Origin of the sequence: Acinetobacter sp. TGL-Y2, assembly GCF_001612555.1 — a bacterium.
In the GTDB taxonomy this organism is placed as follows: Bacteria; Pseudomonadota; Gammaproteobacteria; order Pseudomonadales; family Moraxellaceae; genus Acinetobacter.
Genome location: NZ_CP015110.1, coordinates 980,416 through 1,038,086, shown reverse-complemented (window position 1 = coordinate 1,038,086; position 57,671 = coordinate 980,416). Strand labels below are relative to the sequence as shown.

The following is a 57,671-nucleotide window of genomic DNA, read 5'->3' as shown; positions in this document are numbered from 1 at the left end:
CATTAATCCATCATGAGCAAATAAAAAATATGATTTCTAAAAGATAAAAATAAATAAAATTCGCCTTACATACAACTTAATTTAGTTTTTAATTTTGAGGCTAAAGTTAATCAAACAAGTTCCACCTCACTCACGTAATGGTAAGCACGATTGAAATACACCAATCCTTCTTTAGGATGATTTTGTTGGATTGCAATCACACGACACATAAAAACGCTATGTGTTCCCACCTGTTGAATATGCTCGATCTCGCAATCAAAACTCACTAAAGCATCTTTTAAAACAGGTGATCCAGTTTCCAGCTCTGTCCAAGCCGCCTGTTTAAAGCGCTGTTCTGAATTCAGTTTGCTCGATGCAAATGCATTGGAAATCTGCTCATGCTGAGCGCTCAACACATTCACACATAAGATTTTATTTTCAATAAAATGTGCATGTGATCGAGATGATTGATTCATACAGACCAATAATGTCGGCGGTGTATCTGTCACACTACACACCGCAGAAGCAGTCAACCCGTGACGACCAGATGTACCTGCTGTCGTCACCACATTCACGGCACTTGCGAGTAAAGACATCGCATTTTTAAAGTCTGCTGATTCAATCATCTCTCAAATCCTAAACTGAGCTGTCGCATTTCTTGAAATGTGTGCAAGGCTAGGGTTTAACTTTAAAGTACCATCTGTTAAAGCCACCCTATCTACCCTCTAAAATTATTACGATTAAGCTGTTAACTCTTTTCGAATGATCTCTGCCCCTGCACTTAATGCATTTAACTTGCCACGCGCCACCTGACGAGATAATGGCGCCATGCCACAGTTAGTAGAAGGATAAAGTTTATCTGCATCAACAAATTGTAGTGCTTTACGCAAGGTATCTGCCACTTGCTCAGGTGTTTCAATGGTATTGGTTGCGACATCAATTGCACCCACCATCACTTTCTTACCGCGAATCAACTCAATTAGATCCATGGGTACATGCGAGTTTTGACACTCCAAAGACACGATATCAATCTGAGACTTTTGCAGTTTCGGAAAAGCTTCTTCGTATTGACGCCATTCTAAACCTAACGTTTTTTTCCAATCGGTATTGGCTTTAATCCCGTAACCATAGCAAATATGGACCGCAGTTTCGCATTTCAAACCTTCGAGTGCCCGCTCTAACGTCGCAACACCCCAATCATTTACTTCATCAAAAAATACATTAAATGCAGGTTCATCAAACTGAATAATATCCACCCCAGCAGCTTCTAATTCTCGCGCTTCTTGATTCAGGATTTTGGCAAATTCCCACGCCAGTTTTTCACGGCTTTTATAGTGCCCGTCATAAAGTGTATCAATCATAGTCATTGGGCCAGGCAGTGCCCATTTAATCGGTTGATCTGTTTGGCTACGTAGGAATTTCGCATCTTCAACAAATACAGCTTGTTTGCGAGATACTTCACCCACAACACTAGGCACACTCGCATCATAACGATTACGAATACGCATAGTTTGACGCTTTTCGAAATCAACACCTTCAAGATGCTCAATAAACGTCGTCACAAAATGTTGACGGGTTTGTTCACCATCGCTGACAATATCAATGCCTGCATGCACTTGCTCTTGTAATGACAAACGCAAAGCATCTTGTTTTGCCTCAAGTAAAGCATCACCTTGCAATTTCCACGGCGACCAAAGTTTTTCAGGTTCTGCAAGCCATGATGGTTTCGGTAAGCTGCCAGCAGTTGATGTGGGTAATAAAATAGTCATATTTAATCTTCTAGCTCTATATTTTAAGTTTATTTTTTCAGTCAATCAGGCAGCGTGCTCTTGATCAGAATAATTTTCTAGAGTGAAATGAGCAGCCCATTCATCAAGAATGTACTTATAAGGTCTGATAAAATTCTCTTCCGTCCATTTGCCTTGTTTTACTGCGAGCTGACTCCGCTCAACACGGTCATATACAATGCGTGTCAATGAATAATCCGCATAGTCCAAGCTTGGCTGATACACAACACCAGCCGGTGCATTGGTGTTATAAATTTCAGGACGATAAATTTTTTGGAAACTTTCCATGATGCTGATCGCACTGATTAATTCAAAATCGGTGTAATCACGTAATAAGTCACCTGCAAAATAAAATGCAAGTGGTGCATTGCCATGTTCAGGTTTGAAATAACGAACGCTTAAACCCATTTTTGCAAAATATTCATCGGTACGTGAATATTCGTCATTGGTGTATTCCACACCTAAAACAGTATGAACATTCGCTGTACGATAATAAGTTTTAGAGGTTGAAACGCTCAGACAAATCACAGGCTGCTTCTTAAACTCAGCTTTAAAGACTCCTGAATTGACCAAATGTTGATACAACTTGCCATGCAAATCACCAAACGCCTCAGACTTTTCATTGGTTTTATAGCCTAATGCTGGTAATACCACACTGAAGTCATAATCCCGTACATACGACGAGAAGCTATTGCCAATCATACCTTCAATACGTTCATTGCTTTGATGATCGATGATGGTGCTTTTTAAGGTTTCAATGAATGGAAAAGTTTGACCATTGCCTTTGATATCAATTTCCGCAGAGATGATGTCAATTTCAAGTGAATAACGATCCCCTTTAGGGTTATCAACAGTCGCTAAGCTATTAAAGCGGTTGTTGATCATGGCTAAAGTACGACAAAGATTTTCTTGACGGTTCTCACCACGCGCCAAATTGGCAAAGTTTGTGGTTAAACGTGTATTGTTTGCTGGCTCGTAGTTCTCATCAAAACGAATGCGTTTAATCGAACATTGAAATGCTGTATTCATAGCGATGTACCACCCTAAATTTTTATAAAAGCTAAATTTGTGTATGACTGTATTTAAGCGTGAATCCAAACATGAGTAAAACGATATAAATTCAATTAAAGATGAGTTAAATTCACTTTTCAGGTCAACATGATCAATAAATCGCCTGTAATTATAAAAAATCCATATCAAAAAATTTTGCATGCCGCGGATCATTCATTTCATCGCTTGTCTTTTCTTTGTATTTTTATAGATTACAAAGTTATGTTAAACTTCACGCAATTCTGAACACCTACGCTATGTCGTGGGTGTATTTATTTGAAATCTCCCTTTTTTGAAATTGAATTGTCTAATGCTCAGCATGATCTCCCCATCAGTGCTGTGCATTACTATTACTGTTCTCTTTGCAAAATCACTTTAACTCTCCTGCTGGTCAGGGGCTGGAGTCACTTTTATTTTTAAAAAGTACCCCAGCTTCGATCGCTTGTAATACTTATGTTGAAAAAAATGTCTTCCCCACAAATTTCTAAACTCACCCTTGCCGCGTTGTTATTTCCTTTGGCATTGGTTTTATTTGAGTTCGCTGTCTACTTGGGCAACGATTTAATTCAACCCGCCATGCTTGGCGTCACCCGTGATTTTGGCGTAAGTAGCGCATGGTCTCCTGCTGCAATGTCGTTTTATTTGCTCGGCGGTGGCTGTATTGCTTGGCTTATGGGACCGCTGTCTGACCGTATCGGTCGTAAAAAAGTGTTACTTGCAGGCGCGCTGTTTTTTGCGCTAACTTGTTTACTGATCTTATTCACTCAAAATATTCAAAGCTTCTTAGCTTTACGTTTCCTTCAAGGTATGGGCTTAACCGTCATCAGTGCCGTTGGCTATGCCGCGATTCAAGAAAACTTTGAAGAGCGTAATGCCATTAAAGTTATGGCAATCATGGGCAATATGACCTTGTTTGCACCGTTATTAGGGCCAATCATTGGTGCGTTCATGATTGACCACGTGTCTTGGCACTGGGGTTTTATCGGTATTGCTATATTAGCAATCTTAGGCTGGTTGGGTTTAAAAATAGCGATGCCTGCAGATCAAGCCGCCAATTTGGTTAAACAACCGATGCGTCATATTTGGACTGACTTCAAGACTGTTTATAAAAACAAGCAATTCTTAATTATGACCAGTGCGCTGCCTTTGGCGTGTTTACCCATCATGCTTTGGATTGCATTGTCACCCATCATGTTGGTGGAAAAGTTCGGTTTTAGCAGTATGCAATACGGTATGGCGCAAGTGCCCGTCTTGGGTGCGCTGATTTTAGGCAGTGTGATGTTGGTCAAAATTATTGATAAATATCCATTGGGTCAAACGGTGCTGTTTGGTTTGCCCACCATGTTGATCGGTGCTTTGATTATTCTGATTGGATTGTTTATGCCAGAGTATTTTGTTTGGACACTCATCATTGGCATGACCATCATGAGCTTCGGCGAAGGCATCTGTTTTTCAGTGCTGTATCGCATGGCAATGATGTCATCGAATGTCTCCAAAGGTACTGTGGCTTCTGCCATGTCCATGATGATGATGTTTAGCTATTTCATCGTACTTGAAGTGTCACGTGCTTTATATGAAGCCTATGATATTGCAGCATTTAGTCTTTGTTGTTTGTTATTGATTTTAGCGTGGTTTACATTACCTCGTAAAATGCTTAAAAAAGTCATGAAAGAACGCGCAAAACAAGGTCAGTTCTAAAATTCAAACTGATTTATAAGAAAATAAAAAGGCGAAGTCATTTATTGTACTTCGCCTTTTTATGCTTTTTTTTAAATTAAATGCAATCCAATACAGCACCCTGTTGGGTTATTTTCTTTGCAGAATATGTAGCCACAAAATTATAAATTCCCATAAAATAGAGCTCTTTCATAAATCTTTTTCGAACAATAATAAATTCACAATCGAATCTCCCTCTCCTTATAGGACAGGGCTAGGGAGAGGTTTTTTATAGCAAATCATAAAACTGTATCAACTCATAAACATGCACAAAGACTAGAAATCAAAAACGCTGCTACTATTAATTTACTGATTACACTGAATTCCATATTGATATATAGATTTGGATCAATGTGAAACTGAATCTTTTACTCCAAATATGTAAAATAAATCCGCCCAAGCTGTGCAATAAATACACTCAAAAGTTACTAAACTGGAAAACTGATCTATTCACTTAAAACAATTCAAATATTGGATCAGTCATAAATAACTTGAATACGCTCAGTCTATTCATCTTTCAATGCACATTCATAATGACTTGGTTGATCTGAGCAGCGCACCCTCTTTAGAATCCGCATCATTTCAACATCATAAAAACCTTCTTTGGTCATTTGAATGCGGGCTTCACGCATAATTTTTAAATAACCTGGTTTTTCAGCGTCTCGAAGCTCCATCCAATATTTTGCAGGAATATCACGTTCCACTTTGTCGACAAAGTCAAATGCAGGCTTCAGCTGTTTGGAGATCATTTCACGCGCAATTGAGCCCAGACCTGCTGGAAATTTATGGCGATGCATAATCAAGGTGCCTGTAACCTGTACCAACGGAAACCGAATCACTGCACCCACCACTTTTCCAGAGGAATCTTGCATACCTTTGTTTAATTCTAAAGGTTCAAATAAAATGGCAGGAGCTGCCATAATGTCGACTTCTCTATTGTTGAACTTGCCACCGACTGAGCTTAAGTCAACTGTTACAGGTTGTGCTCCAATATTTTGGACTAATTTTTTTTGCGTGGCATCGAAGCTCATTACAGCAACTTTCTTGCCAGCGGCTTTGGGTAAGGTATCAATCCGGCGATCATTCACCATGATATATGCCGCACCCAAGGGTACAATACCCACCACTTCATAGTCTCGATTGACCATTTTGCGGTCAAACTCAGGTCGCGCCAAAAACTGAATGACTTGGGTCAACTGCTTATAATTTTGCACTGCTCCAATCGCGTCTATACTCCCTACAAACGGATTGAACTGCTTCGCTCTCAAATTACTAATGCCTGCACCATCACATTTTTTACTTCTAAAATCCTCTGTCAATACACGTTCATCTGTGTACACTTTAAGATGTAAGGCAGTACTGGCTTTTTGCTTGAGCTTCGGATAATCCAAATCAATCTGCATCTGTAATTTTGACGGTCGGCTGACATTCATATTCACGCCAAAACTTTTAGCCACTTGTGAAATTCTAGGCAACTCACTGATATAACTTGTGGCTTGTTCAAAAGCTTCACCACTTGCCCCGCTGGGAGAATAAATACAAAGCACCACTTTGGGGGGAATCTGTTGCCAAGTCTTGGGGTTATTCAACAGCGTTTTAATCTTTGCCGTTGAATGTGCTGAAAGACTCAAATCAAGCTTTGCTGCCGGTGCAGCGTGGGACGTAGCAATGCTCAAATTCAATCCCGTGCTCAATATTAAAATGGTCAAAATCGGCTTAGTGCCAAAGCATGTATCGAATGAGTCTTTTGTCTTTTCGATATATTTATCTTGTTTCATGATCATTTTTCTACGCTGCGCCATGTCCATATGTATCGTCCTTTTTTCGGGTTCTTTTATTGTCATTATAGAGTCAACCATAAGTGATGGCACCTTGAGTGCCATTGACTCGCGCTCTTATGAACGTAGCACTAAATGCGAAATTAGACTTTCTATTTTATAAATCCTTTCTAATACACTGATACATTTATATTTAAATCCAAAAACCATTCATCGAATAACATACTGACAAGAAACAAGCAGCTTAATGCTGCTTGTTTCTTGGACCATACTGAGAACAATGTTTGCTGATCTTATTTAGATAGCTACGCAAACCTAATTCTAATCCTCAGTCATAAACGGGCTTAGGATTTACTTAAACGTAATGCGTTAAGCACCACAGAGAGTGAGCTGAGGGACATCGCGATTGCCGCAATCATTGGGGTAAGCAGCAGCCCCGTTAATGGGTAGAAAATACCTGCGGCAACAGGCACACCTAAGCCATTATATAAAAATGAAAAGCCTAGATTTTGTTTCATGTTTTGCACACCTAGTCTTGCCATAGAGATAGCATCGGCAACACCGCGTACATCACCTTTGACCAGAGTCACTTGCGCGGTTTGCTTAGCGATATCCGTACCATTCCCCATTGCAATTCCAATATTGGCTTGTGCCAAGGCGGGTGCATCGTTAATACCGTCTCCAGCCATCACTACCACTTTACCCATGGCTTGATATTTTTTCACAATGTTTAATTTTTCTTGCGGTGTGCAATTGGCATAGACTTGTTTGATTCCTATTTCATCTGCCACGAGTTGCGCATTATCAGCATGGTCGCCTGTTGCCATGACCACCTCTATGCCTTGTGCAATAAGCCTGTCCACCACTTGATGCGCATTGTATTTAATTGCATCATGAATCGAAATATAAGCCAGTAACTCCTGTTCATTACTTAAAAAACTAATTACATTACCCGTTTTCCGCTCTGCATCAAGTTGTTGCATCAGCGCTACATCAATCGAAATACCCAGTTGTTCCATCAGCTTTTGACTGCCAATATATAACCATTGCTCACCCGATTGTGCTTTTACCCCAAAACCCGACACATCCTCAAAATTTTGCATCGGTTCATATTGATCCGAACTCACCAATTTCGCCAATTTTTTTGCAATAGGATGGCTTGAATACTGTTCAATCGATGCAATCCAAGTTTCTGCTTGTTGCTGACTCAACTGATTTGACAATACTTTAATTTCTTTAACACTCGGTTGACCTTCAGTTAAAGTCCCTGTTTTATCAACAATCAAAGTATCGACTTTACTCAGTGCTTCAATCGCTTCTGCATCTTTAAACAAGATGCCTTTTTGCGCAGCGCGTCCTGTGGTTGCCATGACCGACATTGGCGTCGCAAGACCCAACGCACAAGGACATGCAATAATCAACACTGCCACGGCGCACATGAGCGCCAAATCAACATTCGCATTGCCAATCGTCATCCAAGCAATAAAAGTCAAGAGACTAATTGCCAAGACCATGACCACAAAGTATTTTGCGACTACATCTGCCATGCGCTGCAAGGGGGCTTTGGAACGCTGCGCATCGGCAACGGTTTGAATCATTTTTGCCAAAGTTGTGTTTTGCGCGGTTGCTGTGGTTTGAATGCGAATACTACCTTGCTGATTGACCGTGCCCCCAATGACTGAATCATCGACTTGCTTTTTAACAGGCAATGGCTCTCCCGTCATCATAGCTTCATCAATATAAGTGTTGCCTTCCACCACGACACCATCTAAGGGAATTTGTTCACCTGATGAAATCTGCAAAATATCTCCTTGCTGGATATCACTAATCTCAACCTCAGCAATTTGACCCTGCTCTATACGTTTTGCTGTCGTCGGTTGTAGTCGAAGTAACGCCTTTAAAGAGTCAGCGGTTTTTGCGCGCGCTTTAAGCTCCATCATTTGACCGAGCAGACTTAACGACACAATCATACATGCCGCTTCATAATACACCGCAGCACCATGCCCTGTTTTGGCTTGCATGGGAATGAGCGATGGAAACAAGGTAGCAAATACACTGTAAATAAAGGCCGCCAATATACCGACGCCAATCAAACTCCACATATTTAAATTGCGCGTTCGATAGGAGCTAAAACAGCGCTCAATCAAGGGTTTTCCTGCCCATAACACCACAGGAAGGGTCAACACTAACTCAATCCACGGCTGAATATGCTGCGGAATAAAGGCATGAATATGTGAACCCATGGCCAAGACAAAGACCAACAAAGTCAGGGGTAAGGTCATCCAAAAACGATGACTAAAATCGATAAGTTCTGGATTTGGTGCGTCATCTAGGCTCGGTTGCATCGGCTCTAAAGCCATACCGCAAATCGGACAAGTACCCGGTCCTTTTTGCACAATCTCAGGATCCATGGGACAGGTATAGTCCAAATCTGCCGCACCTTCAGGCACTGGGCGCTGATCTGCTGGAATTAAGTAAAACTCAGCATCCGCTTCAAATTTGGTTAAACAAGAGGGATTGCAGAAATAATAGCTTTTGTCTTTATACTCTGTTTTTAAAGGTGTTGAGGTTTCAACCGACATTCCACACACTGGATCAATCTCTGTATGCTCACTTTTGCTTGGTGCTGAACTTCCACAACATGATTTCGCTGATTGAACGCTCACTGGTGGCGCACAGCAGCTCGATTTTTTTGTGGGTTGCGTATGTTCAGATTCTTCTAATTTGAGATACTGCTCTGGTGCCGCAGTGAATTTAGTTAGACAGCCCTGACAGCAAAAATAATAAGTTTGATCTGCATACAAGGTATGCGGCTTGCTCGCGTCTGTCACGGTCATGCCACACACAGGATCAATATAGGATTGAGCTAATTTTTTTTCTGGGTTCGAACAGCATGAAGACTGTTTTAGATCTGACATGAGCGCACCGTGATGAATTGAATGTTTATGCTAGAATAAAGTCTGTACCAAGGTACAGAGTCAAGCATTAATTTTGAGTAAACAGACCATGCTAACCATTGGAAAATTGGCAAAAGTGACCCATTCAAGTGTGGAAACCATTCGTTATTATCAGCGGATTGGACTGATGCGTATCCCTGCGCCACAAGGTCATTATCGTTATTACAATGAGCACGATATTGAAACGCTCAACTTTATCCATAAAGGCAAAGAAGCCGGTTTACAACTCAGTGAAATTCAAGAGTTACTCAGTTTAGAATTGAATGATCGTGAGCAAGTCCGCCAAGTGATTGAACAGCGCTTAGAGAAAATTGATCTTCGCATTCAGGAGCTGGAGCAATTAAAGCGACGTCTTTCAAGCTGGATTGACAGCTGTAAAACCACCACTGAAAGCGATTGTCCTATTTTGCAAGATTTAAAAAACTAAACGGCTTAGACTTTGTCTGAAAGCATGCGGTTATGAATGGGCAATCGCATGCGTATTTACAGACATTTTATGAATATTCAATACCAATTTAAGGCTTCACTTTTTGGAAAATTTTGACATGAATATGGACCTTAAAGCACTCAGAAAATCACTTCGACAACAGCGTAGAGCGGTGTCTAAATTTCAACAGCGAAAGTCAGAACATGACGTTTTAAAGCAGTTAAGCCAAGAGCCTCGTTTCAAAACTGCACAAAAGGTCGGTGTATATCTGCATGCATTTGGTGAGATTCAAACTCGACTGATTATTCAAAAATGCTTTGCATCGGGTAAACAGGTCTTTTTACCCATGATTTGCAATATGAACCAGCATCTCGTCTGGGTACAGATCAGTCAACGCCAGTATCATAATGCTCGATTTTCACATCATCCTTTAGGGATGCAGGAACCAATGGCAAGTCGTGGTCTACATGTGTCCACACTCGATGTTTTGCTTATGCCCTTATTGGCATGTGATCAACGTGGAACGCGTATAGGCATGGGCGGTGGCTTTTACGATCGAACACTAGCTTCTGCTCCACACACACCTTATCGGATTGGCTTAGCGCATAATTTCCAATATTTATCTAATGAACTGATTCGACAGCCTTGGGACCAACCCATTCACTTACTGATCACACCCAGCGCGCGTTATCGGTTTTAAGCACAAAAATCCATAAAGGCTTCATCATTCATGCATTTTTGTGGTTTTCGGGTGCTTTTGTTGAATTTTATCGTGTAAAGCCCTTGTTTTTTTTAAAATACACATCACTATTAAAAAATATGGCAACACCGTTGTCACTCATTAGGAGTGCTCATGACTGATATTATTATGAATGAAGAAAATGTTGATCTTCAGATCCCAAGCGTATTACCGCTTTTAGCATTACGTGATGTGGTGGTTTATCCGCACATGCAAATTGCGCTATTTGTTGGTCGCGAAAAATCGATCAAAGCAGTTGATGTAGCTCGTAACAGTGACAATTTAGTATTTGTGGTAGCACAACAAGATTCGCTCACAGAAGAAATCGATCACGACAACTTATATCAATACGGTACTGTTGCGAAGATTGTGCAAGTGGTGAACCACGAAAATGATGAAAACTGTATCAAGGTGCTAATTGAAGGTATTCACCGTTCAAAATTGGTCAATATCATCGATAACGATGACTATTTATCTGCTGAACATGCCTTAAGCCCAATGACGATCGAAATTGACGAAAATACGCAATCGACTCGTTTAGAAGAACTTCGTGCGTTGTTTGCTCAATATGCTGAAGCGAAATTGCGTAATGCACGTGAACTGATCACGGCTGCCAATAAAATTGAAGATTTATTACAGCTCTTGTTCTTCGTTGCAACGCGCGTGCCTTTGAATATTGATGTAAAACAAAAATTCTTAGAACACGATGAGTTTGAAGCACACTTAGCAGAACTCATGACCTATCTTTTGCAACAGTCTGAAGAACAACAGATTGAGCAAGGTTTGCATGACAATGTAAAACGCCAAATGGAAAAGAATCAACGCGAATACTTCTTGAATGAAAAGATGAAAGTGATTCAGCGTGAACTTTCTGATATGAACGGCGGTGCTGAAGATGACGTAGCAGAAATTGAACGTCGCTTAGGCGAAGCTGATTTACCTGAACATGTGCGTAAAAAGGCTGAATCTGAGTTTCGTAAGTTAAAAGCAATGCAACCTGCTTCAAGTGAAGCGGCGGTCGTGCGTAACTATATCGAAGCGATTTTAGACACGCCGTGGAATAAAGCCAGCAAAGTCAGCATTAATTTGAACAAAGCGCAAGATATTCTTGATACCGATCACTACGGTTTAGATGATGTCAAAGATCGCATTATTGAATATCTCGCTGTTCAATCGCGCGTTAAAAAACTTAAAGGTCCAATTCTTTGCTTGGTCGGCCCTCCAGGTGTCGGTAAAACTTCTCTAGGTGAGTCTGTTGCCAAAGCCACAGGTCGTGAGTTCGTTCGCATGGCACTGGGCGGGGTACGTGATGAGGCCGAGATTCGTGGTCACCGCCGTACTTATATTGGTGCAATGCCGGGTAAAATTGTGCAATCGTTGACGAAAGTCGGTGTGAAGAACCCACTGTTCTTACTCGATGAAATTGACAAAATGGCACAAGACTACCGCGGCGACCCAGCTTCAGCACTTCTTGAAGTCCTAGATCCTTCGCAAAATAGTAAGTTTAACGACCACTATTTAGATCTCGATTTAGACCTTTCTGAAGTGATGTTTATCTGTACTGCAAACAGTATGAATATTCCAGAAGCATTGCTTGATCGTATGGAAGTGATTCGTCTACCGGGTTATACCGAAGATGAAAAAGTCAATATTGCAGATCGCTACCTTGTGCCCAAGGCCATCAAGAACAATGGTTTACGTGCCAATGAATTAACCGTTCATGAAGAAGCGATTCGTGACATCGTACAGCGTTATACACGTGAAGCAGGTGTCCGTAGTCTTGAACGTGAAGTGTCTAAAATTGCGCGTAAAGTGGTCAAAGAAGCGGTCAGTAAGAAAGCGAAAAACCTTCAAGTGACTGTAGATTCAAGCAATCTTCCAGAATACTTAGGTCCACACAAATTTGACTTCGGTATTGCAGAAGAAGAAGCAGAAGTGGGTCGTGTGAATGGTTTGGCTTGGACCTCGGTGGGCGGTGAACTGCTCACCATTGAAGTTGCAGCGATGAAAGGTAAAGGTAAGTTTGTGACTACGGGTTCACTCGGTGATGTCATGAAAGAGTCCATTACCGCTGCAATGACGGTTGTACGTACCCGTGCTGAAGAACTCGGGATTGAGTCCTCTCGTTTCGAAGAAACTGATGTACACGTGCATTTACCCGAAGGTGCAACACCTAAAGATGGTCCATCTGCGGGTCTTGCTTTAACTACGGCATTGGTGTCTGCATTTACAGGGATCTCGATCCGTCCTGATATTGCCATGACGGGTGAAACCAGTCTAGGCGGACGTGCAATGCGTATTGGTGGCTTAAAAGAGAAGCTTTTGGCTGCGCATCGTGGTGGCATTAAGCTGGTATTCATTCCACAGGACAATGTCCGTGATTTGGCTGAAATTCCAGAAAATGTCAAAGAAGGTTTAGAAATCAAAGCGGTGAAATCGATTGATGAGATTTTACCGTTGGCTTTAACCTCTATGCCAAAGCCACTGCCTAAATCGCCGATGGTAAAACCAGTCGAAGAAGGTAAAGCCGCGCGTCATTAATAACGTATAAATAAAAAAGAGAGCTTCGGCTCTCTTTTTTTGTATCATAAAGTACATTCAAACTTCATGTCATCTGTTGGACGTAGAATTAAGTCGAAGGCATATAAAGCACCGTATGGTCGAAATATAAAGGAATGTCAAAATGAAAAATCCTATCGGTTGGTTCGAAATCTATGTGGATAATTTATCCAGAGCCAAAATATTTTACGAAACAGTTTTTCAAGTCGAACTGACTGAATTCAGCAACCCTAATATAAATGAAACGATCCAGATGAAACACTTCCCTTTCGAGATGCAAGCGTATGGTGCAACGGGGGCATTGGTTAAAATGGACGGTGTTTCCGCAGGTGCGGGTGGTACGATTATTTATTTTTCAAGTGACGATTGTGCAATTGAAGCTGCACGTATTGAAAATGCAGGGGGTACAATCCAACAAGCCAAGACATCTATTGGTGAACATGGTTTTATTGTTTTGGCTAGAGATACAGAAAGTAATATTTTTGGCATACACTCTATGCAGTGACGGCTCAGAAACCATAAAGTTGTGTTCATAGCCTAGTCCTATTTTCCAACAGTCTATTGAGTAATAGGGATTGCATCAGTATTGCTTAAGCTATTTTCATCGGTTTTTGAACCAGAACAAAGAAGCTTATTTTTCGTTAACAAATAATGTGGAATTGACTTGAAAGACACTCAACTATCCTCCTATTATTTGTGAGAGAGAAATGAAATGATCAATTTAAAGTTACTTAGCACTAATCTATATCTCCAGACGGATTGATGCTAAAACGCAGTCCTATTAATACCTTTTATAGGATTGCGTTTTTTTATATTCATCATTTCAGTTGGGCTCAGAATGCTAATCCAAACTTAAAATTGTTAACACCACGCCATCTACTACATCTTTCATTTTATTCAGATTCAGATTCAGTGTGTCTACAGTGTCTTTCTTGGTGTGATAGTTTTGATTTCGAAAAAATGCAGTATCGATAATCATGACCGCAGGAATATCATGCGTCCAATAATTCAAATGATCTGAAAAATCCACGCCGGTGACAAAAGACGGCGCAATTAAGTTTTGACACTCTAGATGCTTGATTGATTACATCAATTGGCAATAGGTACCACCCAATTATCGTGATTTTAAATTACTCACCGCCCCAATAAAATTGCCATGTGCTGGATAAAACCATATTAAACCTACGGGATATTCCTGAATATGATTTGGACTAAAATAGCCAATCATCTCTAAAACAAACACCCCAGATATTTTATCTTTTTGACTTAAAACTGATTTGGCATGCACTGCACTGCCCATCTGTTGCATTTTAAAATACGGTGGCTCCTCCAAAATTTGTGCAGTTTCAAGCACGCCTTCAAGGCCTGAAGCATTGTCATCTGCGCCATCCGTGTCTGTATGTAGATCATAATGTGCGCCTATGATTGCAACATTCGATGCACCTACATTGAGCTTACACACCACATTACGATCATTTTGTGCTTTAACGGTGTAGTTTTGATAGTTACATGGAATGCCAAATTTTTGCATTTGATTCTTCAACCACGCAGAGACTCGATTTAGTTCATCAATATTTTGATGATGACGATATTGCATGGGCCGAATAATTTGACTCTAATACACCGCTAAACTATTACGATCTGCTTGTTGCTAGGCGGTTAACTGACTTTGTATATAACTTTGTGCACAACTGGATCCCACTAAAAATAAAAAACACCCTAAAGCAATGATGACTATTTTTTATACATTCGATATTGACCAATAATCCATACTGTTTAATTTAAAGACGAATAATTATGAATTGATGTCTAGCCCAGATTCTTAACATCAAAGCAGTCACGAAGCTAGCAAATCAACGCTATAATACTGTTAAGTAACCAGATGATACGATCATGAAAATTCGAATTTTGACCATTGGACAAAAAATGCCAGCATGGGTGCTGACAGGGTTTGAAGACTATTTCAAACGTATTCAGCCTTTTGTTCAAACTCAAATCATTGAGTTAGCTATGGCTAAACGCGGAAAAAATGATTCTGAAGCTGATATTTTAAAGTATCGCCAAATTGAAGGCGACAGCATATTAAATGCTATGAAAAACAATGAAGTTCTCATTGCACTTGAAGTCGGTGGCAAAGAATTCAGCACTGAAAAACTCGCTGAGACGATGAAAAGCTGGATGCTTGAGGGCAATGATGTGGTGTTAGCCATTGGTGGCCCAGATGGACACTCTGACGCAGTCCGCAAAGCGGCGGCTTGGCATTGGTCGCTGTCTAAACTGACCTTGCCGCATCCCATGGTCCGTGTGATGCTCATTGAACAGTTATACCGCGCCATGAGTATTAACCATAATCACCCCTATCACCGTGCAGGTTAAACCTCATCTGTTTATCGACACAAGATTGGGCGGAGTTCATTCACTTTTTACTGACTTTTATTTAAGCAGTCGCACTTTAAGTGCATCAAATTTTCATCGTGCTACTTATAGAACAATATGTTGACGGATAGCCTCTTTATCTTTGGGTCAAATTTTAACATCATAGACGTGTTCACTCTTTTAGGCATTCTTCCATGAACTTACATACACTCCCCGGTCTATTTATTTCACATGGCTCTCCCATGCTTGCGGTCAACCCTGAACAAGTGGGTCCTGCCTTACATCGTTTGGGCATGAACTTACCGAAGCCTCAAGCGATCATAGTCATGTCTGCGCATTGGGAAAGTGATGCATTGGAAGTGAGTACTGGCGTGCGTCCCATGACATGGCACGACTTTCGGGGCTTTCCTGATGAGCTGTATGAGATACGTTACCCTGCACCAGGTCATCCTGAGCTAGCGGAAGAGATCTTAAATCTGTTTGCACTTGCGGAGATCAGTGCACATGCCAACAGTGCCCGTCCACGTGATCATGGCGTGTGGATGCCACTACTACATATGTATCCTGAAGCTGATATTCCAGTGATTGAAATTTCACTCCCGATGCGCATGTCTGCAGAGGAAATTTATCGCATTGGTCAGGTGCTTTCAGTTCTGCGCGAGCGTCAAATTTTACTGATCGGTTCAGGTAGTATTACCCACAATTTACGTGAGTTGTCTTGGCAAGGCGAGTCATCTCATGTACCTGAATGGGCATCGACTTTTCGAAACCATGTGGTTCATAAATTAAACCACAATGATTATTCAGCTGTTCTAGACTGGCAGTCGATTCCACATGTAGCGCGTAACCATCCAACTATTGAGCATTTTGCACCGCTGTTTTTCTCTATGGGCACGGGGAATCGTTTCAATATTGTGCATAGTAGTTTTACAATGGGTGCATTAGGAATGGATATTTATCGTTTTGACTAAATGATTAGATTAATCATCATTCATTAGAATTGATAACAATTTGTTAATTATTGTTTAACTTTTAGTTATATGGATACATATTGAAACCGAATTAATAAATTGTATCCATATCTTCTAGTATTTCATGCTTTATTCTATATACGTTTTTTTAAATATGAATAGAATATGAAATTCAAATATTTAGCTTTAGCTGTACTTCCTTTAGCCTTAGCGGCTTGCCAATCTGGCGATATTCAAAAATTGGGTGATACAGCCGTGAAAGTATTACAACAACAAGGTAATGCAGAGCAAACATTAAATGCTTATCAATGGTCTTATCAACCAGCGGATAGTAAACAACCGATCGTACTTAATTTTGCAGACCAACTTTTAAGTGTTGCGACTGGATGTAATCGATTAATGACAAGTGCAAAAGTTGAAAGTGGGTTATTGGTTACAGGAAATATCGCTTCAACCAATATGATGTGTTCTCCTGAATTAATGAAACAGGAAAGTTTTGCTGCAGCATTGTTCCAATCAAATAAAACTGCATTTGTACTTGATACAGTAAACCCTGAAAGCCCAACGCTTACACTGGTAAATGCCACAGGTGGGAAAGTTGTATTTGCAGGTAAAATGACACCTGAAACTAAATATCAAACCACTGGTGAAACCATTTTCTTAGAAGTTTCTCCAGAAACCAAAAGCTGTATCGGTGTCGCACCTCAGACTTGCTTACAAGTGCGTGAAATTAAATATGCTGAAAATGGCGTGAAGTCTCAAGTCGATAAAGACTGGACTTTATTTTATGACCATATAGATGGTTTTCAGCATACCCCAAATGAGCGTCAAGTCATTCGTGTAAAACGCTATGAGATTAAAAACCCTGCTGCGGATCAGTCTAAATATGCCTATGTGCATGACATGACTATTGAGCGTGAGTCGGTAAAGGGCGCACTTTAAATTTTAAGCTTTCATAAACATAAAGCCTAAAAAAGCCGATACATATGCATCGGCTTTTGATCTTTAAGGTTAACTCAAAGATTAGTAAACACCCTGCGCTAACATCGCATCGGCAACTTTGACAAAGCCTGCAATGTTTGCACCATCTACGTAGTTGACTGTACCATCTTCTTTAGTACCGAACTTCACGCAGTTACGGTGAATTTCTTTCATAATGGCATGTAAACGCTCATCCACTTCTTCAAAAGTCCAACCCAAACGCAATGCGTTTTGTGACATTTCAAGACCAGAAGTTGCGACACCACCCGCATTTGATGCTTTGCCCGGTGCATACAGAATTTTCGCCTCAACGAACTTCTCTACCGCATCCAAAGTTGAAGGCATATTTGCACCTTCAGCCACACAAATCACGCCATTGGTAAGTAAAGTCGCTGCGTCATCGCCATTCAATTCATTTTGTGTTGCGCATGGAAGTGCGATATCACATTGAATACCCCAAGGCGTTTTCCCTTCCAGATATTCAAAACCATGCTTAGACGCAAACTCTGAAATACGACCACGTTTCACGTTTTTCAGCTCCATCACTTCAGCAAGTAATTCGTCTGTAAAACCATTTTTCACGTAGACCGTACCTGCAGAGTCAGAAAGTGAAACCACTTTCGCACCCAAGTACATGGCTTTTTCAGCAGCAAATTGTGCCACATTGCCTGAACCAGAGATGGTCACGACTTTGTCCTGGAAGCTATCGCCACGCGTTTTCAGCATTTCTTTAGCAAAATAGACGGTGCCATAACCGGTCGCTTCAGGACGGGCCAATGAACCGCCAAATGACAAACCTTTACCTGTGAATACACAAGCAGTGTCATTGCTGAGTTTTTTCATCATACCAGCCATATAGCCGACTTCACGACCACCCACACCAATATCGCCCGCAGGAATATCTGTATTGGCACCCAAATGGCGATACAGCTCAATCATCAGAGCTTGGCAAAACCGCATGATTTCGCCATCAGATTTACCTTTAGGGTCAAAATCTGAGCCGCCTTTACCACCACCCATAGGAAGTGTTGTTAAGGCATTTTTAAAAGTTTGTTCAAAACCTAGGAATTTTAAAATTGAAAGGTTGACGGAAGGATGGAAACGCATCCCCCCTTTGAATGGTCCGATAGCAGAGTTGTATTGCACACGGAAGGCACGGTTAACATGCGTTTGACCTTTGTCATCAACCCAAGACACACGAAATTGAATCGCGCGTTCTGGCTCCACTAAACGTTCAAGTAATCCATGTTCAGCATACTCTGGATTCTTTTCAATAAAAGGCCACAAGCTCATCATCACTTCTTCTACAGCTTGTAGAAATTCAGGTTGATTGGCATCACGGTTTTTTACGTAGTTTAGGAAATCGTTAAGGCTGTTATATTTCAACGCTTAATCCTCAGCAGAAAGGTGGATCAAAATTGGTCAAAATTTCAAAATATTGATAAGTTTTGGCGCAAAGTATTAAATATCTTTTGTAGTTAATCTACAATACTTTTCAGTGTTTTTTTAATTTAATTATCTAATCAATGATTTAAATATAGTATTCATAAATTTTGATCATACTTATTAGTTCTTTTATTTATTATTAGGCGCCTGTATTTTGCGCTTTTAATGTGCGTTTTATGATCATCTTTAGCGCACACAAAAGCCAGTGCTTTCATGTTAAAATTGACTTCCTCTGAAATCTTCTCAGTACTTCCATCTCTTTAAAGTTTCCTATTCACATGAACGCGCAAATTTCTTTGATTCAGCAAATCGATGCTTTTCTACCACAAACCCAGTGTGGCTTATGTGGTCATCGGGATGGTTGCCTACCTTATGCAAAATCAATTGCTGAGGGTGAAGATGCCAATAAATGTGTCCCTGGTGGTCAACCTGTGGCGGATGCTATTGCTCGACTTCTTAATCGCACTGTATTGACTGCTGAGGCGAGTGTTTGGCCCATTCAAGCAGATCGCCCACAACGCATGAAAGCTGTTATACGCGAAGATGAATGTATTGGATGCACAAAATGTATCAGTGCTTGCCCAGTCGATGCAATTATTGGCTCAGGTAAGTTGATGCATTCGATTTTGACCGATTTGTGTACCGGTTGTGAATTATGTATTGCCCCTTGCCCAGTGGACTGCATTGACTTAGTCGAAGATTTAAAAACATTACCGAGTGATGAGCTGCGTCTGAACGAACAAAATGATTTACGCTCTCGTTACTATGCCCATATTCAACGAGAAGAAAAAACGCGTAGCTCACGTAAAGGCCCTTTGGTTCGCGCTGAAATTGATACTGAGTTTTTCGCACAATTTTCTGCTCAGTTCAATACACTGCCAACGGTGACACTGATTGAAAAAACAGTAGATAACACGACCATTCCAAGCCTCGATGCAAAATCAACGATTGAACTCGCGAAATTGCGCAGTCAAATTAAAAAATTAGAAAAACAGCTTTCTGTCCGTGAAGACACACCGAAACGTTTACTTTTAGAGACGCTCAATCAACAGTTAAATCAGCTACAAGGCACTTCCGTATGACTGTCAAGAACATGACCAAAAAGCAGATTCAAACCTTTTTTGAACGTCTTCGTGAGCAGCGCCCAAAACCCGAAACTGAGCTGAATTATTCGAACCCATTTGAATTATTGGTCGCAGTCACTTTGTCTGCGCAAGCCACCGACGTCAGTGTCAACAAAGCCACCGATAAGCTTTTTCCAGTGGCCAATACTCCTGAAGCAATTTATGCGCTGGGTGTAGATGGATTGAAGGCGTATATAAAAACCATTGGTTTATATAACTCAAAAGCAGAAAACGTAATTAAAGCCTGTCAAATTTTAATCGAAAAACACAACAGCATCGTGCCGAATAATCGTGCGGATTTAGAAGCTTTACCTGGCGTGGGACGCAAAACAGCAAACGTGGTGCTCAATACTGCATTCGGACAACCGACCATGGCGGTCGATACGCACATCTTCCGCGTAGGCAACCGTACAGGCTTAGCAGTAGGTAAAAACGTCCTAGAGGTGGAACACCGCTTAGTGAAAGTCATTCCCAAAGAATTTATCGTAGATTCGCACCACTGGCTGATTTTACATGGACGTTACTGCTGTATTGCACGTAAGCCTAAATGCCACGAATGTATCGTCTCGGATGTGTGCAATTGGCCTGATCGTTTTGAGTTTGGTGCAGCCCGACCTGTAAAAATCAAAAAGATAGCTGCGGAATAAGCTTTAAGCCCAAATCACGTTTATTTTTTTGAGTTAGCTCTAGCCTTATTTCGATCAAGCTTCTTTTTCGCTTTTTCAGCATCCATCTTTTTTTGCGAATCTCGTAACAGTTTAAAGCTAAAATACAGCAAAAAAATCAGCAAGGCTAAGCAAGCTATGAGTACAAATATCACGGCAATTTTCTGCAAAAGATACCCCTAAAATCAAAGACAAAAAAAGAGCCCTAATATGACTGAGGGCTCCTTTAATGTCAAAAACTCACAGCATGAATTATTTAACTTGATCTAAAATTGCAAATAAATCTTTTTGAACGTCTTCGATTGGACGAAGACCATTCAATTTATTGTAAGTCGGTGCATTTTCCCCTGAAGCCGCACGACCTTGATAGAACCCAACCAACTGCTCAGTTTCTGTATGGTAAGAGCTTAAACGCTTACGAATCGTTTCTTCTTGGTCATCTGGTCGTTGAACCAAGTCTTCACCTGTTTCGTCATCTTTACCTTCCACTTTAGGGGGATTGTAAACAAGATGATAAATACGACCAGACGCAGCATGTTGACGACGACCAGAAAGACGTTGCACGATTTCTTCATCTGCAACCTCAATTTCAATCACATGATCAATACTAATGCCTTCACTTTCTAGAGCTTCAGCTTGAGGAATCGTGCGCGGGAAGCCATCGAAAATACAACCATTGATACAATCAGGCTGCGCAATACGTTCTTTGACCAAACCAATGATCAACTCATCAGATACAAGACCACCATTGTCCATCACGCTTTTGGCTTTAAGACCTAATTCAGTTCCTTCACGAATTGCAGCACGGAGCATATCACCGGTTGAAATTTGTGGGACATTGTAGCGCTTGCAGATCAACTGAGCTTGTGTACCTTTACCTGCTCCAGGTGGTCCGAGTAAAATAATGCGCATAAATAAACATCCTCATTTTTAACAATGTGTACGACACTTAGATCATATCAAACCCAAAATTGATATGAGCGCTAGCATCTAATTATAAGAAAGCCACAAACAAATGTATTAATCCAGCGAAGAATCCGGTTACCCCACCAAGGACAATCAAAATCCATTCGTCTTCCTGAAATGCAGGACGTAATAGGTTCTGAAACTCTTTCGGCGTCAATTCGCGAATACGATCCCTAAACATTTGAAAGATTTTCTGTGCACGGCTCGCATTGAAAGCAGGGTCGCATACAGGCACCATCGTAATTTCAATTGAGCGATCGATCAAGTCCGTCTTGAGTTTTGCATACTCTTTTGGCCCCAATGACAGCTGTAAAGACGTTCGAACCAATGGCGTTTCCATGATTTCATTAATATGACGTTTAACAATTCGGCGAGTTTTGTCTTTTTTACTCCCGAACATCATTTCAGTCATGATTGATTTTAATGTAATTAAATCGGATGTGACCACCTCAGCAAATACATCTGAAACCTCTTCTTGACGTTTCATAAATGCACCTTGGATATTATAGGTGCCTATTCGCGGAATAACAGGTTTGAGCCACGGAAATGTACGATTTTTCGTGCGTTCAAAAAATTGCGGGAATTTCACATAATTCGGTTCAACCGGATTAAAGACCATCCAGATCGCAATCCAGTTGGTCAAGAAACCCCAAATCGCTGCCCAAAAAGGCACAGTCCAATGCCATGGCACGACAAACCAAACAATCATTTGGAAAATACCAAAGATCATCCCAATTAACGCACTGATATGCCAAATAAAGTTTATTTCTTTCTGACCGACTTTAAGGAACATGTTCACCATGAGCTGGCGATCACCTTCCATTTGACTCACCACCATTTCACGCATGTTGACCAGCGATTCGACATTCATAGTCAGCTCAGTCACCAAATTCGTTAAGACTTTCGGTAATTGTTTGTGCGCTTGTGCGTAAATTCTTCTTTTTATGGAATAAGGTAGGTTTTCCCAAAGTACCGCATTACGGTCCATCATGACTTCATCAATCAAGTGTTCAAGCTCAAAACCTACTTGTTCACCAATAATGCGTGCCATATCCTGAGGGTCCATGGCATCTAAAAACTCGCGAAGCGAGCCAAGTTTTGACAAAGTATTGTCGGTAATAATACCTGAAATACGTCCAGCTTTACGTGGCACAATCCCCTGCCAACCCACAGGCAAAGGACCCAAATGGAATCCCCAAAATTTGATTGGATAAAACACCATTTTCAGTGCCATCCACACGTGTGCCCAAGTTACAAAAGCAGTCACCGGAATAATACTTAAAATAGCGTAAAAATCGGGTCGATTTAAAAAGGCTTGCCACAAATCACTAACATATTCAAACATTCATGACTCTCGTAATAATTTCTATTTGCGGAAGAGTATTTGCATCAGATCACAAAATTTTCTAAAAACCCACACTTAAGCTGTAGGCGAATTGTAGTTCAGGTTTGGTTTCATAAATGACCTGGTTGCCCACTGTCACTTCTTCACCCGCTACTATACCTACACTAAAGCTACTCACTCTTTCTTTATTCAATAAAACATAAGATAAATCCACACCGCCGCCCAATTGAGACTCATCTTGCCCATTAAAGGTTTTAGACCTCAAATGACCTGCAAATGCGCCCAAATAAAATCCATTAGCGTCTTTACCATTGAGTGCAACCGGATAGCGAAAACCCAGTTGACCGCCAAGCTCATGCCCATCATTGATAAAAGCGCCAAGTTTTGCATAGGCGATGCCGTATGAGTTGACCCATTCAGCGTTCACATGTGCCAACTTTTGTGTCAGTCCCGCGCCTAGATTTAAGCGCGATGCATCAGTGGCTTTGAGTTTGGCTGTAGGTAAATAATCAGCGCGTTCAGCATGTGCCATATTCCCTATTGTCATGAGCAACACCAAGGGAAGTATTATTCTCATTATTTTCTCCATTGTCTCACCTTGAGATCAACTTTTTTTAATTGTCCTTAATTCTCTGACTTTAACAGAATAATTTTCGATCTTATATACAAATGATGCTTAAATTAATGTCTATACGGTCAAGATTGTTGAGCTTCATTTTATGGAACTATTTATTATTTTTTCAATTTTTTGTTGGATTCTCAGGTAAAATAATCGCTCCAAAAGCGCTCTATTTACCGTGAATTAAGTCGACAACGTATGAAACACCAGTTTCCCCTTAAAAATGTTCAACAAGAAAAACGTATTTTTCGTAGTCGAGTTTTTTTCGCAATCGGTTTTGTGACCTTTTTTTTACTGCTTTTACTGTCGCGCTATGCATATTTGCAGATTGTGCATTATGAACAATTTAAAGATGCTGCGGACAAAAACCGTATTCGTTTACAGCCGATCTCCCCTACCAGGGGTTATATTTATGATCGTAATGGGATTTTGTTGGCAGACAATTATCCAGTCTTTACTGCCACCTTAAGTAAGGCGGATGTTAAAGACATTGAAGATACCGTTGAACGCTTAAAACCGATTATTGACTTATCAGAAGAAGATACTGAGCGCTTTCTCAGTCGCATTAAAACAGCTAAAAAAACTGAACGTGTGACGTTGAAACTCAATTTAACCGAAACCGATATCGCAAAATTCAGTGAAGTGAAGTTTAAGTTTCCTGGCGTTTCGATTGAAACCCAAATGACTCGCTATTATCCACATGGTGAACTGTTTGCACATGTGATTGGTTATGTGGGCCGGATCAACGACAAAGAATTAAAATCCATTGATAAGGATGCCTACGCGGGCACCAATCTCATTGGTAAAATCGGTGTTGAAAAATTTTACGAAGACTTACTGCACGGTGCGCCAGGCTTCGAGTCTATTGAAACAGATGCCTATGGCAATGTACTTCGAAATTTAGGTCGTAAAGATTCTATACGTGGCAATGATCTTTATCTATCCCTCGACTATGGTTTACAACAAGTCGCCGCAGAACAGCTCATTGGACGTCGTGGGGCAATTGTGGTGATGGATCCCAATACCGGTGAAATTTTAGCACTAGTTTCTAGCCCGAGTTTCAACCCGAATTTATTTGTAACTGGTATTAGCACCACGGACTATAGTGCGCTTCGTGACAATTTAGATCAGCCGCTGTATAACCGTGCTGTGCAAGGCTCTTACCCACCTGGTTCTACCATTAAGCCCATGTTTGGTTTAGGTGGTTTACATTATGGTGTGGTGGATTGGAATACCTCTATTTCTGATCCCGGTTATTTTACTCTGCCTGGAGACAGCCACCGCTTTCGTGACCATAAAAAATCAGGTCATGGCTCTGTCAATATGCATAAAGCGCAAGTGGTCTCTTGCGACACCTATTTCTATATTCTTTCCTTCCAAATGGGTATAGATAGAATGAATACCTGGATGCGCCAATTTGGTTTTGGTGAAAAAACAGGTGTCGATTTACCGAGTGAGAGTACGGGTCTATATCCAAGCCCTGAGTGGAAACTGCGGACACGTAAAACCAAATGGTCTAGAGGTGAAACGATTTCGGTGAGTATTGGTCAAGGTGCATTTACCTCAACCCCACTACAACTTGCTATGGCAACTGCAATTACCTCAAATCAGGGTGCACATGTCACACCTCACGTTCTACGTGAAACCAAAGGCGCAAAACCGCATAAAGTGCACAATGCGCCGAATGGTCAAATTCAGTTCAATGGCAAACCTGAAGATTGGGTCAAAATGCGTGAAGCCATGGTGGATGTAATTCAGTCTGGAACAGGCCGAGCTATTCGTAGCGGTTTACAATACCAAATTGCAGGTAAAACAGGGACAGCTCAGGTGAAAAGTATCGCTCAGGGTAAACGTTATAATGAATCTATTCTGACGGACCGCCAACTTGATCATGGTTTGTTTGTTGGTTTTGCACCTGCTGAGAAACCTGAAATTGCGCTAGCGATTATTGTGGAAAATGGTCGCGGTGGCAGCGCCACACCTATCGCACGCCCCATTATGGATTACTGGCTACTTCAGCGTAAAAAAAATCCGATCAAACCATCGAGCCATCAGGTCAGTGGCGGACTGATGACCGCAGGGATTAAACCCGGCGATTTACCCAGCGGTGCAACTGAACTTTCTGCAAATCCGGCGGCATTACCGACTGATGCACAAAGTCCTGTACAAAACAGGTTACAAAATAATTCACAAACTACTGCACCCGCCCATTCGAGCAATAACCCTACTGCTCAAAACAATGTTAATGCTGCGCCTGCAACTCCCCATGTTGTGCGCCCAGCTGTCACCACTCAGCCTCCTGTGAGTCAATAAATGAAGAATCAACTGCGTATTATTGGTGGTGAATGGAAACGTCGTGTTCTTCCATTTGCTGATGTCGATGGTCTTAGACCGACCCCAGATCGCGTACGCGAAACTTTGTTTAACTGGTTGATGTGGGAGGTACAAAATGCAAAGGTTTTAGACCTATGCACAGGTTCTGGTGCTTTAAGCTTTGAGGCTTTATCTCGTGGTGCAGCGCATGTCACTATGATTGAACCGAGTCATGTTCAGTCAAAAATTTTGAAAGAAAATATTGCACTTTTAAAAATTCAAAATTGCACGTTGATACAATCTACCGCACAACTTGCCATTCGACAGTTTCAAGAAAACAGTATGGATTTGGTTTTTCTAGATCCACCTTATGCGCTTAATCTTTGGCAAGAATTGTCGGCTTTGGTCGACCCCCTCATCAAAAATGATGGTTTTATTTATCTCGAAGCCGATTGTGCGCTGTTTAAACTTGAATTACCTTCAAGCTGGAAACTTGTGAAAGAGACCAAAGCCGGTGCTGTTAGAGCAGGTTTGTATAAAAAGAATGTAGGGAATTAAAAATAATGGAAAGTTCTAATTTTGATCAGAAATATACCTCACTCTCTTAATTAATTCATCCTGCATATTTAGTTTTAGATTAGTTGCTTTCACCTAAACCATCTGATCATATTTAAGCCAATGACTCCATAATTTGAATCATTGGTTTATTTTGATGGCTTAATTGATATGCACATAAGGATGCATAGAATCCCCCTTCAAAAAAGGGTAGTGCATGAATACGACGTGATAAAAATAATAAGTTATTGATATTAAAATATATAAATGAATTGTTACACGTTGGTTTTTAGCACTACCATCTCATAGCACTGTCTGAAAAAATTCCTTGTTCTTTCGATGATATGGAATTAAATCGATTATTGGTGTTTTAACTTGCTTTTAATTAATACTTAATATAACCACGCCTCACATATAGTTTCGCCTGTTCATCTTAAACTACTGTTTAACCATTTTAATATCAGTAATATACCCGCTAGATAAAGCAGACCAAACGTTTCACTCAATTGATTTATCACGATATGTGATCTCAGTTAATAATTTATGATGCTAAATAACCCGAATCTCGGATAAGGATTTTTCTTTAAAATCATAAGATAAATGTAATTTCATGATTAATTTTTAGCGTTATCAGATCAATGTTTAGACTTTTTTATGCCCAAAATGGTGGATAAGTCTAAAGATGAATAATCTCATTTTCTTAAGCAGGATTCGGGTTAAATAGGCTATTTTTTACAGACAGGTAACATGGCTGGAGTCAATCCATAAAATCTGGATATACTTACCTTTCATTAAATCTATATGCAATGCATTTATTGACCATTGATGAGATGAATCAATCGTGGGTAACAGGTAAGTCCTTTAAATAAGTAACTTTATACCCTGTTTTCAGTATGTATAAAATAATTTGAAATTAGTGTTTACTTTATTTAAGAAATTTCCAGTAAGTTACTTCAAATTTTAAGCATAAAATGAAAAATTAATGAGAATAATTCAGTAAAAGTAAAATAAGGACTAGAGTTATAAGTTTATTTTGATAAATCAACTCATGGCTCTAACCTTCTATCTTTCAAGCCAACTGATTGTCTTCAATTCGACCTCATTAGAGATAATGAATAGTTTTTAATCACTTTTTTCAATTTTTGAATTTAAAGACGCATTAAATGCCTTTTCCATTAACTATTGATCAACTTTCGCCAAACTTCAGCGACATTTTCTTCTTTAAACCGTTCAATTGAGTTGTAGGCATTGTCGCACATTTGCTTTAATTGCTCAGGCTGGGAAAGGATTTGACTCAACTCACTTGCCATGGCCTTATAGTCTGCATGATCCACCAAAATGCCATTTTCATGAGGCTGAATCATCGTGGAAGGACCATACGGAATATTATAAGAAGCCGCAGGAACGCCATAACTTAAACTTTCCAAAATAGCCAAAGAAAAACCTTCGCACTTACTGGTCAATAATGAAAATACTGCGTCAGTATATGCCTCAGCAATACTTTCGTTATATCCCATCAAATGAACATTATCTCCAATATTCAGTTCTTTGATTTTTTCTATGATTTTATTTTTTTCCGAGCCATCTCCATATATATATAGCTCTGTTTTTGGATGATTTTTTAACAACTCTCCCATCATTTTCACCATATCGACGATTTGTTTTTCCGGGGCAAGACGACATAAAGCAACCAATTTATTAGAGTTGCGCTGCTCAAATGGTGTTTTTCTAGGTAATTCATCAATACTATGTGGAATAGTCACAATATTATTTTTATGGACAAATCTTTTTAGAATATCCTGCTTCTGATGCTCAGTCAGCGTCACAATATGATCGACTTTATACTTCTCTTCTAAAATCGCTTTAAAATTTGAGTTTAAACGCCCTGACATAATATTATCTTCCATTTCAACCAAATGGCTACTATGGAAAATTGAAATGGTTTTATGCCCATTGATCCGATGATGATTTTTTAACGCAATACTCCATACCGGATTTCGATCAATCACAAAGCAAGCCGGTTCATTAAAATCTATAAATTTTCGTAACCAATAATCAACCAACTGTTCTTCGCTTTGCAGCACCTCCTCAACCATACCCAATGGTGAGAAAATCACGATTTTGGTCAATTTGTTATTTTCTTTGAAATAACGTCTGAGTACGATATGTCCATCGAGATGGATTAAGTCTTCACTTTCTATCTTGCCAGTTTCACTGATTTCTTGAATAGAAATGAGCTGTCCATTTCGATCAAATTTCTCTCTCTTTACAATCTTGTTATTATATAAATTATTAATAAATGAAAGTTTCGTCTTTTCTTTATCTGTCCAAACTACATATTTATAATAGGAGGAATTAACCTTAGAAGACCATTTTTGGTGTGCTGGATTTATATCAATATCGATCACGTTATAGATGGATGTATCAAGTTGATATTGATTTTTTAAAATCCGCTTGTCTATATACGAACCACGTAAATATTCATACACATTATAAACCTCACATGATTTTGGCATCCAGCCAATATCCTTAAGACGTTGCACATTTTCATGTACAGCTTCATTAAATCGTGTGGTTAAAAATGTTGCAGAAATACCAAAATAATTTTTGAAGAGTCTTGCTCTTTTAAGTGCTGAGCGCTCAACACCAGTAAGTTGCTTACCAAAATCTAGATTACAGAAATAAAAGTGTTTATATTCCATTATCCTTATCCAACCATTAATTTTCGCAATATTCTGCATTCAAATGAAAAAATGTTTAAAAAAACATTCTAGAATGAAAAATAGAGGCTCCTTAGAGCCTCTATTTTATTTAAATATTAGATAGGGTTGTTATATTTCAACAACTCATCTAACAACAATGTTGTACTGTCTGTATTCTGCAGCATCACCAGCTCAGTTGGATTGTATTGAGTTCCCGCACCATCAAGATCAATCGATACAATCGTATCTGTTCCATTTTGTGCCAAAGTCACAAATGTTCCAATATTGCTTGAATCAACAGTTTGACCCGCTAGCAGTGCTGAAATATCAATTACATCGCCTTCAGCTTTGCTGTAATCCGTCCATGTATCAAAACCATTACCTCCGTTACCCACACTCGAAAGCAAGTCATAAATCACAGTATCAGGACCATTTGAATTGGTGGTAATCACATCATTAAATACCGTGCTTGTGAATTCACGTCCTACTTCAATCGTTAAGATAGCAGTAGAATCATTGCCCGATAATGAAGTCAGGGTATAGCTAAAGTTCTCAGTACCACCGAAGTTACTTGAGTTAGCTTGATAGCTATACTCACCATCACCACTGATCGTCAATGTACCGTAAAGTCCTTGGATTGTAACGTCCTCAGAAGTTTGGCTAAGCGTTTGACCGTCTATGCTTAAGGTAGTGAACTTATTAGCTAAAGTATCGGCAGTACCATCTGTGAAAATATTACCTGTTTCAGTTAACTCAGCACTATTAATAGCTTGATATGTATCAAGGTCAACCTTATTAATCGTTACTGCTGAAGCCGTTAAAGTTACAGGGTAACCTGAACCAGATAAGCCAGTAAAAGCAAAATCTATTGTATAAGTTCCTGAATTAAGAGCTAAGTTACTGAAGTTTGCAGTAGCAGTAGGCGTATCGAAAATATTAATGATCGAAGTTGTCACTGTTTGTGGTGGTAAAGTTGCAATGACATTGCCTAAGCTATCTTTTAATGTAGCAACTACATTACCAGATGCAGAGGCAAGAGTACTGTTCTCACTTATTGTAACACTTGTTGATACGGAAGTTGCTCCATCATTAGGACCAACGACAAACGTCATAGATTTGGTCACAGCCGTGATATTAGTAATATTTGTCAAACCTGCTGTATTAGAAGCTGCTGTAATGCTAGTTGCAGAGCTATACACCAAGTTGGTTGACACTTCAGCTAGATCATTGGTTGCATTAACTACTACTTCTTGATCAACACCTGCTTGTGCAGGATCAGTTGGCCAAGTAATTAACCCTTCACCATCTACTCGAATATGAAGATCCGCTGTAGCTTCTGAACCATTGAAATCACGAATGGTATAACTAAAGGTGTCAACCTTACCAATATCTTCAACATCACCACGGCTTACATATTTGTAGCTACCATCCGGCGAGATATATAAAGTACCGTAAACACCCTGAACAACTGTATTGGCACTATCAATCGCCACAGCAGGTTCACCTAACTCGTTACTTACGAGCTTGACATAGGTTGTTGGGTTAACAAGGTCGGCTCCGTCTACACTATTAATTACATTGCCTTCAATTTCGTTAGAGCCTAAATATTTGTTCGTTTGATCTGTAATTGTGAATTGAATACCACCAAACAGATTTACTGCCACAGCACTACCTAATGCATCTATCAATTCGCGTAATGCGCCAGTGGTTTCTTGCGGTTGAATTGATAGTGTGTATATACCTTCTGGTAAGTCGTTATAGTTAATTAAACCAGCATAAGAATAACCGAAAGATAAATTAGGAATACTTAATTCAGCATCAAGTTCGACACCACCTTCCACAACAAAGTTTTCAGTTTGAACAACGCCATTTTCATCTACATATTGACGCTGTAATACAGCATCTGCATATAAGGTATTACCTGTAAGAAGATCCGCTAAAGTATTAAGTAAAGATAAACTTAATGTTGTCGATTTAAATCCGCTTACTGCAATCTCTACATCACTTGTTTGATTTTGAAGTACGTCAAAATTAAACGGTGTAGTGCTACCTAGACTAATTGGAATGCCTACAAGCTCAATGCCAAGTAACTGTCCAGCCCCTCCTGCAGTCCCAATATCATCACCAGGCTCTTCATAATAATTTTGAACTGTTGCCAGATCATCATTCGCGACCACTTCCTCCAAGTAATCTGGCGGTAGAAGTGTACTGTCATCAAACGGTATGCCATCAAGATCAATAATGATTTGCGCAGTATCTGTTTGAGCACCATTTTGAAGGGTATAGTTAAAGATCTCTGTCTTACCAAGTGCTTCTTCACCAGAAGTCACAGTGTAGGTAAATTCGCCCGTTACTGTATTAATTTCTAATACACCGTAATCACCTTGAATCGTTTCTACACCTGATATTGGAGTCCCATCAATTTCACTAATAATGGTGCCTAGAGGTGCAACATCATTTCCATTACCATTATCGCTAAAGACATTTGATGTCAGCGTATATGCTTGGAATGCTTCTTCTGTACCAGTAATGCTGAGATCTGTGTTTTCATACAATGTCAAAGTATTAGTAACAATTTGACCGATAGTCTGATTAACTATGTAGTCAATAACTTCAACTGGTAAAACATCTAACAGTTGACTCACTAGACTAGAAATAGGGAGTCCAATTGTGTTCACAGGAACCAGAATTGCTTGAACAACAGTCACTAATGGCGTAGCTAACTCTGGAGTTAGTACTGTATTGATTGCGTTGTAAATTGCTGTTTCATTTGAAGCACCAAGTATTGCTCCCTCACCACCCAGCTTATCTAATTCAATAGCGTAGATTAAGTCAGATAAGAGACCGCTGTCTTTTGCAACTACTGCGGTATATTCACCCTCAGGAAGATCAGACAAGGTGACTGATATGCCGTTTGGATTATTAACAATACCCAATACACCTACACCTCCTAATGTAATAACACCACCTTGGTTACCTATACGAGCAACTTCGGTTTGCGTACCATTCACATTTTGATAAACCACTAGTTGGAAAGCTTCTGCGACAGATATAAAATTCTCTTGTGTAGCAGTAATCGTGATATTACCAGTACGTCCTTGGTCTGCATTATTCAGGTCTTGCGGTATAGAAAAATCAGCACCTAAGATTTCGCCCTCTGTTCCGCTAAGAAGATCAATATAAGTAACATCATTGAAATCCTCTGTAGTTCTTGCATCCAAGAACTCTTGCCCCATATCCAACTGATACTCATCATTAATTGCATCAAGGGTTTGTGTTATTGGTGGGATCACGATATCTATCAACGCTTCTAGGCGATCTTGGAACCCAGCAGCTTCTGTTGGGAAGTCCGCAACAATGCCATCTACTGCTAATTGTGCTTCAGCTTTCGCTGCAAGTGCTTCATCACGAGCGATGGTTAATGCATCAACTTCTGCTTGGCTCACCGCACTGTCTGCAATCGCATCAGCTAATGCGGTGTCTGCTGCTGCATACGCCGCTTCTGCCGCTGCAACTAGGTCTTCAACTGAATCCAATGCATCTGGAACACCGTTGTCATCTAGATCGTTCACCGCAGGGATCACGATATCTATCAACGCTTCTAGGCGATCTTGGAACCCAGCAGCTTCTGTTGGGAAGTCCGCAACAATGCCATCTACTGCTAATTGTGCTTCAGCTTTCGCTGCAAGTGCTTCATCACGAGCGATGATTAATGCATCAACTTCTGCTTGGCTCACCGCACTGTCTGCAATCGCATCAGCTAATGCGGTGTCTGCTGCTGCATACGCCGCTTCTGCCGCTGCAACCAAGTCTTCAACAGCTGCAAGTTCAGCCGCATCCGGCGTACCATTGTCGTTGGTATCGTTCACCGCAGGGATCACGATATCTGTCAACGCTTCTAGGCGATCTTGGAACCCAGCAGCTTCTGTTGGGAAGTCCGCAACAATGCCATCTACTGCTGCTTGTGCTTCAGCTTTCGCTGCAAGTGCTTCATCACGAGCGATGGTTAATGCATCAACTTCTGCTTGGCTGACTGCATTGTCTGCAATCGCATCAGCTAACGCGGTGTCTGCTGCTGCATACGCCGCTTCTGCCGCTGCAACTAGGTCTTCAACAGCAGCAAGTTCAGCCGCATCCGGCGTACCATTGTCGTTGGTATCGTTCACCGCAGGGATCACGATATCTATCAACGCTTCTAGGCGATCTTGGAACTCGCCCGCTTCTGTTGGGAAGTCGACAAGGATGCCATCTACTGCTGCTTGTGCTTCAGCTTTCGCTGCAAGTGCTTCATCACGAGCGATGGTTAATGCATCAACTTCTGCTTGGCTCACCGCACTGTCTGCAATCGCATCAGCTAATGCGGTGTCTGCTGCTGCATACGCCGCTTCTGCCGCTGCAACTAGGTCTTCAACAGCAGCAAGTTCAGCCGCATCCGGCGTACCATTGTCGTTGGTATCGTTCACCGCAGGGATCACGATATCTATCAACGCTTCTAGGCGATCTTGGAACTCGCCCGCTTCTGTTGGGAAGTCGACAAGGATGCCATCTACTGCTGCTTGTGCTTCAGCTTTCGCTGCAAGTGCTTCATCACGAGCGATGGTTAATGCATCAACTTCTGCTTGGCTCACCGCACTGTCTGCAATCGCATCAGCTAATGCGGTGTCTGCTGCTGCATACGCCGCTTCTGCCGCTGCAACCAAGTCTTCAACAGCTGCAAGTTCAGCCGCATCCGGCGTACCATTGTCGTTGGTATCGTTCACCGCAGGGATCACGATATCTATCAACGCTTCTAGGCGATCTTGGAACCCAGCAGCTTCTGTTGGGAAGTCCGCAACAATGCCATCTACTGCTAATTGTGCTTCAGCTTTCGCTGCAAGTGCTTCATCACGAGCGATGATTAATGCATCAACTTCTGCTTGGCTCACCGCACTGTCTGCAATCGCATCAGCTAATGCGGTGTCTGCTGCTGCATACGCCGCTTCTGCCGCTGCAACTAGGTCTTCAACTGAATCCAATGCATCTGGAACACCGTTGTCATCTAGATCGTTCACCGCAGGGATCACGATATCTATCAACGCTTCTAGGCGATCTTGGAACCCAGCAGCTTCTGTTGGGAAGTCCGCAACAATGCCATCTACTGCTAATTGTGCTTCAGCTTTCGCTGCAAGTGCTTCATCACGAGCGATGATTAATGCATCAACTTCTGCTTGGCTCACCGCACTGTCTGCAATCGCATCAGCTAATGCGGTGTCTGCTGCTGCATACGCCGCTTCTGCCGCTGCAACTAGGTCTTCAACTGAATCCAATGCATCTGGAACACCGTTGTCATCTAGATCGTTCACCGCAGGGATCACGATATCTATCAACGCTTCTAGGCGATCTTGGAACCCAGCAGCTTCTGTTGGGAAGTCCGCAACAATGCCATCTACTGCTAATTGTGCTTCAGCTTTCGCTGCAAGTGCTTCATCACGAGCGATGGTTAATGCATCAACTTCTGCTTGGCTCACCGCACTGTCTGCAATCGCATCAGCTAATGCGGTGTCTGCTGCTGCATACGCCGCTTCTGCCGCTGCAACCAAGTCTTCAACAGCTGCAAGTTCAGCCGCATCCGGCGTACCATTGTCGTTGGTATCGTTCACCGCAGGGATCACGATATCTGTCAACGCTTCTAGGCGATCTTGGAACCCAGCAGCTTCTGTTGGGAAGTCCGCAACAATGCCATCTACTGCTGCTTGTGCTGCTTCTTTGGCTGCTGTCGCATCGGCTAAGTCTTGCGTTAATGCATCGACTTCGGCTTGGCTGACTGCATTGTCTGCAATCGCATCAGCTAACGCGGTGTCTGCTGCTGCATAGGCTGCTTCTGCCGCTGCAACCAAGTCTTCAACAGCTGCAAGTTCAGCCGCATCCGGCGTACCATTGTCGTTGGTATCGTTCACCGCAGGGATCACGATATCTGTCAACGCTTCTAGGCGATCTTGGAACCCAGCAGCTTCTGTTGGGAAGTCCGCAACAATGCCATCTACTGCTGCTTGTGCTGCTTCTTTGGCTGCTGTCGCATCGGCTAAGTCTTGCGTTAATGCATCGACTTCGGCTTGGCTGACTGCATTGTCTGCAATCGCATCAGCTAACGCGGTGTCTGCTGCTGCATACGCCGCTTCTGCCGCTGCAACTAGGTCTTCAACTGAATCCAATGCATCTGGAACACCGTTGTCATCTAGATCGTTCACCGCAGGGATCACGATATCTATCAACGCTTCTAGGCGATCTTGGAACCCAGCAGCTTCTGTTGGGAAGTCCGCAACAATGCCATCTACTGCTAATTGTGCTTCAGCTTTCGCTGCAAGTGCTTCATCACGAGCGATGGTTAATGCATCAACTTCTGCTTGGCTCACCGCACTGTCTGCAATCGCATCAGCTAATGCGGTGTCTGCTGCTGCATACGCCGCTTCTGCCGCTGCAACCAAGTCTTCAACAGCTGCAAGTTCAGCCGCATCCGGCGTACCATTGTCGTTGGTATCGTTCACCGCAGGGATCACGATATCTGTCAACGCTTCTAGGCGATCTTGGAACCCAGCAGCTTCTGTTGGGAAGTCCGCAACAATGCCATCTACTGCTGCTTGTGCTGCTTCTTTGGCTGCTGTCGCATCGGCTAAGTCTTGCGTTAATGCATCGACTTCGGCTTGGCTGACTGCATTGTCTGCAATCGCATCAGCTAACGCGGTGTCTGCTGCTGCATAGGCTGCTTCTGCCGCTGCAACCAAGTCTTCAACAGCTGCAAGTTCAGCCGCATCCGGCGTACCATTGTCGTTGGTATCGTTCACCGCAGGGATCACGATATCTGTCAACGCTTCTAGGCGATCTTGGAACCCAGCAGCTTCTGTTGGGAAGTCCGCAACAATGCCATCTACTGCTGCTTGTGCTGCTTCTTTGGCTGCTGTCGCATCGGCTAAGTCTTGCGTTAATGCATCGACTTCGGCTTGGCTGACTGCATTGTCTGCAATCGCATCAGCTAACGCGGTGTCTGCTGCTGCATACGCCGCTTCTGCCGCTGCAACTAGGTCTTCAACTGAATCCAATGCATCTGGAACACCGTTGTCATCTAGATCGTTCACCGCAGGGATCACGATATCTATCAACGCTTCTAGGCGATCTTGGAACCCAGCAGCTTCTGTTGGGAAGTCCGCAACAATGCCATCTACTGCTAATTGTGCTTCAGCTTTCGCTGCAAGTGCTTCATCACGAGCGATGGTTAATGCATCAACTTCTGCTTGGCTCACCGCACTGTCTGCAATCGCATCAGCTAATGCGGTGTCTGCTGCTGCATACGCCGCTTCTGCCGCTGCAACTAGGTCTTCAACTGAATCCAATGCATCTGGAACACCGTTGTCATCTAGATCGTTCACCGCAGGGATCACGATATCTATCAACGCTTCTAGGCGATCTTGGAACCCAGCAGCTTCTGTTGGGAAGTCCGCAACAATGCCATCTACTGCTAATTGTGCTTCAGCTTTCGCTGCAAGTGCTTCATCACGAGCGATGGTTAATGCATCAACTTCTGCTTGGCTCACCGCACTGTCTGCAATCGCATCAGCTAATGCGGTGTCTGCTGCTGCATACGCCGCTTCTGCCGCTGCAACCAAGTCTTCAACAGCTGCAAGTTCAGCCGCATCCGGCGTACCATTGTCGTTGGTATCGTTCACCGCAGGGATCACGATATCTGTCAACGCTTCTAGGCGATCTTGGAACCCAGCAGCTTCTGTTGGGAAGTCCGCAACAATGCCATCTACTGCTGCTTGTGCTGCTTCTTTGGCTGCTGTCGCATCGGCTAAGTCTTGCGTTAATGCATCGACTTCGGCTTGGCTGACTGCATTGTCTGCAATCGCATCAGCTAACGCGGTGTCTGCTGCTGCATACGCCGCTTCTGCCGCTGCAACTAGGTCTTCAACTGAATCCAATGCATCTGGAACACCGTTGTCGTTGGTATCGTTCACCGCAGGGATCACGATATCTATCAACGCTTCTAGGCGATCTTGGAACCCAGCAGCTTCTGTTGGGAAGTCCGCAACAATGCCATCTACTGCTAATTGTGCTTCAGCTTTCGCTGCAAGTGCTTCATCACGAGCGATGGTTAATGCATCAACTTCTGCTTGGCTCACCGCACTGTCTGCAATCGCATCAGCTAATGCGGTGTCTGCTGCTGCATACGCCGCTTCTGCCGCTGCAACTAGGTCTTCAACTGAATCCAATGCATCTGGAACACCGTTGTCATCTAGATCGTTCACCGCAGGGATCACGATATCTATCAACGCTTCTAGGCGATCTTGGAACCCAGCAGCTTCTGTTGGGAAGTCCGCAACAATGCCATCTACTGCTAATTGTGCTTCAGCTTTCGCTGCAAGTGCTTCATCACGAGCGATGGTTAATGCATCAACTTCTGCTTGGCTCACCGCACTGTCTGCAATCGCATCAGCTAATGCGGTGTCTGCTGCTGCATACGCCGCTTCTGCCGCTGCAACTAGGTCTTCAACTGAATCCAATGCATCTGGAACACCGTTGTCATCTAGATCGTTCACCGCAGGGATCACGATATCTATCAACGCTTCTAGGCGATCTTGGAACCCAGCAGCTTCTGTTGGGAAGTCCGCAACAATGCCATCTACTGCTAATTGTGCTTCAGCTTTCGCTGCAAGTGCTTCATCACGAGCGATGGTTAATGCATCAACTTCTGCTTGGCTCACCGCACTGTCTGCAATCGCATCAGCTAATGCGGTGTCTGCTGCTGCATACGCCGCTTCTGCCGCTGCAACTAGGTCTTCAACTGAATCCAATGCATCTGGAACACCGTTGTCATCTAGATCGTTCACCGCAGGGATCACGATATCTATCAACGCTTCTAGGCGATCTTGGAACCCAGCAGCTTCTGTTGGGAAGTCCGCAACAATGCCATCTACTGCTAATTGTGCTTCAGCTTTCGCTGCAAGTGCTTCATCACGAGCGATGATTAATGCATCAACTTCTGCTTGGCTCACCGCACTGTCTGCAATCGCATCAGCTAATGCGGTGTCTGCTGCTGCATACGCCGCTTCTGCCGCTGCAACTAGGTCTTCAACTGAATCCAATGCATCTGGAACACCGTTGTCATCTAGATCGTTCACCGCAGGGATCACGATATCTATCAACGCTTCTAGGCGATCTTGGAACCCAGCAGCTTCTGTTGGGAAGTCCGCAACAATGCCATCTACTGCTAATTGTGCTTCAGCTTTCGCTGCAAGTGCTTCATCACGAGCGATGGTTAATGCATCAACTTCTGCTTGGCTCACCGCACTGTCTGCAATCGCATCAGCTAATGCGGTGTCTGCTGCTGCATACGCCGCTTCTGCCGCTGCAACCAAGTCTTCAACAGCTGCAAGTTCAGCCGCATCCGGCGTACCATTGTCGTTGGTATCGTTCACCGCAGGGATCACGATATCTGTCAACGCTTCTAGGCGATCTTGGAACCCAGCAGCTTCTGTTGGGAAGTCCGCAACAATGCCATCTACTGCTGCTTGTGCTGCTTCTTTGGCTGCTGTCGCATCGGCTAAGTCTTGCGTTAATGCATCGACTTCGGCTTGGCTCACCGCACTGTCTGCAATCGCATCAGCTAACGCGGTGTCTGCTGCTGCATAGGCTGCTTCTGCCGCTGCAACTAGGTCTTCAACAGCAGCAAGTTCAGCCGCATCCGGCGTACCATTGTCGTTGGTATCGTTCACCGCAGGGATCACGATATCTGTCAACGCTTCTAGGCGATCTTGGAACCCAGCAGCTTCTGTTGGGAAGTCCGCAACAATGCCATCTACTGCTAATTGTGCTTCAGCTTTCGCTGCAAGTGCTTCATCACGAGCGATGATTAATGCATCAACTTCTGCTTGGCTCACCGCACTGTCTGCAATCGCATCAGCTAATGCGGTGTCTGCTGCTGCATACGCCGCTTCTGCCGCTGCAACTAGGTCTTCAACTGAATCCAATGCATCTGGAACACCGTTGTCATCTAGATCGTTCACCGCAGGGATCACGATATCTATCAACGCTTCTAGGCGATCTTGGAACCCAGCAGCTTCTGTTGGGAAGTCCGCAACAATGCCATCTACTGCTAATTGTGCTTCAGCTTTCGCTGCAAGTGCTTCATCACGAGCGATGGTTAATGCATCAACTTCTGCTTGGCTCACCGCACTGTCTGCAATCGCATCAGCTAATGCGGTGTCTGCTGCTGCATAGGCTGCTTCTGCCGCTGCAACCAAGTCTTCAACAGCAGCAAGTTCAGCCGCATCCGGCGTACCATTGTCGTTGGTATCGTTCACCGCAGGGATCACGATATCTACAAGGTCATTAATACGGTCTTGGAACTCGCCCGCTTCTGTTGGGAAGTCGACAAGGATGCCATCTACTGCTGCTTGTGCTGCTTCTTTGGCTGCTGTCGCATCGGCTAAGTCTTGCGTTAATGCATCGACTTCGGCTTGGCTCACCGCACTGTCTGCAATCGCATCAGCTAATGCGGTGTCTGCTGCTGCATACGCCGCTTCTGCCGCTGCAACCAAGTCTTCAACAGCTGCAAGTTCAGCCGCATCCGGCGTACCATTGTCGTTGGTATCGTTCACCGCAGGGATCACGATATCTGTCAACGCTTCTAGGCGATCTTGGAACCCAGCAGCTTCTGTTGGGAAGTCCGCAACAATGCCATCTACTGCTGCTTGTGCTGCTTCTTTGGCTGCTGTCGCATCGGCTAAGTCTTGCGTTAATGCATCGACTTCGGCTTGGCTGACTGCATTGTCTGCAATCGCATCAGCTAATGCGGTGTCTGCTGCTGCATAGGCTGCTTCTGCCGCTGCAACCAAGTCTTCTACACTATTTAAATCAACAGAGTCTGAAGTAGAATCGGAGATTGAATCTGAGTCTGAAGTAGAATCGGAGATTGAATCTGAGTTTGAAGTAGAATCGGAGATTGAATCTGAGTCTGAAGTAGAGTCGGAGATTGAATCTGAGTCTGAAGTAGAGTCGGAGATTGAATCTGAGTCTGAAGTAGAATCGGAGATTGAATCTGAGTTTGAAGTAGAATCGGAGATTGAATCTGAGTTTGAAGTAGAATCGGAGATTGAATCTGAGTTTGAAGTAGAATCGGAGTTTGAAGTAGAATCGGAGTTTGAAGTAGAATCGGAGTTTGAAGTAGAATCGGAGTTTGAATCTGAGTCTGAAGTAGAATCGGAGATTGAATCTGAGTTTGAAGTAGAATCGGAGTTTGAAGTAGAATCTGAGTTTGAAGTAGAGTCAGACATTGAATCAATTGGTGTAGATGAATCATCATCAGACGCAGCAGCCGCTATAGCCCCCACACCGGCTACACCACCAAGCAACCAAGGCAAAATTAAACCACTTTCATCTGAATATAAAAGTGGTTCTATGTCATCAATTAAATGGTATTTAATGGTATCAGCAATATTCCCCTGCTGATCTGTAAATTCAGCCCAATATAATTTACCTGAATTATCATCAAAAACGATTGAGTTATCTGCAGTATTTTGATCATTGAAGAAATTTTCAATGACAATTTTTTCACCATTTTTTAGATAGACTTCTGCATTATTGCCATTTCTAATAATCTTGGCGACATCTTCTATTGAGTGATTAATAATTACAACGGAGGCTTCGGTTAATCTGGCCGAGTTTTCATCCGTTTGCTGGGTGGTGGTGTGTTGCTCTTTAGAGACTATTGTTATCTTATTCATGAGGTCACCTTCTTGGCTTTTATAATTCAAAATTATTGTAATTTATTTGAAATCTACTGAATAATTGACGATTATTCATACAACTCCACAAAGTCCCCAACATAATTACACATATACAAATAACCACCAAAATTTACATCTTTATAGTTTTGTAAATCTTTAACAAACATTAACTCAGCATATTTATCATTATTTTTTATGAACTTACAATATTTATTAATTAAAACTAAATACCAATTCCAGCAAACCTTAACGCTCATTGTTTAATCAATAGGGTTAAAATATTATTTGGTTTAGAATTTCTAAATTTTCATCACCTCACTAGAATTATATGTGACTAATGTCACATTTGTTTTTTTGCTTAATTATTTATTATAAAAATTTTAAAATAATTCAATGTATTTTATGTAAACATATTATGTACAAAAAACCCCCAATAAATGGAGGTTTTATTTTTAGCTCAAATTTCAACCTTACTTAACTAAACCTTTTTCTTTCAAAACCTGTAGCATTGTAGACCCTAACTCTGCAGGACTACGCGTATATGCCATTCCTGCACGTTCAAAAGCAGCAAATTTCTCTTCTGCCGTACCTTGACCACCCGAGATAATGGCGCCTGCATGACCCATACGCTTACCTTTAGGTGCTGTAACACCGGCAATATAGCCCACGACAGGTTTAGTCACATGAGATTTGATATATTCAGCAGCTTCTTCTTCCGCAGTTCCACCAATTTCACCAATCATAATAATGGCTTCAGTTTGTGGATCTTCTTGGAACAGTTTTAGGCAATCAATTTGATTCATACCCGGAATTGGATCACCACCAATACCGATACAAGTCGATTGACCGAGTCCAAGCTTAGTCGTTTGAGCAACAGCCTCATAGGTGAGTGTGCCTGAACGCGAGATAATCCCGATTTTACCCGGTTGATGAATATGTCCTGGCATAATACCAATCTTACATTCACCTGGTGTGATAATACCTGGACAGTTTGGCCCAATTAAGCGTGCGCCATTACCATAGGTTTCAAGGTAACGTTTGGCTTTCAACATATCTAGGGTTGGAACACCTTCAGTGATCACGACAATCAGCTGGATACCTGAATCCACCGCCTCAACGATTGAATCCAAAACAAAGGGTGCAGGTACATAGATCACAGATGCATCTGCCTGTGTTTCTTTAACCGCTTCATTCATTGTATTGAAAACAGGAAGGTTTAGATGTTGTTGTCCGCCCTTACCTGGGGTTACACCACCCACAACTTTTGTGCCGTAGGCTAAAGCTTGCTCAGAATGAAAAGTACCATTTTTACCGGTAAAGCCCTGTACCAATACTTTTGTGTTTTTATTAACTAATACGCTCATGATTGATACTCCCTTACGCTTTCACTGCAGCAACAACTTTTTCCGCAGCATCGGCAAGGCCGGTTGCAGAAATTAATTTAAGACCTGATTCATCGAGTAATTTTGCACCGAGTTCAGCATTATTCCCCTCAAGGCGAACAACAACAGGAACCGTTACATTAACTTCTTGAACCGCTGCAATAATCGCTTCAGCAATCATGTCACAACGTACAATTCCACCAAAGATATTGATTAAGATCGCTTCTACAGTGGTATCTGACAAAATGATTTTAAATGCTTCAATCACTCGGTCTTTGGTTGCGCCGCCGCCAACGTCAAGGAAGTTCGCAGGCTGACCACCATAAAGCTTAATAATGTCCATGGTCGCCATGGCAAGACCTGCGCCATTCACCATACAACCAATATTACCCTCTAAGGCAACATAGTTCAGATCAAACTCAGAGGCTTTAAGCTCACGCTCATTCTCTTGAGATTTGTCACGCATCGCATTAATTTCAGGTAACCGATACAGGGCATTTGAATCGATCCCCACTTTGGCATCCACACATAAAATATCGCCATTTTCACGAACTGAAAGCGGGTTAATTTCAAATAAGGCAAAATCATTTTCAATAAAAGCTTGGTATGCAGCAGTCATCACTTTCACAAATTGGTTAATTTGACCATCTTTGAGATTGAGCTTAAATGCAACATCACGCGCTTGGAAAGGCAGAAGACCGACTAGAGGATCAACTTCAACTTTAATAATTTTTTCTGGGGTTTCTTCAGCAACTTTTTCAATTTCAACACCGCCTTCAGTAGATGCCATGAAGGTTACACGACGGCTTGAACGATCAACCACTGCACCTAAGTAAAGCTCACGCTCAACGGGGTAAACATCTTCACAAATGAGCAGGCTGTTCACAGGCTGACCATTGGCATCAGTTTGATACGTGACTAGATTAGTACCAATAATCGAATTTGCATAGGCTACAACCTCTTCTTTAGATTTGGCCACTTTTACACCGCCAGCCTTACCACGACCACCTGCATGCACTTGTGCCTTCATCACAGCGAACTTGCCACCTAGCTGCTCAAACGCGGCAACTGCCTCGTCGGCATTGGTCGCAAGAATTCCTTCTTGAACAGGCATTCCATATTTTTTTAACAGCGTTTTAGCTTGATATTCGTGTAAATTCATTCTTTATACCCTTTGCTACTTTTCACGTTTTTATGACCACCAACACTCCAACATCCATCACGATAAGTGCCAGCATTTATTTAATTTTCTATTATTAGTTTTAGATGATTATTCATACAAAAACAACCACCAAATGCAAAAAGAGCGGCCCGAGCCGCTCTTTTCTTTTTATTTACGTTTGCGCTGAATCGCGTGAATCGCTCGTCCATCCACTGCCAATGCAGCTTCATGAACGACTTCAGAGAAAGTTGGGTGACCGAATGTCATCAATTGAAGATCTTCAACAGATGATACAAACTCAAGTGCAATCATACCTTGATGAACGATATCAGACGCGGCAGGTCCAATCACGTGCATACCGAGTAAACGATCTGTTTTTGCATCAGCAACAAACTTCACGAAACCAGCATTTTCACCAGCAGCCATTGCACGACCATTTGCAGCGAAACCGAATTGACCGGTTTTCACTTCATGACCTTTCTCAGTCGCTTGCTGTTCTGTTAAACCCACCCACGCCGCTTCTGGATGTGTGTAAATCACAGAAATGATGGTGTCATAGTTCACTTGAGCTGCATGACCGTGCATACGTTCAACAGCCATAACACCTTCTTCCATTGCTTTATGTGCAAGCATTGGACCGCGTACCAAGTCACCAATGGCGTAAACGCCTTCAACAGAAGTCGCACACCAATCATTGACTTCAACCAAACCACGTTCAGTCAGCTGAATACCGCAATCTTCAGCCAATAGACCTTCAGCATATGCACGACGACCAACACAAACAATTAATTTATCGAAAGTTTGAGTTTTATCTTCGCCAGCTTGGGTATATTGAACGGTTACTTCTGAACCATTGACTTCAGTACCCGATACTTTCGCACCAACACGAATATCAAGACCTTGTTTAGTCAAAAGTTTTTGGTAGTCTTTCGCCAATGCTTTATCAGCCATTGGTAAAAATGCATCCATTGCTTCAAATACAACAACTTCAGCACCCAAACGACGCCAAACTGAACCCAGCTCTAAACCAATTACACCCGCACCAATCACGCCTAAACGCTTCGGTACTTCTTGGAATTCAAGTGCGCCCGTTGAATCAACGATTACATCTTGATCTACAGGAGCTGAAGGAATATTAATTGGTACAGAACCTGTTGCAAGAATGACAAACTTAGGCTCTAAAACTTGAGTTTCACCTTCGTGAGAGACAAATTCTACTTTTTTACCCGCAAGAAGTTTACCCGTACCTTTTAACCACTCAATACCATTACCTTTTAAAAGGCCGTCGATACCCATAGTCAATTGGTCAACAATTTTATCTTTACGTGCAAGTAATTTTGCAAGATCAAACTTCACTTCACCTGTGGTAATACCGTGATCATCTAAATGATGCACTGTATCTTCATAACGGTGTGAAGAATCAAGTAATGCTTTAGATGGAATACAACCCACGTTTAAGCATGTACCACCTAAAGATGGTTTACCTTTATGAATACGTTTTTCAATACATGCAACTTTGAAACCAAGTTGAGCAGCACGAATTGCAGCTTCATAACCACCTGGTCCACCGCCGATTACAACTAAATCGAACTGTTGAGACATTTTTATCTCCAAGCACTAAGACAGAGGATCGCTCTGTCTTAGATTATTTTCAATGGTAAGTATTAAAGATCAAGGATAAGACGTGCTGGCTCTTCTAACAATTCTTTGATTGTTACAAGGAAACCTACCGCTTCTTTACCATCGATTAAACGGTGATCATAAGATAACGCTAAGTACATCATTGGCAAGATTTCAACTTGACCATTGACTGCCATTGGACGTTCTTGGATTTTGTGCATACCCAAAATTGCAGTTTGTGGCGTGTTTAAAATTGGCGTAGAAAGAAGTGAACCGAAAGTACCGCCATTGGTGATGGTGAATGTACCGCCAGTCATATCTTCAATACCGAGTTTACCGTCACGTGCTTTACCTGCATATGCACGGATGCCATTTTCAACTTCAGCATAGTTCATGCGGTCTGTATCACGAAGAACAGGAACCACTAGACCACGTTCAGATGACACAGCAACACCGATGTCATAGTAACCGTGATAAACAATATCATCGCCATCAATTGACGCATTTACCGCTGGGTAACGTTTAAGGGCTTCTGTGGCAGCCTTAACGAAGAATGACATAAAGCCAAGACGTGCACCATGACGCTTTTCAAAAGCTTCTTTATATTGGTTACGCATGTCCATGATTGGTTTCATGTTCACTTCGTTGAATGTGGTCAACATCGCAGTTTCTTGCGTTGCTGCAAGAAGACGCTCAGCAACACGCTTACGAAGACGTGTCATTGGAACACGTTTTTCGATGCGTTCACCCGCAGCTACGTTTAATGGCGCAGCAGCAGACGCAGCTGGTTTAGTTTGATGATTTGCAACATCTTCTTTGGTGATGCGACCACCACGACCAGAACCTGACACATCAGCAGCATTGATGCCAGTTTCAGTCAAAGCTTTACGAACCGCTGGTGCTTGATCAGAAACTTGAGCACGTTCAACAACAGGCGCAGCACCTGCTTCAGTTTGTGCGGCAGCTTGTTCTACTTTTTCTTCTGACTGAACAGCTTGAGTTTGAGCAGCGCCAGATACAACACCCTCCTCAAATGTCGCAATCACTTCAGCAGAAAGCACAGTATCGCCTTCGCCTTTGATAATTTGTGCAATTGTACCGTCAGCAGGAGCAACCACTTCTAAAACAACTTTATCTGTTTCGATATCGCAGATCACTTCATCACGTGATACAGCTTCGCCCGGTTGTTTATGCCAAGTTGCCACTGTTCCATCTGCAACTGACTCTGGAAATACCGGTGCTTTAATTTCGGTTGCCATTATTTCGTTTCTCCTGATTGTTCAACTACGATCGCTAATGCGTCATTGACGAGCTGAGCTTGTTGTTTTGCATGCAAGTAAGGTGAGCCACATGCAGGTGCAGCAGATGCTTCACGGCCTGCGTAGCTAATACGAATCTGTTGACCAGATTTCATGATGTCATCGTATAAACGTGGAGCAATGAATAACCAAGCGCCTTGGTTTTTCGGCTCTTCTTGACACCAAACAATCTCTTTGACATTTGGATACGTTGCTAGAACTTCAGCAATGCGTTGTTCTGGATACGGATACAACTGTTCCACGCGTACAATCGCAATGTTTAAGTTCTCTTCACGACGTTTTTCAAGCAAGTCGTAATACACCTTACCACCACAAAGCACTAAACGCGTTACGTCTGCTTTACTGAGGTTATCGACTTCATCGATCACAGTTTGGAATGAACCCGTAGCCAGCTCTTCTAAAGTAGAGGTCGCTAACTTGTGACGAAGCAATGATTTCGGTGACGTGATAATCATTGGTTTACGAATTGGACGAAGTGCTTGACGACGCATCGCATGGAAAATCTGAGCTGGTGTCGTTGGTGTGATCACTTGCATATTGTCTTCTGCACAAAGCTGTAAGAAACGCTCTAAACGTGCTGAAGAATGCTCAGGACCTTGACCTTCATAACCATGTGGAAGAAGCATGGTTAAACCACATACACGCTCCCATTTCGTTTCACCTGATGCGATGAACTGATCGATCACGACTTGAGCACAGTTAGCAAAGTCACCGAATTGCGCTTCCCAAATGATCAAGCTTTTCGGTAATGTCGTTGCATAGCCATATTCAAATGCAAGCACTGCCATTTCTGACAACAAAGAGTCATAAATTGCAGTACGTGGCTGATTTTCTTTGATATGACAAAGTGGAATATAGACTGAACCATCTACTTGGTTATGCAATTTCGCATGACGATGTGAGAACGTACCACGGCCCACATCCTCACCTGTTAAACGAACCAAGAAGCCTTCATCTAGAATAGTTGCATACGCTAAAACTTCTGCAGCACCCCAGTTGAGTGGCATTTCGCCTGTTTGCATTTTCAAACGATCATCAATCACTTTAGATACTTGGCGCTGCATCACAAAGCCTTCAGGCAATTGACGCATTTTTGTACCAAGCTCTTTTAAGCGCTCGATTGGGAATGAAGTATCCCATTCATCTGTATAATCATGACCCAAGTATGGAGACCAATCGACAAACATTTTTGTATTTGGCTCCAATACAAGTGCATTGGCAACATGTTTACCGGCTTCAAGATCTGAACGATAGTCTTCTACCATTTGATCTGCTTGCCCACGATCTAAAACACCTTGTTGAACCAATTGATCTGCATAAAGCGTACGTGTGGTTGGTTTTTTAGTGATGACTTGATACATCATTGGCTGAGTTGCAGCCGGTTCATCCGCTTCGTTATGACCGCGACGACGATAGCAGAACATATCAATCACAACATCTTTACGGAATGTATGACGGAAATCATGTGCCAATTGAGCAACAAACAACACAGACTCGGGATCATCACCATTAACATGGAAGATCGGTGCCTGAATCATTTTTGCAATATCAGTACAGTATTCTGTAGAACGCGCATCACGTGGATCAGATGTCGTGAAACCCACTTGGTTATTCACGACAATATGAACAGTACCACCTACCGTATAGCCACGAGTTTGTGACATTTGGAAGGTTTCTTGGTTAACACCTTGACCTGCAAATGCTGCATCACCATGAACAATAACTGGTAATACGTCATCACCACCAATATCTTTACGACGCACTTGACGCGCACGTACAGAGCCCTCAACCACAGGGCCTACGATTTCTAAATGCGATGGGTTAAACGCCAATGCTAGGTGAACTTCGCCACCTGAAGTCATCACGTTTGAAGAAAAGCCTTGGTGATACTTAACGTCACCAGAACCTTTCTTATGAAGAGATTTACCTTCAAACTCACCAAACAATTCAGCTGGGTTTTTACCCATAATGTTGACAAGAAGGTTAAGACGACCACGGTGTGGCATCCCAATCACAACTTCTTTACAACCCACAGCACCTGCATATTGAATTAATGCATCTACCATCGGGATGAAAGACTCGCCACCCTCAACACCAAAACGCTTCGCACCAACGTATTTATTACCTAAGAATTTCTCAAGGCCTTCAGCTGCTGTTAAGCGCTCTAGAACGTGTTTCTTTTGCTCTAAAGAAAAACCAAATTGACCTTTGGTGCCTTCCAGACGCTGTTGAATCCAACGTTTTTCCTTGGTATCAACGATGTGCATGTATTCCACACCAATAGAAGCACAGTACGTCGCTTCCATTGCTGCAACCATTTCACCTAGTGTTGCTTCAGCTTTACCAATCGCCAAATTACCTGCATTAAATACAGTGTCTAAATCTGACTTGGTTAAACCGTGCGCAGCAAGATCTAAGTCTGGTACGTCTTCGCGTTTTGCCAAACCCAGTGGATCTAATTTTGCTTTTTGGTGACCACGATTACGATATGCTGCGATGAGCTGTAATACGCCAATTTGACGACGTTCGTGCTCTGAACTTACTGCACTTTGTACGACAGGCTGGATACGATTTGAATTACGACCTAATAAAAGGAATTGCTCACGTACATTGCTGTGTGGTTGATCACCCTTAGGGAATTTACCGAAGTATTCTTGCCAGTCAGCACCAACTGAATCCGGCGCTGTTAAATACTGCTCATAAAGTTCTTCAATATACGCTGCACTGTCAGCGGAAAGTTCAGTGTCAAGACGCAGAGCGTCAGCAACTTCTTGCATTTGTGGACCCATTTCCTATTGCAAAACATTACAGGAAGCTTTTTAAGCTCTCCCATGATTGAGAATGCCAAATGGTAAATTGACATTCACCCATCAGGCACAAATGACCATGGGGCGTTCACAGTATTAGAGCAAGCCCTAACACCAATAACGAATCACAACGCCGTGTTTGGCATCATCACTCATCTTCATACTCGATAAAATCGAGCAATTTTTTGCAAATTGACTTAGAAAAAACAAGCGCAGATTTGGTTTTCCTAAAGCAACTTCAATTCGTTTTATTATCTATAAGTTTTAAGCTTTACCAAACAGTGGATATGTTGAAAAAATGTACGTAATTCAGATATTTTTTCAGCTTTAAATAACGTGTTAAATGCTAACATGAAGCTTAACATGAATTGATTTTATTGCCACATACCACTTATAAATTAGCTAAATACATCTCAAATTTAATCGTTTAAACTCAGGTGCATTTTATGCATCTTCCTCAAAATAAACACCAAAATAGACTAAAGCCTAATAAATTTTCAGTCTATCTGTGCAATATATTAACATTATAAATTCCTAAATGCTGATGCAATAGCCCCTCATCCAAGTCACACCCCAGTATTTCACCGATTATTGGGTCATTTCTAACCACTTAAACTTGTTGTCCAAAAAATGAGGCTTGATCTTATTTTTTGCATAAAAAAAAGCACACTTTACAGTGTGCCTTTTTCAAAGCCAAAGATTAACCTGCTTGATCAAACATCATATTACGGATGTGACCGATTGCTTTTGTCGGGTTCAAACCTTTAGGGCAAACAGACACGCAGTTCATAATGCCTTTACAACGGAATAAAGAGAATGGGTCATCAAGACGAGCCAAACGATCTTGCGTTGCTGTATCACGCGAGTCAATAATGAAGCGGTATGCATTCAAAAGTGCAGATGGGCCTAAGAATTTATCAGGATTCCACCAGAACGACGGGCATGCTGTTGAACAACACGCACAAAGGATACACTCATACAAACCATCAAGATGTTCACGCTCTTCAGGAGACTGTAAACGCTCTTTCGGTGGCGCAGGCTGATTGTTAATCAGGAACGGTTGAATTTTGTCATACTGATCGTAGAACTGATTCATATCGACCACCAAGTCTTTCACAACTGGAAGACCAGGCAATGGACGAACAGTAATCACGTCAGGCAAATCGTTTAGATTCCAAAGACATGCCAAACCGTTTTTACCATTGATGTTCACACCATCTGAACCACAAATACCTTCACGACAAGAGCGACGGAATGTGAGTGACTCATCTTCAACTTTTAATGCCAAAAGTGCATCAAGCAACATACGGTGCTTATCTGTCAACTCAAGTTTAAATGTTTGCATGTACGGTGCTTTATCCTTATCAGGATCATAGCGGTAGATATTAAATGTACGAATACCTCTACTCATCTCATTTCTCCCAATTAGAACGTACGTGGTTTAGGTGGAATAGCGTCAACCGACAATGGACGGTAACGTACAGGCTTGTACTCAAGACGGTTGTCCGATGAATACCATAAAGTATGCTTCATCCACTCATCATCACGACGGCCATAAGAATATGTTGGGTGATCAGGTGGTAGCTCAAAGTCTACAACCGTATGCGCACCACGACACTCTTTACGCGCAGCCGCTGAAATAAGCGTTGCTTTAGCAACTTCATACAAGTTTTCAACTTCCAAAGCTTCAACACGTGCTGTGTTAAATACTTTAGATTTGTCTTTCAAATGAATGTTACGAATACGTGGCTCAAGGGCAAGAATTTCTTTTACACCCTTTTCAAGTAGTGCAGTTGTACGGAATACACCCGCATGGTCCTGAACGATATCACGAATAGCATCAGCAACATCTTGTGCGTTTTCACCTGAAGTCGATTCGTCAAGTTTACGAATACGTGCAACAGTTTGCTCAAGTACAGTTGTTGGAAGTGGCTCATACTCATCACCGTGATGTTTAGTCACGTAATCGATGATGTGTTGACCCGCAGCTTTACCAAATACAACCAGATCAAGCAGTGAGTTGGTACCTAAACGGTTTGCACCGTGTACAGATACACATGAACATTCGCCAATAGCGTAGAAACCTTTTACAGGTTTAGTGAAGTTACGCTCACCCGCATTGTGTGAATATACATCAGTGTCTTTATCATAGCTTGCTTTAAACGCCAATGTCTCAGGGCTTTCAGGCAATACAACTTGACCATGAATGTTTGTAGGAATACCGCCCATTTGATAATGGATTGTAGGCACTACAGGAATTGGCTGTTTCGTGATATCAACGTTCGCAAATTTCTTACCAATCTCGAATACAGATGGAAGACGCTTCATGATCGTTTCAGCACCCAAGTGCGTCATATCAAGTAAAATGTGATCTTTCTTCGGACCACAACCACGACCTTCCTTAATTTCTTGATCCATAGAACGTGATACGAAGTCACGTGGCGCCAAGTCTTTAAGCGTCGGAGCATAGCGTTCCATGAACGGCTCGCCCGAATCGTTACGAAGGATTGCACCCTCACCACGACAACCTTCAGTCAACAATACGCCTGCGCCAGCCACACCCGTTGGGTGGAACTGCCAGAATTCCATATCTTGTAATGGAATACCTGCACGCGCTGCCATACCAAGACCATCGCCCGTATTGATATAAGCGTTTGTAGATGCACGGTAAACACGACCCGCACCACCCGTTGCAAACAAGGTCGCTTTCGCTTGGAAAACTGCAATTTTACCGGTTTCTTGGTCAATTGCGGTAACACCAAGCACATCACCTGCTTCGTTACGAATAAGATCAAGTGCGATCCACTCTACGAAGAACTGAGTACCCATTTTGACGTTGCTTTGGTAAAGCGTATGAAGCAGTGCGTGACCAGTACGATCGGCAGCAGCACATGCACGAGGCACAGCTTTTTCGCCATAATTCGCAGAGTGACCACCAAATGGACGTTGGTAAATTGTACCGTCCGCATTACGGTCAAACGGCATACCCAAGTGTTCTAATTCATAAACCACTTGCGGCGCTTCACGCGTCATAAACTCGATTGCGTCTTGGTCACCTAACCAGTCCGAACCTTTTACAGTGTCATAGAAGTGATAGTGCCAGTTATCTTCTTGCATATTACCAAGAGATGCACCAATACCACCCTGCGCTGCTACAGTGTGCGAACGCGTTGGGAAAACTTTAGTCAGTACCGCAACTTTCAAACCAGCTTGAGCAAGTTGGTAAGACGCACGCATACCTGAACCACCCCCACCAACGATGACTGCATCGAAAGTTTCGTGTGGAATATTTGTGTAATCTTCTTTAGGGTTTATAGCGCCCATGATTGTTTCCTATCAATTCGCCCAAAAAATCTGGATCGCCCAGATTGCATATACCAACACAGCAATAATCACTGCTGAAGTCAGCACAATACGCAAACCATTCGCCGAAGGACCCATTTGACGAGTCGTCACATAGTCTGTGAATACTTGCCACATACCAATCCAAGCGTGTGCAACAAGAGATAAGACTGACAATAAAGACATAATCTTCATTGGCGTTGTCATCATGAAGCCATACCACTGTTCATAGCTGAATCCGCTGTTACACAAGATCCAACCCAAAACAACAACAGTATAAACAGCCAAAATAACAGCACTAACACGTTGAATGAACCAATCGCGCGAACCCGAACCTGTAAAGCCTGTAGCACTTTTCATTAGAGTACGATCCATACAAATGACGCAACGATACCGATTGCAGACAAGATTAATGCGATTGTAGATGCCATGCGACCACTTTCAAGCTCTTCAGCTACGCCAACGTCAGCAAGTAAATGCTTAACACCAGCGATAAAGTGGAAAATCAAGCCAGCTACAAATACCCATACGATAAAGCGCACAACAAAACCGTTCAAGATTTCTTGAACCTGTGCAAAACCTTCTGGCGATGACAAAGACTTGTCAAGAAGCCACAATAGTACCGGTACGAGTAAAAATACGATGACACCAGAAAGACGGTGTAGAATTGATGCAATAGCCACAGGGGATTTTAAGTTTACTTCTAAAACTTGACCCATGGACAAATTGACAGGTCTGTTGCTTTTCACAGCGGGCATCCTGTAAGTAAAAACTCCATCCGGAGTTTGTTGGAATTAATTCGAAGGAAAGCTGGCATTGTCAGGCATGTAAATGCCTAAACATTTATACGACACGGAATTATAAAACTTCCCCTATCAAAATACAAACACGCTAAAAGCCCAAAAAGAACAAAAAACAATTAAATAAGAATCATTTACATATATATTTAACTGTATACGAATAAATCTACAGTTTAATTTTAAGTTAAATTACTGTTTTTGAATAATTATTTCGGCATTTTAATGATATAAGTTTACTGTTTAATTTTCTGGGTTTCATATAGACTAAAGCACAATAACACCACATTTCATTCAAAAAAAATAATAAAATTTATTTTAATATCAGCCATATAGAACGCAATAGAGCAATTATAAGCAAATACATTAAGCATTATTAGAAAAAAGAATAAATTCTGCTTGTTTAGCAGATACTTTAGCTCTTTAGCTAAATTTCAATCAATTTTTTAGTCAATTATTCACCCCTAAATATCAAACTGGACACTCTAGATTTTAGGCAACAAAGACTTAAGCAGGTTAAAATCTCATTTGAGAGGCTTTGTATTTTGTTATTTTTTAACCAACCCTTTATTAAAATGAAAAAAAATATTTCAGGATGTTTCTGAATAGATGAAGAGAATATTTTATGACGAGAGCTTGTGTAAATTCTACGAATTCAGTCTTTTCAACGAATCCAAACTATTGATAAAAAGTATTAATATGTGCATTTAAAACGGCTTAAACCATTAAAATATACACGTTCTTCCCGATTTTTTCTGCACCTCTGGTTGAATTTGACTTATGATACTGCGGCGCTAGTGAAATGAGCTAGCCTGCAGCATAACTGTAAAAAAATCAGTCACTGTAGGTGGTCACTTTTATCCATAAGTATAATTGACAATTCTGGCCTACTCACTAAGCTTATAGCAAATTTAGACCCGTCAAGCCCGATTCCTAAAACAGATTATTTCGGGCGAGATAAAACATTCACCAGGACAGGAGATCTATTGAATGTCTGAAGCAACTGGCAAAAAAGCCGTATTACAGCTTGATGGCAAAGAAATTGAATTACCAATTTACAGCGGCACATTGGGCCCAGATGTAATCGACGTTAAAGATGTATTGGCCTCAGGTCACTTTACTTTTGATCCTGGTTTTATGGCAACAGCTGCATGTGAATCTAAAATCACATTCATCGACGGTGGTAAAGGTGTTCTTTTACATCGCGGCTATCCAATCGACCAATTGGCGACTAAAGCTGATTACTTAGAAACTTGCTACTTACTTTTAAACGGCGAGCTTCCAACAGCGGAACAAAAAACAGAATTTGACGCTAAAGTACGTAACCACACCATGGTTCACGATCAAGTTAGTCGTTTCTACAACGGTTTCCGTCGTGATGCGCATCCTATGGCGATCATGGTGGGTGTTGTTGGTGCGTTATCTGCGTTCTACCACAACAGCTTAGATATCGAAAATGTTGATCACCGTGAAATCACTGCGATCCGTTTGATTGCTAAGATTCCAACTTTGGCAGCTTGGAGCTACAAGTACACTATCGGTCAACCGTTTGTTTACCCACGTAATGACTTGAACTACGCTGAAAACTTCCTTCACATGATGTTCGCAACACCTGCTGATCGTGATTACAAAGTTGATCCGATTCTTGCTAAAGCAATGGATCGTATCTTCACACTTCATGCAGATCACGAACAAAATGCGTCAACGTCAACTGTACGTTTGGCAGGTTCTACGGGTGCAAATCCGTATGCATGTATTGCTGCGGGTATCTCTGCACTTTGGGGACCTGCTCACGGCGGCGCGAACGAAGCTGTTTTGACTATGCTTGATGAAATCGGCTCGGTAGAAAACGTTGCTGGCTTCATGGAAAAAGTAAAAACCAAAGAAGTTAAACTGATGGGCTTTGGTCACCGAGTTTACAAAAACTTCGATCCACGTGCGAAAGTAATGAAAGAGACCTGTGATGAAGTCCTTGCTGCTCTAGGCATCAATGATCCACAACTTGCTTTAGCGATGGAACTTGAACGTATTGCGTTGTCTGACGAATACTTCATCAAGCGTAACTTATACCCTAACGTAGACTTCTACTCAGGTATCATCCTTAAAGCGATTGGTATTCCAACGACGATGTTCACGGTCATCTTTGCACTTGCGCGTACTGTGGGCTGGATCAGCCACTGGTTAGAAATGCACAGCGGCCCGTACAAAATCGGTCGTCCACGTCAACTTTACACAGGTGAAGTTCAACGTGATATGGCAGATCGTTAATTCATTAAGCATTGAATAAATTAAAAACCACCCTTTAGGGTGGTTTTTTTTATGCTCGCTTCAAATGATTCAACATTAAGTTCCATTATTTTTAATGCCGCTTTAATGTGAATATTACAAATCTATAGCAATAACAAACAGCACAAACAAAACTTTTTTTTATATATTACAAAACTTATTCTTATTACTCATTTTCAAAGGATTTGAAGGTGCCAAATAATTTACAACAAAACGATCAAGCATTTTTCGGACACCCTAAACCGCTAAAAAGTTTATTTTTTACAGAACTCTGGGAACGCTTTTCATACTATGGCATCCGCCCTTTACTCATTCTTTATATGGCAGCCTTGGTATCTGAAGGAGGGTTAGGCTTAGACCGTCCTAGCGCCTCCGCAACAGTTGGACTGTTTGCTGGCTCTATGTATTTAATGACCATTTTAGGAGGTTGGGTCGCAGATAATTGGCTCGGGCAAGCAAAATCAGTTTGGTATGGCTCAATCATTATTGCTTTAGGACATCTTTCTATTGCGTTAACCGCACTATTTTCACCCTTCTTTTTCTATTTTGGGTTGGTCTTAATTGTCATTGGTTCAGGACTGTTTAAAACCTGTATTTCTGTAATTGTCGGTACACTTTATTCGGCCCAAGATTCTAGACGTGATGCAGGATTTTCCATTTTTTATATGGGCATTAACCTCGGATCATTCATCGCACCCCTACTCACGGGTTTCTTGATCAAAGATTATGGATGGCACATTGGCTTTGGGATCGGTGGCATCGGAATGTTAATTGCTTTGGTCATTTTCAGATGGATTGCTGTTCCACAACTTGAACATACAAATACACTCAATGGTCAAGCCAATACTTGGAATTCCGCTGTCAACGATAATCCCAACGCACCCAAGTGGGTCATGCTCTTTTTAAGTATCGTTGCCGTCATCGTTGGTCTCACTGCGACGGGCGTCATTCAAGTCAACCCAATCGCTGTGGTGACTTACCTCACCATCAGCATTTGTATCATTGTGGCGAGTTATTTTAGTTATTTATATTTTTTTACGCATTTAGAAAGTATAGATAAGAAAAAGATTTTGATTTGTTTGGTACTTTTTGTAGCAGCTGCATTGTTTTGGGCAGCATTTGAGCAAAAACCAACATCATTTAATCTATTTGCACAAGATTTTACAGATCGTCATGTTTTAGGTTTTGAAGTACCTGCTGTTTGGTTTCAATCTGCCAATCCTTTATTCATCATTATCTTTGCACCAGTCGCAGCATGGTTATGGGTGAAACTGGGCAAACGTAATAAAGACCCAAGCTATATCAGCAAATTTATTATTGCCTTGTTGTTGGCTGCTGCTGGCTTTTTAGTGATGACATTTGCAAGTTATTCGGTACTTAATCATCCAAATAGTTTGGTTTCACCGATGTGGCTGATCAGCACGCTCCTGCTCATGACTTTAGGTGAAATTTGCTTAAGCCCTGTAGGTCTTTCTACCATGACCAAACTTGCTCCCACCATAATGCGTGGTCAAATCATGGGACTTTGGTTCACAGCTTCAGCACTTGGCAATTTAATGGCAGGTTTAATTGGCGGTCATGTTTCAGCCAGTGAAATTGCAAATTTACCTACTTTATTCCTACGCTGTGTAATCGCACTGCTCATTGGTGCTATTGTGCTATTTCTTCTTAGAAAACCCATTTTAAAATTAGTCAACGATTGCCATGAACAAAAAGCAGGTTAAAGCATGAGTCTAAATAGCATTCCCGAAAAATTAGTGCTACTCCGTCAAAAAATGCGCTCTGAAAATGTAGATGTGTTTATTGCCATGAGTGCAGATCCGCACATGTCGGAATACTTAGCTGAGTTTTGGAAAGTTCGATTGTGGCTGACAGGTTTTACCGGCTCTGTGGGTACCATCTTGGTTACGGCAGATTTTGCTGGATTATGGGTCGATGGTCGTTACTGGGTTCAAGCAGAGCAACAATTGGTGAATACAGGCTTTGAACTACAGAAACAAACAACGAATCCTGACTCTACACATCTTGCTTGGTTAACTAAAAATCTTAAAGCAAATGCATTCATTTCTGTAAATGGTCAAACCATTTCCGCACAACAATTTGCAGATTTAGAAAAAATAGCTCAACTCGGTAATTTTA

35 protein-coding genes and 2 pseudogenes (2 of these 37 only partly in view) are annotated in these 57,671 nt (G+C 42.0%); 15 read left to right on the top strand and 22 right to left on the bottom strand.

What is annotated here, in order from left to right:
• The 4 genes and pseudogenes from AMD27_RS17995 to AMD27_RS04795 form a co-directional block, all read right to left on the bottom strand.
• Window positions 1-6 (bottom strand): annotated as a pseudogene (locus tag AMD27_RS17995) (GntP family permease); its annotated part reaches 189 nt to the left of the window's first position; the annotation flags it as partial.
• A 104-nt stretch (window positions 7-110) separates the two neighbouring features.
• Entirely contained in the window at window positions 111-605 is a 495-nt protein-coding gene (locus AMD27_RS04805; protein WP_067657085.1) for a flavin reductase, read from the bottom strand.
• Between the two features lie 114 nt (window positions 606-719).
• Entirely contained in the window at window positions 720-1,748 is a 1,029-nt protein-coding gene (locus AMD27_RS04800) for a methionine synthase (protein ID WP_067657082.1), read from the bottom strand.
• A 45-nt stretch (window positions 1,749-1,793) separates the two neighbouring features.
• Window positions 1,794-2,795 carry a putative oxygenase MesX gene (locus AMD27_RS04795; RefSeq protein WP_067662785.1) on the bottom strand — a complete coding sequence of 334 codons (1,002 nt, stop codon included), beginning with the start codon at window positions 2,793-2,795 and terminating at the stop codon, window positions 1,794-1,796.
• A gap of 486 nt (window positions 2,796-3,281) precedes the next feature.
• Between AMD27_RS04795 and AMD27_RS04790 the strand changes: the two genes are divergently transcribed.
• Complete coding sequence (locus AMD27_RS04790) at window positions 3,282-4,514, top strand: MdfA family multidrug efflux MFS transporter (RefSeq protein ID WP_067662782.1); 1,233 nt, start codon at window positions 3,282-3,284, stop codon at window positions 4,512-4,514.
• Window positions 4,515-5,038: 524 nt separating this feature from the next.
• On the opposite strand, the gene AMD27_RS04785 is transcribed toward AMD27_RS04790, so the two are convergent.
• Together AMD27_RS04785 and AMD27_RS04780 are read right to left on the bottom strand one after the other, a co-directional pair.
• Entirely contained in the window at window positions 5,039-6,316 is a 1,278-nt protein-coding gene (locus AMD27_RS04785; protein ID WP_067662779.1) for a putative solute-binding protein, read from the bottom strand.
• A 338-nt stretch (window positions 6,317-6,654) separates the two neighbouring features.
• The gene (locus tag AMD27_RS04780; protein WP_067657079.1) at window positions 6,655-9,228 is read right to left on the bottom strand and encodes a heavy metal translocating P-type ATPase; all 2,574 of its coding nucleotides are present in this window, start codon (window positions 9,226-9,228) and stop codon (window positions 6,655-6,657) included.
• 88 nt (window positions 9,229-9,316) lie between these two features.
• Here AMD27_RS04780 and AMD27_RS04775 point away from each other — a divergent pair, with 88 nt between their 5' ends.
• From AMD27_RS04775 to AMD27_RS04760, 4 genes are all read left to right on the top strand, one after another.
• The gene (locus AMD27_RS04775; protein ID WP_067657076.1) at window positions 9,317-9,694 is read left to right on the top strand and encodes a MerR family transcriptional regulator; all 378 of its coding nucleotides are present in this window, start codon (window positions 9,317-9,319) and stop codon (window positions 9,692-9,694) included.
• 118 nt (window positions 9,695-9,812) lie between these two features.
• Window positions 9,813-10,394, top strand: coding sequence for a 5-formyltetrahydrofolate cyclo-ligase (locus AMD27_RS04770; protein ID WP_067657073.1), 582 nt, complete (start codon window positions 9,813-9,815; stop codon window positions 10,392-10,394).
• A 153-nt stretch (window positions 10,395-10,547) separates the two neighbouring features.
• Window positions 10,548-12,974, top strand: a complete 2,427-nt coding sequence (lon, locus tag AMD27_RS04765; protein ID WP_067657070.1) for an endopeptidase La — start codon at window positions 10,548-10,550, stop codon at window positions 12,972-12,974.
• A gap of 142 nt (window positions 12,975-13,116) precedes the next feature.
• Complete coding sequence (locus AMD27_RS04760; protein ID WP_067657068.1) at window positions 13,117-13,497, top strand: VOC family protein; 381 nt, start codon at window positions 13,117-13,119, stop codon at window positions 13,495-13,497.
• Between the two features lie 336 nt (window positions 13,498-13,833).
• On the opposite strand, the pseudogene AMD27_RS19365 reads toward AMD27_RS04760, so the two are convergent.
• Window positions 13,834-14,616, bottom strand: a pseudogene (locus tag AMD27_RS19365) (M28 family peptidase).
• Window positions 14,617-14,885: 269 nt separating this feature from the next.
• Between AMD27_RS19365 and rlmH the strand changes: the two are divergent.
• The 3 genes from rlmH (at window position 14,886) to AMD27_RS04740 (ending at window position 17,281) form a co-directional block, all read left to right on the top strand.
• Window positions 14,886-15,368: a 23S rRNA (pseudouridine(1915)-N(3))-methyltransferase RlmH gene (gene rlmH, locus AMD27_RS04750; protein WP_067657065.1), complete on the top strand. Its 483-nt coding sequence runs from the start codon at window positions 14,886-14,888 to the stop codon at window positions 15,366-15,368.
• Window positions 15,369-15,562: 194 nt separating this feature from the next.
• On the top strand, window positions 15,563-16,339 hold the full coding sequence (locus AMD27_RS04745) for a DODA-type extradiol aromatic ring-opening family dioxygenase (RefSeq protein ID WP_067657062.1): 777 nt from the start codon (window positions 15,563-15,565) through the stop codon (window positions 16,337-16,339).
• A gap of 165 nt (window positions 16,340-16,504) precedes the next feature.
• Window positions 16,505-17,281, top strand: a complete 777-nt coding sequence (locus tag AMD27_RS04740; protein WP_067657059.1) for an META and DUF4377 domain-containing protein — start codon at window positions 16,505-16,507, stop codon at window positions 17,279-17,281.
• 81 nt (window positions 17,282-17,362) lie between these two features.
• On the opposite strand, the gene gdhA is transcribed toward AMD27_RS04740, so the two are convergent.
• The gene (gene gdhA / locus AMD27_RS04735; RefSeq protein WP_067657056.1) at window positions 17,363-18,706 is read right to left on the bottom strand and encodes an NADP-specific glutamate dehydrogenase; all 1,344 of its coding nucleotides are present in this window, start codon (window positions 18,704-18,706) and stop codon (window positions 17,363-17,365) included.
• A 338-nt stretch (window positions 18,707-19,044) separates the two neighbouring features.
• On the opposite strand from gdhA, the gene AMD27_RS04730 reads away from it, so the two are divergent.
• Complete coding sequence (locus tag AMD27_RS04730) at window positions 19,045-19,848, top strand: RnfABCDGE type electron transport complex subunit B (RefSeq protein ID WP_067657053.1); 804 nt, start codon at window positions 19,045-19,047, stop codon at window positions 19,846-19,848.
• Complete coding sequence (nth, locus tag AMD27_RS04725) at window positions 19,845-20,537, top strand: endonuclease III (RefSeq protein WP_067657050.1); 693 nt, start codon at window positions 19,845-19,847, stop codon at window positions 20,535-20,537. Before AMD27_RS04730 ends, nth begins: the two co-directional genes overlap by 4 nt.
• 270 nt (window positions 20,538-20,807) lie before the next feature.
• On the opposite strand, the gene adk is transcribed toward nth, so the two are convergent.
• The 3 genes from adk to AMD27_RS04710 all read right to left on the bottom strand — a co-directional run bounded on the left by adk (window position 20,808) and on the right by AMD27_RS04710 (window position 23,443).
• Window positions 20,808-21,467 (bottom strand): adenylate kinase, encoded by a 660-nt coding sequence (adk, locus tag AMD27_RS04720; protein ID WP_067657047.1) that lies wholly within the window; start codon window positions 21,465-21,467, stop codon window positions 20,808-20,810.
• Between the two features lie 82 nt (window positions 21,468-21,549).
• Complete coding sequence (locus AMD27_RS04715; RefSeq protein WP_067657044.1) at window positions 21,550-22,866, bottom strand: hypothetical protein; 1,317 nt, start codon at window positions 22,864-22,866, stop codon at window positions 21,550-21,552.
• 61 nt (window positions 22,867-22,927) lie between these two features.
• On the bottom strand, window positions 22,928-23,443 hold the full coding sequence (locus AMD27_RS04710; protein ID WP_067657041.1) for a hypothetical protein: 516 nt from the start codon (window positions 23,441-23,443) through the stop codon (window positions 22,928-22,930).
• 240 nt (window positions 23,444-23,683) lie between these two features.
• On the opposite strand from AMD27_RS04710, the gene mrdA reads away from it, so the two are divergent.
• Both mrdA and rsmD read left to right on the top strand, forming a co-directional pair.
• Entirely contained in the window at window positions 23,684-25,798 is a 2,115-nt protein-coding gene (mrdA, locus tag AMD27_RS04705) for a penicillin-binding protein 2 (protein ID WP_067657038.1), read from the top strand.
• Window positions 25,799-26,356, top strand: a complete 558-nt coding sequence (gene rsmD, locus AMD27_RS04700) for a 16S rRNA (guanine(966)-N(2))-methyltransferase RsmD (RefSeq protein WP_067657035.1) — start codon at window positions 25,799-25,801, stop codon at window positions 26,354-26,356. It begins immediately after the preceding gene.
• A 1,172-nt stretch (window positions 26,357-27,528) separates the two neighbouring features.
• Here rsmD and AMD27_RS04695 read toward each other — a convergent pair.
• The 11 genes from AMD27_RS04695 to sdhC form a co-directional block, all read right to left on the bottom strand.
• On the bottom strand, window positions 27,529-29,055 hold the full coding sequence (locus AMD27_RS04695; RefSeq protein ID WP_228140706.1) for a glycosyltransferase: 1,527 nt from the start codon (window positions 29,053-29,055) through the stop codon (window positions 27,529-27,531).
• A 116-nt stretch (window positions 29,056-29,171) separates the two neighbouring features.
• Window positions 29,172-40,814: a BapA/Bap/LapF family large adhesin gene (locus AMD27_RS04690; RefSeq protein WP_067657032.1), complete on the bottom strand. Its 11,643-nt coding sequence runs from the start codon at window positions 40,812-40,814 to the stop codon at window positions 29,172-29,174.
• A 473-nt stretch (window positions 40,815-41,287) separates the two neighbouring features.
• Window positions 41,288-42,181: a succinate--CoA ligase subunit alpha gene (gene sucD, locus AMD27_RS04680; RefSeq protein WP_067657026.1), complete on the bottom strand. Its 894-nt coding sequence runs from the start codon at window positions 42,179-42,181 to the stop codon at window positions 41,288-41,290.
• Between the two features lie 13 nt (window positions 42,182-42,194).
• The gene (gene sucC / locus AMD27_RS04675; protein WP_067657023.1) at window positions 42,195-43,361 is read right to left on the bottom strand and encodes an ADP-forming succinate--CoA ligase subunit beta; all 1,167 of its coding nucleotides are present in this window, start codon (window positions 43,359-43,361) and stop codon (window positions 42,195-42,197) included.
• Window positions 43,362-43,529: 168 nt separating this feature from the next.
• On the bottom strand, window positions 43,530-44,963 hold the full coding sequence (gene lpdA, locus AMD27_RS04670; RefSeq protein WP_067657020.1) for a dihydrolipoyl dehydrogenase: 1,434 nt from the start codon (window positions 44,961-44,963) through the stop codon (window positions 43,530-43,532).
• Between the two features lie 62 nt (window positions 44,964-45,025).
• On the bottom strand, window positions 45,026-46,240 hold the full coding sequence (gene odhB, locus AMD27_RS04665; protein WP_067657017.1) for a 2-oxoglutarate dehydrogenase complex dihydrolipoyllysine-residue succinyltransferase: 1,215 nt from the start codon (window positions 46,238-46,240) through the stop codon (window positions 45,026-45,028).
• The gene (locus AMD27_RS04660; RefSeq protein WP_067662773.1) at window positions 46,240-49,077 is read right to left on the bottom strand and encodes a 2-oxoglutarate dehydrogenase E1 component; all 2,838 of its coding nucleotides are present in this window, start codon (window positions 49,075-49,077) and stop codon (window positions 46,240-46,242) included. Before AMD27_RS04660 ends, odhB begins: the two co-directional genes overlap by 1 nt.
• 730 nt (window positions 49,078-49,807) lie before the next feature.
• Window positions 49,808-50,518 (bottom strand): succinate dehydrogenase iron-sulfur subunit, encoded by a 711-nt coding sequence (locus tag AMD27_RS04655; RefSeq protein ID WP_067657014.1) that lies wholly within the window; start codon window positions 50,516-50,518, stop codon window positions 49,808-49,810.
• 14 nt (window positions 50,519-50,532) lie between these two features.
• Complete coding sequence (locus AMD27_RS04650; protein ID WP_067657011.1) at window positions 50,533-52,431, bottom strand: FAD-binding protein; 1,899 nt, start codon at window positions 52,429-52,431, stop codon at window positions 50,533-50,535.
• Window positions 52,432-52,443: 12 nt separating this feature from the next.
• Window positions 52,444-52,809: a succinate dehydrogenase, hydrophobic membrane anchor protein gene (gene sdhD / locus AMD27_RS04645; RefSeq protein WP_067657007.1), complete on the bottom strand. Its 366-nt coding sequence runs from the start codon at window positions 52,807-52,809 to the stop codon at window positions 52,444-52,446.
• Entirely contained in the window at window positions 52,809-53,207 is a 399-nt protein-coding gene (gene sdhC / locus AMD27_RS04640; RefSeq protein WP_067657003.1) for a succinate dehydrogenase, cytochrome b556 subunit, read from the bottom strand. Before sdhC ends, sdhD begins: the two co-directional genes overlap by 1 nt.
• Before the next feature lie 1,029 nt (window positions 53,208-54,236).
• On the opposite strand from sdhC, the gene gltA reads away from it, so the two are divergent.
• The 3 genes from gltA to AMD27_RS04625 form a co-directional block, all read left to right on the top strand.
• On the top strand, window positions 54,237-55,514 hold the full coding sequence (gene gltA / locus AMD27_RS04635; protein ID WP_067657000.1) for a citrate synthase: 1,278 nt from the start codon (window positions 54,237-54,239) through the stop codon (window positions 55,512-55,514).
• A 209-nt stretch (window positions 55,515-55,723) separates the two neighbouring features.
• Window positions 55,724-57,256 carry a peptide MFS transporter gene (locus AMD27_RS04630; RefSeq protein ID WP_067656997.1) on the top strand — a complete coding sequence of 511 codons (1,533 nt, stop codon included), beginning with the start codon at window positions 55,724-55,726 and terminating at the stop codon, window positions 57,254-57,256.
• A 3-nt stretch (window positions 57,257-57,259) separates the two neighbouring features.
• Window positions 57,260-57,671: the beginning of an aminopeptidase P family protein gene (locus tag AMD27_RS04625; RefSeq protein WP_067656994.1), read on the top strand. It continues 1,391 nt past the right edge of the window; the window shows 412 of its 1,803 coding nt (coding positions 1-412); the start codon lies at window positions 57,260-57,262; its stop codon lies beyond the right edge, outside the window.

Coding starts and splice junctions, on each gene's coding strand:
- AMD27_RS04655 (WP_067657014.1), bottom strand. CDS start 50,518: ATGAGTAGAGGTATTCGTACATTTAATATCTACCGCTATGATCCTGAT.
- AMD27_RS04690 (WP_067657032.1), bottom strand. CDS start 40,814: ATGAATAAGATAACAATAGTCTCTAAAGAGCAACACACCACCACCCAG.
- odhB (WP_067657017.1), bottom strand. CDS start 46,240: ATGGCAACCGAAATTAAAGCACCGGTATTTCCAGAGTCAGTTGCAGAT.
- AMD27_RS04695 (WP_228140706.1), bottom strand. CDS start 29,055: ATGGAATATAAACACTTTTATTTCTGTAATCTAGATTTTGGTAAGCAA.
- AMD27_RS04745 (WP_067657062.1), top strand. CDS start 15,563: ATGAACTTACATACACTCCCCGGTCTATTTATTTCACATGGCTCTCCC.
- AMD27_RS04785 (WP_067662779.1), bottom strand. CDS start 6,316: ATGATCATGAAACAAGATAAATATATCGAAAAGACAAAAGACTCATTC.
- AMD27_RS04780 (WP_067657079.1), bottom strand. CDS start 9,228: ATGTCAGATCTAAAACAGTCTTCATGCTGTTCGAACCCAGAAAAAAAA.
- rlmH (WP_067657065.1), top strand. CDS start 14,886: ATGAAAATTCGAATTTTGACCATTGGACAAAAAATGCCAGCATGGGTG.
- AMD27_RS04775 (WP_067657076.1), top strand. CDS start 9,317: ATGCTAACCATTGGAAAATTGGCAAAAGTGACCCATTCAAGTGTGGAA.
- AMD27_RS04730 (WP_067657053.1), top strand. CDS start 19,045: ATGAACGCGCAAATTTCTTTGATTCAGCAAATCGATGCTTTTCTACCA.
- AMD27_RS04660 (WP_067662773.1), bottom strand. CDS start 49,077: ATGCAAGAAGTTGCTGACGCTCTGCGTCTTGACACTGAACTTTCCGCT.
- rsmD (WP_067657035.1), top strand. CDS start 25,799: ATGAAGAATCAACTGCGTATTATTGGTGGTGAATGGAAACGTCGTGTT.
- mrdA (WP_067657038.1), top strand. CDS start 23,684: ATGAAACACCAGTTTCCCCTTAAAAATGTTCAACAAGAAAAACGTATT.
- AMD27_RS04760 (WP_067657068.1), top strand. CDS start 13,117: ATGAAAAATCCTATCGGTTGGTTCGAAATCTATGTGGATAATTTATCC.
- AMD27_RS04770 (WP_067657073.1), top strand. CDS start 9,813: ATGAATATGGACCTTAAAGCACTCAGAAAATCACTTCGACAACAGCGT.
- sdhC (WP_067657003.1), bottom strand. CDS start 53,207: ATGCCCGCTGTGAAAAGCAACAGACCTGTCAATTTGTCCATGGGTCAA.
- AMD27_RS04710 (WP_067657041.1), bottom strand. CDS start 23,443: ATGAGAATAATACTTCCCTTGGTGTTGCTCATGACAATAGGGAATATG.
- AMD27_RS04650 (WP_067657011.1), bottom strand. CDS start 52,431: ATGGGCGCTATAAACCCTAAAGAAGATTACACAAATATTCCACACGAA.
- AMD27_RS04800 (WP_067657082.1), bottom strand. CDS start 1,748: ATGACTATTTTATTACCCACATCAACTGCTGGCAGCTTACCGAAACCA.
- lpdA (WP_067657020.1), bottom strand. CDS start 44,963: ATGTCTCAACAGTTCGATTTAGTTGTAATCGGCGGTGGACCAGGTGGT.
- adk (WP_067657047.1), bottom strand. CDS start 21,467: ATGCGCATTATTTTACTCGGACCACCTGGAGCAGGTAAAGGTACACAA.
- AMD27_RS04790 (WP_067662782.1), top strand. CDS start 3,282: ATGTCTTCCCCACAAATTTCTAAACTCACCCTTGCCGCGTTGTTATTT.
- AMD27_RS04795 (WP_067662785.1), bottom strand. CDS start 2,795: ATGAATACAGCATTTCAATGTTCGATTAAACGCATTCGTTTTGATGAG.
- sucC (WP_067657023.1), bottom strand. CDS start 43,361: ATGAATTTACACGAATATCAAGCTAAAACGCTGTTAAAAAAATATGGA.
- sdhD (WP_067657007.1), bottom strand. CDS start 52,809: ATGAAAAGTGCTACAGGCTTTACAGGTTCGGGTTCGCGCGATTGGTTC.
- AMD27_RS04740 (WP_067657059.1), top strand. CDS start 16,505: ATGAAATTCAAATATTTAGCTTTAGCTGTACTTCCTTTAGCCTTAGCG.
- sucD (WP_067657026.1), bottom strand. CDS start 42,181: ATGAGCGTATTAGTTAATAAAAACACAAAAGTATTGGTACAGGGCTTT.
- lon (WP_067657070.1), top strand. CDS start 10,548: ATGACTGATATTATTATGAATGAAGAAAATGTTGATCTTCAGATCCCA.
- AMD27_RS04805 (WP_067657085.1), bottom strand. CDS start 605: ATGATTGAATCAGCAGACTTTAAAAATGCGATGTCTTTACTCGCAAGT.
- AMD27_RS04715 (WP_067657044.1), bottom strand. CDS start 22,866: ATGTTTGAATATGTTAGTGATTTGTGGCAAGCCTTTTTAAATCGACCC.
- gltA (WP_067657000.1), top strand. CDS start 54,237: ATGTCTGAAGCAACTGGCAAAAAAGCCGTATTACAGCTTGATGGCAAA.
- nth (WP_067657050.1), top strand. CDS start 19,845: ATGACTGTCAAGAACATGACCAAAAAGCAGATTCAAACCTTTTTTGAA.